Below are 57,671 nucleotides of genomic sequence, written 5' to 3' on the forward strand. Positions count from 1 at the left end.
AACAAAGTGATCAAACTTTGGGTCAAAATTAAGTTGCGATTTGGGTCAATTTTGGGTTGCGAAATACACCGAACGGGGTCGGTCGACTAGAGCTTCTTAATAGATACTTCAATAAACTGGATGCGATCTGTTTCACTTTTTTTTGCTTTTTTTTAGAAGTGTTTATATTATCAAGATCTAGATTAATTAGGGATTTATATAATTCAGGGCTAGATATATGTATTTTTTGTAAAAAAAACTTATCATTTTTACAAAACTTTATTATATCTAGACTACTGTTTAAAAAGTCCGAATCTATAAATTCAAGTGGCTTATCAGGCGCTCTTAATAAGAAGTAATCTTCTGCAGTGTAAATATCTTGAATTATTTCCTCTTTATTCATACACACTCACCTCTAAAATGTTAATAAGTTTATAAAAGAAAGAAGAGGATAAAAATATCCTCCTCTCCCAGTAAATTAGAAGCAACCTCTACACGTTACTCGAGTACAATAACGAATACTCCAAGCGATAGTTTGACCACACGGAACAGTCGTTTGAGGTTGTACGTCATCGACTGGCTCTAAATCTACATTTAAATCTAAATCAAACTGATTATCCCCTTCCATTTTAATACCTCCTTTCCATTTTTTTCAGTACAAACTTATATTACCTTAAAAAAATTTAAAAAACAAGAATTTTCAAAAATATTTAGGCTTTTTTACATTTTTTAAAATTATTAATGCGTCATATTGATTATAAGGGTTAATTGACATAGGCAGTTGATTTTTAAATCCAGATTCCAACAACCACCATCGCTTGTTTAACGAACAATTCGTATTATTTAAGGCCAGAAAAGTATTTCCTCCAATTATATTCTCTACTTGTCTTTCTAAATGTTTCTTATTAGTTGTTTTTATTTCACTATCTTCTCTTAATAAGTTTGAGTAATTTCCATCGATTGAGTAAAACCCTATTGTATAAATATTGTTTTTGAATTTTCCATTTAAATATTGACCTAAGTTTCTTATGTTTAATAATTTAGAACTAGTAGTTTGACTTTTTCTAATATGATAATTATGTGCCCAAATAATTATTTTCTCATCGAGAATAATATTTTCTTTCAACCAACTCACATTATTGAACATTAATTCTCCTCGTTTACTACCACCTTTAATAACACCTAAATTAATCAGTTGCAACCACTCTATTCTATTCTTAAAGCCATTTATTAATATATTTAAATGTAATTGATCTACTGAAAATTCATTACTTTGTAAACGTAATAGATTGATTAATTCTTCATATAAGAGTTCACAATGTTTTTGCTTTTCTTTATCTTCCACTGTTTTTTTTCTTTTACCATCATTTTCAGATTCTAAATTAAAAAACATTTCTTCAGCTTCAATAATTTTTTTTGCAATATTCCGAGGAGCTATAGAAATAATCCAGTTCATAAATTTCTCTGAATATTTAACAGGTTGAGCGTCCATTCCCCAAAACCTCAAATTTTTCACCCAATCTTGCTTGTAAAAATTCAACATCTCTTCGTTGTGGTAAATATCTGACTTAAATTCTTTTATAAGCTTATCAATCTCTTTATCATTAAAAACTTCAGTACCTAAGCTTGACTCTAAAAAACCATTTTCGAATATAACATGACTAAAATTATGTACTTCATGTAAATATTTAATTATATTTATCTTAGTTTGATAATAATCACTTATTCCATGAGAACTTTCACCTAAAACTATTATTTGTTTACCTTTAACATGTTCATCTAAACTAGATAAATCATCAAAACGTATAGCCTCATTACTAATATCCTCTTCTATTTTTTTCTTTTTAAACATTTACTTCAACCTTTCTTAATTTATAAATTTTGCTTGTATGATATCAATATTCTTTATGTGCGTTTTTACTTTAAATTACGTATACTGTTTTAAAATACTCACTCTCACCTATGACTTCCCCAGTTTCAAAATCAACCGCTGTCATTTCACTAATAAATTCATAAGATAACTTCTTCACCAGTAAACTCATAATCTTGTCTTTCTAAATCATCAATGGAGCTTAAATATTCTTGACCTCTCTTCTCTTTAACATATTCCATCACATCATCAGCCGTGTATCCTCATGGATGGACTTGATGACATGTGATCTCTTTAACCATCTCATAACCTCCCTTATGATTTGCAAAGTCACTAAAACCAATTTTATAATTTTCTGTTATTTAAAATTAATAAAAGTATACTCCTGCTGATTACATTAGTCAAATCGTGGTTAACCTTTTAATATAAAACAACCCACAAAATGTTGTTACAACACTTCGTGGGTATTAGGCCTACATTACACAGTATTCACTTTTTAGATTGACTTTTTTGCTTTCGCTCAGCCTCTGCTTTTTTCGATTTTGTATAATGGAGTATATAAAAAGTGCCTATAATCAATACAACAAAAGCGATTAGAAACAATAATTCATCCAAAATGTATAACCTACCTTCCGTCGTGTTAACTCATGTAGTATTAGTATTTGTAGAAAGGTAATGTAAATATCTCGAAAGCGTGGCATTTTTTATATTTTGTTAATTATTTTTCGGTCTTAGAAATATTGAACGGTCAATTACTCCAGATAAGTCTACTTGTGGGAACTCACTTTTTATGAGTTCATACACTTCCTGAACGATTAATTCTAATTCGCTTAAGGCAATCTTTGGAACATCTAGAAAAACTGAATTTAAACGACTTGCTATATTAGTTGGTTTAATTGTCATTGTATTAAGTGAATGTTGCTGCCACTTAAAAGCTGGGTGGTGTACGAATTGACGATTTAAACCATACAACATCCCCATTATTTTTGTTTGGACATCTACTATTACTTTATAAAACATTAACCAATCTTGTCGTTCAAGCAATGCCTCTCGGTTATTCCATTTGTTTCCTAAGTGAAGATTTTCCTTAATCATAGCCTCACTTAATTCATCAGGATATACTTTCACTTTCTCTTTCATATTTTCAATAACTTTATCTCCGCTAAGTGAAACACCTTGATCAACTGTTGCTACAATACATTGCTTATTTAAATCTGTGTCAAACTTGGTTATGACATCTTCTATTACTTTATTAATCGTTTCTGTTAAAAAATTACTGATCTCTAGCTTTATACCTTCTGTTAAATAGGTTTCAGACCATTCCTCATCTTCATAAGGATAAAAGTCAATCATTTCCCCATTTAATTTTCTAATGGGCTCTGTTCGATCATGATCAGTTGGAGCTTCCTTCCAAAAAATAAAAAGTTCAATATCCGAATATTCATCATGCCAATTGCGTGAAACAGACCCGCCTAGTAAAGCAGCTTCAACCTTGGGGTTTAACTTATAAATTTCTGCAATATCCAATGCCAATGCTTTTAAATCCACTCCCCCGCCCCCTTTTAAACTTTTTCAAGCTATAAGACAATCATTATGTTAAACATCTTAGTCCCATTATTATGCAATTGTCCAACTTTATTTCCAAACTTCATCCAATTGGGTTGAATAAAAATCAATAGCTTTTTTGTAACTTAAAATCTCTTGATCGTTTGTTGTGTCGGTTAAACATTTCAACAATAGCTCCATAGCTTTACTATGTTCGTTTAAATTATATAACGTCATAGCATAGAATGTATGAAGCGCTCTACTTTCTGGGAATAAATCCATTCCTTTTTCAAATGTACTTTTTGACTTTTCATAATCTCCTAAAGTTCGATAAGTGCTACCTAACCCTAGTAAAGCTTCTTGTAAATCCTCTGATGGTAAGCCTATTTGAATGGCTTTTTCGTAAAATGGAACAGCTTTCGCTTCTTCTCCTAATATGTCACAACTCCATGCACATTGATAGTTAATCGAAGCATCATTAGGATACTCCTTAACCAATTCCATAAGTAATTCATTAGATTGTTTATAACTTCCATTCTTTCGTAAAGCAATTGCTTGATCTAATTCTTTTACCATTACAATCATCTCCCATAATTTAGTTTCTTGTACTCTCCAAAGTTACTTTCTTCTCTTTTCATGCATATATTTCATCCATTTTTTTAACTTAAAACTACAAATAACATATCCGATACTAGCGACGGCAGAAACTCCAATCGAAAGCTGTAAAATAGTTTGATGGGTTGTATAAATACCTACTCCTATTCCGAATATGCCTAGGAATATTAATTGAAATAAATGTTTTTTGTAATTTTCATATATAGTAAATTGAAAATCCCTTCTCTGTTCTGTTTCTTTTATACCCTCGATTCTTTGAGGTAACTTTAGGAACTCTGTGAAGGATTGAACTGTCTTGAATAAAGGCTGAGACTGCAACCAGAACCATATAAACGACCATTTGTTATTACCATGTTTACTTAACCAATCCATAAAAACCGGCTTTAATACCTTAATCAGTTCATCATCTGTCACTAAGCTTCGGAGTATTCCTTCCATTGTAATGAACGATCGCCCTAAGAAAACAAATCTCGTCGGTACTTGTATTGGAAGGGCTTGAATTATATCATTCATTTCAAATTTAAAAGCGATTAGGTCCATTTCTTTCAATTGTTCAGGTTGATACGACAACAATTCAGCTAACAACTTTTCAATTGTTCTTGGGTCTGCTTCTGGAAGTAAAAAACCTAAATGAGTTAAGGCTTCCACCACTTTAGGGTAATTCTTTGATAGAATTCCCTCTATTAATGCTTGAAAATATGAAGCATCCTTCTTAGAAAGTTCCCCTACCATTCCGAAATCTAGTAATATAATCTGCCCATCTTTTGAAACAAGTATATTTCCTGAATGGGGATCAGCATGAAAAATTCCAGGCTCAAGCCACTGAGGAAGGAAAACTTCAATTAGATTTTCAACTAATTTTCGTTGGTTAATTTCTAATTGACTCATTCCCTCTTCATCTGTCAGCTTTATGCCATCCATCCATTCCATTACTAATACCTTGGATGTACAAAGTTCGGAATACACACCGGGAATTTTTACGCCTTCAACATCCTTAAATCGTTCTTGGAAATAGTGTAGGTTACTCATTTCCTTTAAAAAATCAAGTTCACTTTCAATAACTTCCTTGAGTTCTTTATATAAAACCTTTAAATTTATAAACCCTTTTGGCATAGGAGCAAAATAATGGGCAAACCAAATAATAATACTTAAAGTACGGAAATCAGTTTGTATGATTGATTGAATATTTGAGCGTTGTACTTTAATCGCAACAGGTTTACCATCTTTCAAAACACCTTTATAGACCTCTCCTATAGAAGCAGAGGCTACTGCTTTTTGATCGATGGTATGTAAATATTGCTCCAAAGGGCCTTCCCATTCAGTTTCAAGAATACCCTTAACTTCCCCCCATTCAGAAGAGGGAACTTGATCTGTAAGGTCTTCAATTTGCTTAATAAAACTATTAGGAAATAAATCTGCACGAATGCTTAGTAATTGTCCCATTTTAATCAGTAATCCTTCTAATTCAAATAATGTCTTTCGGAACTTTCCCCCTATTTTTTCCCACAATTTCTCCCAATCGGCTTCAGGCTTTTTTCTAAATTTATACCAATAAATTTGAATGAAGATGACTAATGCCATTGAGAGTACCTTTGACATTCGTTTTAATTTACTCATCGATCCCATAAAATCACTCGTTTCTTTAGCATTATTATGTAAAAAGGCATCATTACTAAATAAGTTCGACAAAAAAAACGTTAACCCTTCTTAGTTAACGCTCCCAGCGAGTTTAATATCGTAGTACTAATCATCTGAAGCAAATTAAATCCCCTCTTGATTCTTCTAGTTAGATGTTGATCTTATAAGTCAAAAAACGCTTTCAATTAATCATGATAAGCCTGAGTCCTCAACATTTTGAGCCTGAAATTGACTAGGTGAGTGCCCAGTACCGCGTTTAAATGCATGATAAAAACTAGATAGACTTTGATAGCCAACTTGAAAACCAATTTCTGTACTATTTAAAGTAGTCGTTAATAGTAGTTCTTTTGCTTTCTTAATCCTCACCTTCTCTAAATACATGCGAGGTGTATTTCCAGTTCTTTTTTTGAATAGTCGGTTTAAATGAAAAGGACTGACACCTACCATAGATGCTAATTCATTCAGTAGCATTTTTTGACCATATTTATTTTCAATGATCTGCATGGTATCTTCTATTACTTTTTCGAATGGGTCATAAGTTATTATTGTTTTCAAATCAGGCCGACACCTCTTACAAGGACGATAGCCCGATTTATAAGCAATAGTGGCATTTGAAAAGAAGGATACATTTTCGCGATTAGGCACCCTAGATTTACAAGAAGGTCGACAAAATATGCCTGTTGTTTTGACTGCATAAAAAAATAATCCATCATATGCAGGATCACATGTAGTTGTTGCTTCCCACATAACATTTTGAGACAAATTCTTTTGGTCCCTCATGGAAGATCAAACCTCCCTTGTAAGAAAAAACTTTTTATCAATAATCATATAAATGACATAAAAGGATGCCACAATCACTGGAACAATAACATATAACTTTAAAAAAGGAAGCACGAGTAAACACAAAACGAAGGACGCAATTGATGCCCACCATGCCATTGTCTTCTTCTTAAACAATTTAATGCCCGCTGCCATTGAAAGAACATAAACTACAATCCCAAGTGAAGTCGGTATAAACAAAATGTCATCGAAGGTCAGTGACAATGCTTTCGTCACTAAAACACCTGCTATCGAAAAACAAATAACAAACAACACCATCAGTCTTGGAATATTAGTTGTTGCATGCAGTCTTGAAAACAATTTCGGAAAAGCACCATCCCTGCTTAATGAATATCCTAATTGTGTTAGACTGGCGAAAAATGCGTTTACTGTTCCTGTACAAATAACTAACGCTAAAACAGCCGTTACGACCTTAGCACCCATGCCTAGTGAATCTCCCATTATAACGCCAATAGGAGATAGGTTGCTTTCTTGACTGCCATAAGTGGCTGTTCCAATAGTAACAAAGCTTAACGCCAAAAATAATAACCCAATAACAACTACACTAACAATCGCACCTTTTATAATATCCTTTTCTGGCCTTTTGAAATGCAAAGCAAGATTACAAATCGCCTCCCAACCGAAAAAAGACCAAAAGATAATCGTTACAGCACTTCCAAGAGAAAACCATCCATTTGGAACAAAAGGTGTGAAATTGTCCCACTGTATTCTTGGAAGAGACACAAATATAGTTACCACTAAAAGAATCAATAACAAGGAGCTTAAAATCAATGCAACTTTACCGCTAACATTAACCCCGAAATAATTGGAAAGACCTGCAACTACCAATATAACGACGGCCATTATTACGGTTTCAAAATGTGAGAATCCAAATGCCTGACTGACGTAAAATGCACCGGTTAAGGATACAATTGTTTGACCGACTGCTGCTGTTACGAAATAAAACCACCCAACGATATTGCCAAGATGATATCCGTAAGAAATTCTTACAAAGGTTGCTGCTCCACCGGCATCAGGATATTCTCTTGCCAAGCTAGCAAAGGAATAAGCAAGTGGAAAACTAATTAAAATAACAATAAGCCAAGATATAATTGATGCAGGTCCTGCGATCGAGGCCGTTGCGCCCGATAAAAAAAGGACACCTGACCCTAGAATAGCTGCAATATATAAAGCAATTCCTTGAAATAATCCAATAGATTTATTGTTCATGCTCTCACCCCTTTTATAGCATTCAGTGTACTAGTAAAAGGGCGAAAAATTCTTCTTGTTTTTTGCGGTTCAATTCATTTAATAGTATCCAAAGCATCATTTTAAATTTCTTATCCATCCTACTTCGTTAACATAATAATAATGTCGATAAAAAACTACCAAAATATGGATATCTCTTTTCAATTTGTTAGGCTCAATTTTACCAAGTAAATTTTTGTACTTAGAAATAGCATCCTCTGAATTTATCTTGCAAGTTAAAACTTCAACAGGGGGAGTTAAATATGAATGCAAAAGTTATCGTGTTAGTTATAGTGTATCAATTACAGACTCCCATGCTCTTGAGGTAGGTTCAATGATTTTAAAATGTTCTGTATCTGGCAGAGTAACTAAGTTCACATGCTTATTTTGTTCTATTACTTTCAAATAGTAATTTTCACTTAATTCAGGAGGTACATGTTTGTCTTCTTCACCATGAACTAATATCTGTTTTACATTTATGGGTAACAATTCAATTGGGGAGGCGATGTTATAACGTTCAGGTACTTCATTTGGTGTGCCACCCATTAATTCAGATACAGGACTCTTTAATCCTTTTGCTTCATGGATTTGCCACATCTTTTTCAAATCAGTTACCCCAGCCAAACTTATGACTTTTTGAATTGGTACTACTAGTTCATTAAACATATAGTCTAAACTTTTATGTACAGTTCTTGCCGCTAACCAAAGAGCTAAGTGACCCCCAGCAGAGTGTCCAATAATAATGACGTTCGATAAATCTAAATGATAAGTTTCTTTTATATTTGTTAGATGATTTATGGCGTTTATGACATCATTGAACGTACCTGTCCAACCTCCTCCTATTTCACCTAACCTACGATACTCAATGTTCCAAGTAGCATAACCCTTTTGAGTTAAATCCTCTGCAATAGGGTTATTTTCTTCTAAATTAAATTTTGCTTGCCAAAAACCTCCATGAATTATAACTATAACTGCTGACGGTTTTTCACTTTCAGGTAACCGTAAAACCCCAAATTGCGATTGATTTTCCCCGTAAAATAACTTGATTGTATTAAACATCATTTCCTCCTTATTAATGAATATAAATATTTGCTTCTACTGACATTATAATCTTCTTTTTCAAATATTCTGCTCACACTAGCTCAAGATTCGATCGCTCATATTAGACATTCACCACCTGATACTTGAAGAATAAGCAATTCATCTATGATACTCAATCAACCAACAATCTTGATATTTTCCTTCGTGCAGTTCACGATTTGGAAGTATTTTCACTTTTTTAAACCCACATTTCTCATAACACTTTACAGCCCTTGTATTTCTTGTTTGTGGGTCCATAACTATTCGATCTACCTTTTTGTGTTGGATTAAAAAATCTATCATAGATGTAACAAGTAATGTTCCAATCCCTTTGTTCCAATACTCAATTTCCCCAATAAATTGGTCTGTTCCATAAACATTTTCGTTTAAATACCCATATTCTTTTTTCGTTTCATCATCTAATTGATAGAATTGGATATACCCAATTTCGTTACCACCATACTCTACAATACATTTAACTTTTTCATCTTCATGAGCATAAAAGACTTCCTTCACTTTGTTTAGATCAAAAGGATTATCCCTACCTTCATAGAACTCAAGAACAGACGGGTCTGATAGCCATTTTGCTAATAGAATATTATCTTGATCTTCTAATTTCCGAACTTTTAAATTCCCATTATGAAACAACATAATAACTTTCCCCACTCTCTGCTTAAACTGATTAAAGAATTCTTTATAAGAAATAAATCCTCCAGTGATTTATTCAACAAACCCAGCTCACGTTAGTTTAAATTCATTTCTCCACAAACACATTATTTCCTCTAATTAAATTTTAACATAAATATCCATTTTTATGATTGAATTTTACAATAAATTCATTAATTAGTTAGAACCATTGAATATTTGTATAACAACAAAAAAACTGTAAACACAATTAAGTGTTTACAGTTCATTATATTCAAGAATAAAATTGCAGAGAGTTTTTTAAAGCATAAGCCTGCAGTTACTGCAAACTTATGCTTTAAGTCACACGAATTATTTAATTAATTCCATATTAATATGGAGATGGCGGGAATCGAACCCGCGTCCAAAGATATCGCCACTCAAGCTTCTACGAGCGTAGTCAGTATATTGTCATTCGCCAATTCTTCAGCCTACTGACAGGCTTCCGAATGGCTAGTCTGGTTAGTCTCCTCTAGAATCCTCAGACGGTGGACCCTAGCGTAGCCCGCTTCATTTGAGACCCTTCAATCTACCACACGGGCGATGGTAGGAAGGATCCTGTAGAACTGCTTACGCAGCTACAGCGAAATCGTTTTGTTTGCCAGTTATATTTAACTGAAATGACGTTTATCGAGGCGTCACCTCGGCTCGCTACTTAAGCTCAACCTATCCCTGTCGAATCCAAAACATCCCCCTAGTAAAAGAATGTTTCTTCACCAAATTCATTTGGTAATACATATTATAACATGGCAATAGCGCTTTGAAAATGTCATTGTTTGGTATTAATAATCTTTTAAAGCGCGTTCAACATCACGTTTCATCGCTTTTTGTTTTAAGTCTTCACGCTTATCATACTTCTTCTTACCACGACCTACACCAATTAATAGCTTAGCCACCCCATTTTTAATATACATTTTTAGTGGCACTAATGAGTAGCCTTTTTGTTGGGTTTGGCCAATTAATTGATTGATCTCTTTACGGTGAAGGAGCAGTTTTCTTGCTCTTGTCGGCTCATGATTAAACTGATTGCCTTGTGTATACTCTGATATGTGCAGGTTATGAACGTAAACTTCACCTTTATGAACTCGTGCAAATGAATCTTTCAAGTTGACACGTCCTGCACGAATGGATTTAATCTCTGTCCCTTTTAATACCATCCCCGCTTCAAACGTTTCTTCTATATGAAAGTCATGTCTTGCTTTACGGTTTGTTGCAATGGCGCCTGGATCTTTTTTTGCCATGGTCTTTCCTCCTCACTGCAAAGGTTATTTTACCAAAAAAGACGGTGCTTTTAAACTGTGATGACTGATTACGACAATATTTCCTCATTAAATTCAAAATTTTAGTACAGGATAATAGACAGTCAAACCTATTTTATGGCATTCTATGTTATTAGGGAAACGAAGTAAAGGGAGGAACTGCTAAGATGATTGATACCATTCAAATTAGACCTTTAAAAATAAACGATGAAGATAAGATCGCCAATATGCAAACTGGTATTGAAGACGATTATGTTGTCCGTATATTCGAACGCTTAGTCACAAGCGATGAGCATGTATTATATGGATTATTTACAGATGACCAACTCGTTTCAGTCGCTGGTTATTCCGTTTTTAAAGGGCAGTACGGAATGCTAGGTCGCCTTAGAAGCGACCAACGATATTTAGGCAATGGGCTTGCAACAATGATTATTGAATATATCATTGAACAATTAAAACAAGACAATCAAATTAAATGGATTGGTGCTAACACGCAACTGCACAATTTCCCAGCTTTACGTGTGTTAGAGAAATTACAACTACCTAGACTTGAGCTACTCCACCCTGCAGTATTAGTCGATCAAAGCAAAATGACAGAAGATACTGGTGAAGTGTGGACGAAGCTTAAGACGCTAAAAGAGAAACGTAAATGGATTGATCCGCTTCAACATGATGATTCAGTCATTTTCCCATTAGAAGCTTACTATCCATTCCCTACTAGTCCTGATCTATTTAAAGATGATGACCTAGAAAAATGGTCGTTCTTCGAAAATGAAGCTCAAGACCGCTTTGCCATAGTAAAGTTTGATCAAAAGCGAGATCAATATGCACATGTCGTGTATTTATGGGATGACTTATTCGAACAACCTGGGTTAATGAAAACATTATATGAAGAGCTTGAAGTATTCAAAAAGCAGTATGGTGAAAAGACGTACATTCGCTTTGACCTTCCAGATGAAACACGTAACAAAATACCAAATGATGATGCGTTTAACTTCCAAGATCCATGGATTTTACACGGACATTGGAAGTAAAATCAAACCCTAAAGGTAATACTTAGACAAAAACAGATCCTCCAATTTACAGGGGTTCTGTTTTTTTCATACCCTAAGCCTTACTAATCAGATTTAAAAGATGGCAATACTACAGGTGAAAACAGGGGGGTTAGTACAATGTTTCACCTTAAATACTACCAATTCTGTTAAACACCTTATCACAAAGTATACATAATGTACGTTTTGTACATAATATGGTATAGTAGGAGGTGAAAGGGAGGAATGAACATGAGTGAGGTTTTAAATGCTACAGATGTACGTAAACACTGGGGACAGTTTAACGATGATGTGGTACGAGAAGGCCCTAAGTTTGTTAAACGCAATAGAGACTATTGGGCAGCATTAAGTACAGAACACCTTAAAATAGCATTTTCTAACTTTACATTTGAAGCTGAGGTCATGCATGAAGATGATAAAACTGTAACAATGTCCCTCAATGGTTTCGATATTGTTGAAAACGGTGACAGTGTAGAAGAAACACTTGATTTGCTTGCAGAAGAATTAATTGACTATTCTAATGAGTATAAAGATGATTTTAATAAGTATTTTAATGCCCCAGATCGACGTGACCAATTCCCCTTTATTATGAACGTCTTAATCCAAGATGGTTCTGAAGGAGTCAAATCGTTAATTCGATGCCTACCTGGAGAGAGATAGACCGTTTTTGCCAGAGAGATGGCTGGGAGCAAATTAAAAGAAAATCCCATCATATATACTATAGAAAACAAAAGTCAGATGGTAACTTTAAAAGGGTTAAAGTATCGAGAGGAACTGGGGAAATAAAAGGTCACTTATGGAAGGAAATACTAAAAAAACAGCTTGAAGTAGATGAAGAATATTTTAATCGCGTGAAGTAAGACGAACCGACTGGTGTTCGAGTTATTACGGTGATTAGGTAATAAAGCGATTTACTAAAATTCTTATTTTAGCTTAACGTATAAAGAGCATTAAAATTGCTTTTGCAATTCAATGCTCTTTTTTATATTAAGTGGCTTATATTTATTAAGCTTTCTTCTTCTTTTTCCGCTCTTTCATACCGACAACTTCAAAATCTACAACACGTTCTTCAATATTAGTACCAATGACACGTACTTTTATTTCATCACCGATTCTAAACATATTTGCTGTTCTTTCACCAATCATGGCTTGATTATTCTCATCATAATGGTAGTAATCATCTGTTAAATAGCTCACATGGACTAAACCTTCAACTGTATTCGGTAATTCAACAAATAATCCAAAGTTCGTAACAGAATTTACAATACCATCATATTCTTCACCGATCTTATCTGACATGAACTCTGCTTTCTTAAGGTCGTCTGTTTCACGTTCAGCATCAACAGATCGGCGTTCCATTTCAGAGGTGTGACGTGCGATATCCGGTAACTTCTCATCCCATTTCTTCGTTGTTTGCGCGCTTAGGTCACCTTCAATTAAATACGTCCGAATCAGACGGTGGACAATTAAGTCAGGATAACGTCTAATTGGTGATGTGAAATGTGTATAAAATTGTGTCGCTAAACCAAAGTGGCCAACACTTTCAGGTGCATACTTGGCTTGTTGCATTGAGCGTAACATTAATTTTGAAACCACTAAGTCTTCTTTGCTACCAGACACTTTATCTAGCACTTTTTGTAATGCTTTCGGGTGAATGTCATCTGCTGTACCTTTAACGGTATAACCTAAATTGGCAACAAACTCAAAGAACTTCTGTAGCTTTCCAGAATCAGGTTCTTCGTGAATACGGTGGATAAACGGTACATCCATCCAATGAAAATGTTCTGCTATAGTCTTATTGGCCATTAACATGAAATCTTCAATAATCCTCTCTGCTTCCCCGCGCTCTCTTAATACAACATCGGTTGGCTGACCCTCTTCGTCTACTTCAATTCCTGCCTCTTTGAAATCAAAGTCAATCGCACCACGGCCCATACGATTATAACGCAATGTATGTGCTAATGTGTTCATGAGCTCAAACATAGGGACAAGTGACTCATAACGTTGGCGTTTCTCTTCATCACCTTCTAAAATTGCATTAACATCCGTATAAGTCATGCGCTCTTCTGTTTTAATGACTGCTGCAAAGATTTCGTGATGAACGACTTTACCTGAACCATCGATCTCCATTTCACACCCTAGTGTTAAACGATCAACTTGTGGATTTAATGAACAAATCCCATTTGATAAACGGTGGGGAATCATTGGGATCACACGGTCAGTTAAATACGTACTTGTACTACGTTCGAAGGCTTCTTTATCAATTGGTGAGCCTTCTTTAACGTAGTTTGTGACATCTGCAATATAAACACCTAATAAGAAATTACCATTATCAAGTTGTTCAACTCGAACCGCATCATCTAAGTCTTTGGCATCTGCCCCGTCAATGGTAACGATTTGCTTATCACGTAAGTCACGTCGACCTTCTAAATCAGCCTCATCAATCGTTTCAGGAATACTGTTCGCATGTTCAATTGTTTGTTGATCGAACTCTGCTTTAATACCGTGTTTATGAATAATCGCTAAAATATCAATACCTGGGTCGTTTTTATGACCGAGAATTTCTGTTACTTGACCTTCAGCACTTTTAACCCCTTTAGGATATTCAATAATTTTAACAATCACTTTATGTCCGTCTACTGCGCCATTTTCATTACCATCTTTAATGAAGATATCGCCTGGAATGCGTTTATCATCTGCCATAACGAACCCAAATTGACCATTATCCTGATATGTTCCAACAATTGGTTTATCACTACGTTTAAGAATTCTTACGACAATCCCCTCAGGACGATTTCCTGCATAGGATTCATTTTCGATTCGAACTAATACTATATCGCCGTTCATTGCTGACATTAGATCTGATTGATGGATATAAATATCCGATTGGTTTTCATCATCAGGAATTAAAAACGCAAACCCTTTAGCATGCATTTGAATTCGCCCGCGGATTAGATTCATCTTTTCAGGTAATCCATATAAGTCTTTACGGTTACGAATTAATGTCCCTTCATCTTCTAAAGCATTTAACGCTTTCATTAAGATGATTAAGTCGTCACTTTCACCAATGTCTAATTCTGATTGAAGCTCTTCAATGCTTAAAGGACGTGTTGCTTCTTCTGTAAAGTATTCCTCGATTCTTTGTTTCATTTGTTCTATGTCCATGTTTTTCACCTCAGTTTTTAACCATTTTACTTAGGACCAGTCCAATAACTCTAAATACTTATGAACATCTTCATGCACTTGATCTTTATAATCACTTAATGTAATGACATGTGGTGCTCCTTCATACCATTTTAAATCTTTATCATCGCATTCGACATTATCATAAATATAATTAGCACTATCTTTATTTATCATTTCATCTTCTTCTGCTTGTAATACGTATGTTGGTGCATAGATCGTATCTAAATCATCACGAACTGACTCAATTAAATTAGCTAAAGAATCAAATGTCTCATCTGAATTTGCCATTAGCTCATCAAGTTCTTGTTCGATTGTTTCTTTATCTTTTTGTTGTAATTGCTTATATTCTTTCGCTTTAAAACGAAAGCCAGCTGATAGTTCTTTTTTATTATCAAAGAAAATCGGTGTACAAATCGGGATTACACCTTTAATTGGTCGATTCATCGCTAATTTAAGTGATAGGACACCGCCTAAGGATAAACCAGCAACAGCAATTTCATCATAACCTAGCTCTTTTAAATGGTCATAAGCTGCTTCAATATCTTCCCACCAATCAGATGCTGTTGTACCAACAAGCTCTTCAGGTGGTTTACCATGACCACGATATATTGGTGCATGAGACGTATACCCTTGCTTTTCTAAGTAACGTCCTAGCATTCGTACGTCAGCTGAATGGCCTGTAAAGCCGTGTAATAATAATACTGCTCGATTACCCGCTTCGAATGTAAATGGTTTTGGTTCTTTTATTTTCATCTCTTTCTTTCTCCCTTTCCCTGTCCAATCTATTCTTTGTTACTTTTCCCCAAATAAAAAAAGTTTAATCATAGTCTGTACACTGACGACTAGATTTTGGTCTAATCATACCACTAATATTTTCCAGCAAAAGTAAACATAAAAGAACAGTAAGCTTTTCACTTACTGTTCTTAAAAAGTTTATAATTACTGAACGAGATAACCTAATATAAATGTTACAACCATGAATGATACACCTAATACAACTGTCACACGGTGTAAAATGCCGTCCATGCCCCGTGCTTTTTGCTTACCGAAGAGATGTTCAGCTCCGCCTGAAATCGCTCCAGATAAACCTGCACTTTTTCCTTGTTGTAGTAATACAACCGTAATTAAGGCAATTGTATTAAGAAATAATATTGTAGCTAGAACTCCATACATAGCTATGACCTCCTAATGCGTACACAAATCCATAACATTAATGTAGCACATTATAGAGAACAATTGCAAGGTTGTTTTTCATGGATTCGTTAAATATTAGCCTTGACTAACAGATGGTCGATCATTTTCTTCAGGTTCTTCTTCTGTTTCATTTACCCATAATGCACAAGCAGCATCTCCTGTTACGTTAACAGCTGTACGTGTCATATCGAGTAGACGGTCTACACCAAGAATAAGACCAATAGCTTCAACTGGTAAACCTACTTGATCTAATACCATGGCTAACATAATCAAACCAACACCAGGTACACCTGCTGTACCAATCGAGGCTAATACAGCAATCAGTACAACTGTGATCATTTCAGTCACTGATAAGCTTTGAGCGTAAACCTGTGCGATAAATACTGTCGCAACACCTTGCATAATTGCAGTACCATCCATATTAATCGTTGCACCGATCGGTTGAACGAAACCACTAACCGATTCACGAACACCTAAACGCTTTTGGGCTGTACTCATTGAAACTGGTAGTGTCGCACCACTACTCGCTGTACCAAAAGCTACACTCATAACAGGCGCAAAGTTTTTGAAAAACCAGATTGGGTTTTTCTTAGCTAAGAACTTAACAACTGAACCATAAGTGATGATCGCATGTAAAATTAATACGAATAAAACAACTAAGAAGTATTGGAACATCGATGCAATAGCATCTAATCCTGCTCCACCTACTGCAGAAGCGATTAAACCAAATGCACCAAATGGCGCTGTATACATAATAATTGTGATTAAGAACATGACGAGTTCAAAAGCTTGATCAAATAGTTTATAAATACGATCTGTTTTCTTACTTAATATCGCTAAACCAAAACCAACGAAGATTGCGAAGAAGATGATTTGTAGCATCTCTCCATTAACCATAGCATCGATTGGGTTTGTTGGAATAATATTAACTAGCGTATCGATAACAGAAGGTGCTTCTTGCGCTTCAAAACCTCCTTCTGCTTCAACTGTTTCTATAATCCCAGGTTCACCTGGCTGTACGATTAAGGCTGCTGACATTGCTAATACGATAGCAATCGAAGTCGAAATTAAGAAGAATCCAATAGTTTTTCCACCAATTCGCCCTAATTTCTTCGGATCTCCTAAGCCTGCTGTACCTAATACAATAGACACAAAAACAATAGGTACAACCATCATTTGAATTAGACGTAAGAAGATGTCTCCTAATGGTGCAAAGAAATACGTGTCTACTGGTTCAAATAAGTTAGGCGTATAAAGATTCATTCCAAGACCTACTAAGAGACCTAAAACTAGTGCGATAATTATTTGTTTGGTTAAGTTACTTTTCATCATGCATTCCCCCCTAAAGTTTAATTAGTTAAACTTATGATATGCAATCGCTTTCTAACAAATTTATTAAAATTAATAGCCACGTTATTGATTATAGTAAAAAATGAACCGTTTGAAAATTATTATTTTGCAAATGGAAAAAATTAATCCCTAGAATTGAACATCCTAAGGATTAAACTCAATTAAAACTTTAATAATAAAAGTTTATTTTAGATTGTAGAAAGCTGTTTGACCTGCATAAAATGCTGTTGTCATTAGATCGTCTTCGATTCTTAGTAGTTGATTGTATTTCGCTACACGATCTGTACGAGATGGAGCACCTGTTTTAATTTGACCCGCATTTGTTGCAACTGCAATGTCTGCAATGGTTGCATCTTCTGTTTCACCAGAACGGTGCGAGATAACCGCTGTATAACCAGCACGTTTCGCCATTTCAATTGCTTCAAATGTCTCGGTTAATGTGCCGATTTGGTTCACTTTAATTAAGATTGAATTTCCGATACCTTTTTGAATACCTTCTTCTAACTTCTTCGTATTCGTAACGAAAAGGTCATCTCCTACTAACTGAACCCGATCGCCGATACGCTCTGTTAATAGTTTGAAACCATCCCAGTCATTCTCATCTAATCCATCTTCAATGCTTACGATTGGGAATTTATTAACTAATTGTTCATACCAGTCAACCATTTCCTCAGATGTACGAGTAACACCTTCACCTTTTAACTCATACTTACCGTCTTTATAAATTTCAGAAGCAGCAACGTCCATTGCTAGCTTAATGTCTTGATCAATTCCATAACCAGCTGCTTCTACCGCTTCAACAATTGTTTCTAATGCTTCTTCATTAGACTTTAAGTTAGGTGCGAATCCGCCTTCATCTCCAACTGCCGTATTATAACCTTTATCTTTTAATACTTTCTTAAGAGCATGGAAAATCTCAGCACCTTGGCGTAGGGCTTCTTTAAACGTCGCAGCTGTTACAGGCATAATCATAAATTCTTGAATATCGACATTGTTATCTGCATGCTCACCACCGTTTAAAATGTTCAACATCGGAGTTGGTAGTGTATGTGCTGAGAATCCACCTAAGTATTTATAAAGCGGGGTCCCTGCGAAGTCTGCTGCTGCATGAGCAACAGCCATTGATACACCTAAAATAGCGTTAGCACCTAAACGCCCTTTGTTCTCTGTACCGTCTAGTTCAATTAATGTTTGATCAATTAAAAGTTGTTCTGTTGCATCGAAGCCTACTAGTTCTGGTGCGATTATTTCATTTACATTTTCAACTGCCGTTTCGACACCTTTACCTAAGTAACGGCCTTTGTCACCATCACGCAGTTCGACTGCTTCGTATTCACCTGTTGAAGCACCACTTGGTACCATTGCTTTACCAAAAGCACCTGATTCTGTTACAACTTCTACTTCTACTGTCGGATTACCTCTTGAGTCTAAAACTTCACGTGCGTATACGTCAATAATGTAAGGCATTGTCGTCACTCCTATATGTTATTGTTTTACTTTATTAATAATCGAAGCTATAAAAACCATTAGCTTGCCTTTAGAACTTAGCAAGCTCAGTTTACTAAGTCTTCTTGTTATCCAACTTAAGGCTTCTTTCTCATTCATCAACTCCACAAAATTACCCGATGTTTGTTGATCACTTAATTAGTGATTGTCCTGTCATGACCTTTGGTTGGTCAAGGTTTAATAGTTGTAATGCAGTTGGGGCGAGATCACCTAATACGCCATCTTCACGCAAAGATAAACCTTCTTTAGTTACAATAACTGGAACAGGATTCACCGTATGGGCTGTCATTGGACTGCCATCTTCATTTAACACTTCATCAGAATTACCATGATCAGCTGTAATGATTGCTGTTCCGCCTAATTCAATAATTTTATCAACAATTTGACCAAGACATTTGTCTACTGCCTCGACCGCTTCAATAGTTGGCTGAAGTTTACCAGAATGGCCAACCATATCAGGGTTAGCAAAATTTAAAATCGTTAAATTAGGTGGATGATGATCTAGTTGTTCTAATAACGCATCAGTTACTTCATAAGCACTCATTTCTGGTTGTAGATCATAAGTCGCTACTTTCGGTGAATCAATTAAAATTCGCTCTTCATCTTTAAATGTTTGTTCTAATCCGCCATTCATAAAGTACGTAACATGTGGGTATTTTTCCGTTTCGGCAATGCGTAATTGCGTTAATCCGTTTTCAGATACAACTTCACCAATAGTATCTTCTGGTGTATTTGGTGAAAACGCAACATCAACTTCGAGTTCCTCACTATATTGTGTCATCGTCACCATATAAATGTTATTAACAGGGTTATAGTTACCTTCAAAGTCTTGTAAACGGTTATTTACAAAGACATCTGTTAATTGTTGAGCACGGTCTGGTCGGAAGTTTGCAAATAAAATAGCATCACCATCGTTAACTTGAGCTAGAGGGTTTTGTCCATCATCACTCAATACAAATGGTTCTACAAACTCATCTACCACATCTTCACTATAAGAAGCTTCAACAGCTTGTACTGCATCTGTTACAACTGGAGCATCCCCTAAACGAATCGCACGAAATGCCTTTTCAACTCTCTCCCAGCGCTTGTCACGGTCCATCGCATAATAACGACCGGATACAGATGCTAACTTTCCAACCCCGATCTCACTCATTTTATCGTTTAATCGGTTTAAGTAGGTGGTTGCTGTCTTCGGCCCGACATCTCGCCCATCTAAAAAGGCATGAACGAACACCTCATTAACACCTTGTTCCTTCGCGGTTTCTAGCATAGCCTGGATATGCTCTTCATGACTATGAACACCACCATCTGATAACAAGCCGAATATGTGCCAAGCGCCACCGGTTTCTTTTACATGGTTAGCAGCGTTTTGAAAGCTGTTATTTTGATGGAATTCGCGGTCTTTAATTGATAAGTTAATGCGAGATAAATTTTGATAAACAATTCGGCCTGCACCAATATTTAAATGACCTACTTCTGAATTACCCATTTGTCCTTCAGGTAACCCGACTGCCCCACCTGAAGCTTTTAATGATGTGTGAGGAAACCTTTGCCAATAACGATCAAAATTAGTTGTATGAGCTTGTTTAATCGCATTCCCAAATGCTTCATCACGAATCGCATAACCGTCTAAGATGATCAAGGCTGTTATAGGTTGATTAGGCATTCGCACCAGCCTCCACTAACTTAAGGAATGAATCTTCCTCTAAGCTTGCACCACCTACTAAAGCACCATCAATATCTGACATGCCTAGTAATTCTTCAATATTCTGAGGCTTAACGCTTCCACCATATTGAATGCGGACAGCTTGTGCCACACCTTTAGAATAAGTATCTTGAAGAACTTGGCGAATATGAGTACAGACATCATTAGCTTCTTCACTAGTCGCTGTTTTACCCGTTCCAATTGCCCAAATCGGCTCATAAGCAATCACAACTTGTTTAAGCTGGTCCTCTGATAAACCTTCTAGCCCATTTTTCACCTGTTGTTCAACAAATGTAAATGTCTCATTATTTTCACGTTGCTCTAAGGATTCACCAACACATACAATTGGCGTTAATTCGTGGTTAAAGGCTGCCTTTACTTTCTGATTAACGGATTCATCAGTTTCGCCAAACAATTCACGACGCTCAGAATGTCCTAAAACAACGTAATCCACTAAAATATCTTTAAGCATTTCTGGGCTTACTTCACCTGTAAAAGCTCCACTGTCTTCAAAGTGCATGTTTTGTGCACCAATTGAAACTGGGAAATCACGTGCTGCTTCTGTCAATAAAGGTAAATGAATAAAAGGTGCACATACCACTGTATCGACTTTGTCTTTTTCGGGTAATTTCTCACGCAAGTCCATTAAAAAACGGGCACCTTCACCAGCCAACTTATTCATTTTCCAGTTACCTGCAATAATCGGTTTACGCATTTACTTCACCTCTTCGTCTAATTCGTTTAACGCTGCAACCCCTGGTAATACTTTACCTTCCATAAATTCTAACGATGCTCCACCACCAGTTGAAATGTGATCCATCTCTTTAGCATAGTTAAATTTCTCAACAGCTGAAGCTGAGTCACCACCACCAATTACTGTGAAGCCCTCTGTTTCAGCCAATGCTTTCGCTACACTTTTCGTTCCATTTTCGAAAATTTCATATTCAAAAACACCCATTGGACCGTTCCAAATAATAAGCTTTGAGTCTTCTATAATTTTACTGAATTTCTCAACCGTTTCAGTACCAATATCTAAACCTTCCCAATCACTCGGAATCTCTTCAATTGGTACGACCTTAGTGTTCGCATCACGAGAAAAATCATCAGCAACTGTAACATCAACCGGTAAATGGATTGATACACCATTTTCTTTCGCTTTATCAATAAAGCCTTTAGCTAAATCGATTTTATCCTCTTCAAGAAGCGATTTTCCAACTTCATGGCCTAGCGCTTTAATAAACGTATAAGATAGTCCACCACCAATTAATAAGTGATCAACACGATCTAATAGGTGGTCGATCACATCGATTTTATCTTTAACTTTGGCACCACCAATAATCGCTGTAAATGGACGATCTGGATTTTCTAAAGCCTTACCTAATACTTCAATTTCTTTCTCTAATAAATAGCCTGATACAGCTGGTAAATGGTGTGCAACCCCTTCAGTTGAAGCGTGGGCACGGTGAGCAGCTCCAAAGGCATCATTGACATATAAATCAGCTAAAGTTGCGAATTGTTTCGCTAATGCTTCATCATTTTTCTTCTCACCAGGATGGAAACGAACGTTTTCTAAAAGGAATACGTCGCCATCTTCAAGTTCGTTAACAGCTTTTTCTACATCTTCACTGTATACATCATCTGTCTTATAAACAGGTTGTTCTAAATAGTTGCTTAAATGTTGTGCAATTGGATCTAAACGTAGTTCATCGACAGGCTTTCCGTCTGGTCTGCCTAGGTGGCTTGCTAAGATCACTTTGGCACCATTTTGGATTAAGTACATAATGGTAGGTAAAGCGGCTTGAATACGCGTATCATCTGAAATTTCACCTTCAGACATCGGAACATTAAAATCCACCCGACAAAATACACGCTTACCTTGTAGTTCAACATCACGTAAATTCATTTTTCGTTTCACTCGTTATACCTCCAACGCTAAATTTAAGGAGGGACATAATCAGTCCCTCCTTCTATTTTAGAACAAGTCCTTCAATAATGAAACTAAAGATTCGACATTAAATCGCAACTTTTATAGGCCTTGCTCTGCCATATATACTGCTAGGTCAACACAACGATTGGAGTAACCAGACTCATTGTCATACCAAGCAACGACTTTAACCATGTTATCTTCCATAACTAATGTTGAGTCACCATCAATCACAGAAGAATGTGGGTCGCCGTTATAATCTGTAGAAACTAACTGTAGGTCGCTGTATCCAAGTACACCTTTTAGTTCATTTTCAGCTGAAGCTCTTAACGCTTCGTTTACTTCTTCAACACTCACATCTTTGTCTAGTTCTGCTGTTAAGTCAACTAATGATACGTTTGGTGTAGGTACACGCATCGCCATACCTGTTAGCTTACCATCAACCTCAGGAAGTACTTTACCCACTACTTCTGCTGCACCTGTAGATGTTGGGATAATGTTTTCACCAGCTGCACGCGCACGACGATAGTCTTTGTGAGGTAAGTCAAGAATTTGTTGGTCGTTTGTGTATGAGTGAACTGTTGTCATAATTCCACGCTTTAATCCGAACTTGTCACTTAGTACTTTAGCAACTGGCGCTAAGCAGTTTGTTGTACAAGAAGCATTTGAAACGACTGTATGCTCGTCTTTGTTATAATCTTCATGGTTTACACCCATTACAACTGTTAAGTCTTCTTGCTTAGCTGGAGCTGAGATGATGACTTTCTTAGCACCTGCATCAATGTGTTTCTTTGCATCTTCACGCTTTGTGAATAAACCTGTTGATTCAATAACGATATCAACACCTAAATCTCCCCAACCTAAATTCGCTGGGTCACGCTCTGACATAACATTAATCTCTTTACCACCAACAACAAGGTTCTCACCCTTCGTCTCTACATCTTCAGGCAGTTGCCCATGAACTGAATCATATTTAAGTAAATGTGCTAGCATGTTTGCATCTGTTAAGTCATTAATAGCTACTACTTCTACATTGTCATTATTTAGCGCAGCGCGGAATACACGTCTACCGATTCTTCCAAATCCGTTAATCCCTAATTTTACTGTCATAAAAAATGCCTCCTATATTAAATCTTAATTTATATATTATTGAAGTAAATGACGAGCAATCGCTTCATCAATCACTAATACATCACTTTCTCCCCATTTCAAATAAGCTGAAATGGCTTCACACTTAGATTTGCCACCTGCGACGGTAATAATATTGCTACGTTCTTTAAGACGATCTAAAGAAAGTCCGATTGAGTTAACTCTGTGTACAGTTTTCCCGTTTTTATCGAAGTAATAACCAAAAGATTCGCCAACAGCCCCATTTTCAGCAATTTTTGCAACTGTACTCTCTGAGGCCTTCCTTCTCTTCGCCATCGTTAAAGCATCACCAATCCCATGAATGACAAAGTCAGCTTGATTCATCTTCTCTAAAACTTCCAGGATCGTCGGCTCTTCTTGCATTTTGGCATGTAGTTCTTCACCGATTGAGTCTGGTACATATAAAAGTCGATATTGCCCATTCGCATGATGAGCCATTTTGACGCAAATCGAATTGGCTTGATACTCATGTAAGTCACCTAAGCCCCCTCTTGCTGGGACAAATAATGGCTTTACACCTTCAACCGGCTGTAAATAATCAGCAACAGCTGCCATCGTCGAACCACCAGTCACTGTCACAACAGGTTCATCAGTAAAGGATTGAACTAATATTGCTGCCGCTTCTTTACCTAATAAATGTTTAACATCTTTAGATTGATCTGCATCACCTGGGACTACTTTAACTTGATTGACTGGCAACCTTTGCATAAGCTGTCGTTCCATAAAGGTTAAATCAGAGCCTTCTTTTAACACTTGATGATAGCTTTCAATCACTTCTTTACCTTCATGTGTGATATACATACCTTTTGACGTCACATCAACTAAGTGCTGTTCATATAAAAACTCGATTTCACTACGCATTTGCCGTTCTGTTTTATCAAGACGTTCAGCTAAAGCACGCCTACCAACCGGTTCAGCTAAATCGATCGCTTTTAAGATGTTGTAGCGGTCATCCATCTTGCTTAATAAATCCGGTATTAGCTTCTGTTGAAATTCAAATATACGATGCAAAAAGACATCACCTTCTTCATGAGCTACTTTGCCTTAAGTCTTATGACAAAGCTTGTTCAATCGAACGACAACTATCCATGGACAATTAATGACCGTTACTTAGTCAAAAAACGTCCCACTAAAGCCAAAAAAATATGATACTTAAAGATTAGCAGAAGCAAGAGCATTTTTCAAACATTATGCTAAATGCTCCTGCAAGAATTGATCTAAAGTTGCAAAGGAGATTTCCTCCGCTGTTAACTCAACATCACCAGCTTTAATAACCGGTATAGTTAAAAAATACTTTTCTAATAGTTCATCGTACTGATAAATATTTTGTTCAATAATCGAAAAATTATAATCCAATTGTAAAATTTGCAGTAATTGCTTTACATCCTCACAAAGCTTACAATTATTTTTCGTATAAAAATAAACAATTGGCTTTTTAGAACTCATCTATCTCTACCCCTTCAAAGTTGTGAGAAGTATACCACTTCCGCAATAATAAATCATTTCCCTCTTTAGAATATACTAATTGATCCATAATTTGTGTCGTTAATTGAATACCCCTTCCTTGTTCTAAATGAACAACTGAGTCACGACAACTTTCATAGCACGTTTTCAAACTATCAGGGACTTGAAATCCCTTTCCTTCATCTTTCACTCGAACAAGCATCGATTCCTTTAAAAACAAAATCTTTATATGAATCTTTTTAGATGGATTCATTTTATTTCCATGCTTCCATGCATTCGTTGTCATTTCAAACAAAGATAAATCAACAAGCATCTGATCACCCGAAAAGCATTCAAATAACTTTTCATGAATCGTCTTTCTAATTGATCTAAACTCTGTTGGTGTATTTATAATAAACGCGTAATCTTCACTCAAGCTCTTCCACTCCATATCCTTTTCTCATCACACTTTATATACCTTACCTCATTTATCTTGATTTGAAACCATTTTCTATATAATTTATCTAAGGTGATTGTTTTCAAAAAAATTTATATCAATAAAATAGCCTAAAAAACTTCATCTCCCCTATACACTTATTATAATAAAAATCGCCAAAACCATTATATAAGAAAGACTTGTTTGATTAAATAGTCTGATATAAGGAGTCCGATAGGTTTGTACAACGTTATTAATGAGGAGAAAAATTTAAAATTAGGTCATACGCTCAAACAAAAAGAACAGTTACCCATACCTTAGTTCTTAGGAGGTGAAGTTCATGAGTGCAGGTTACGGATATGGCACAGGATTTGCCTTAGTTGTTGTGCTGTTTATTTTATTAATTATCGTTGGCGCCTCAGGTATGACTGGTATGGGTGCTGGCGGATTTGGTGGCTTTGGAGGGGGCTATTAAAGTTGAATTTTTTAACCACCTATAGTCCTTCTTCATCATATTTAAGGACGGATTAATGATGATCCGTCCTTAAATTCTTCACTAAAAATAATTTTTTATAACTCAACTCCAATTTTTTATATTTAATTTTAGCAATATTAATTAGTTCCTCTTCTAAGTCCAAGCCCCGTCTTCTAACATTCCCTATTTTTGGTATACTAGACTTAATACTAGTCAAAATCAGAAGGTGAATCTATGTTTAAATTACTAATCATTGAAGATGACGAAACACTTTACCATGAGATACAGGAACGGCTCACAAAGTGGTCTTATGACGTTCATGGAATACAAGATTTCGAGAAAGTGATTGAGGAATTCAGCAAAATGAAGCCCGATTTGGTCATTATCGATATTCAACTACCGAAGTATGATGGATTTCATTGGTGTCGGATCATTCGATCACACTCCAATGTTCCGATTATATTCTTATCATCACGCGACCACCCCACAGACATGGTCATGTCGATGCAGCTTGGGGCAGATGATTACATTCAAAAGCCGTTTCACTTCGATGTACTAATCGCCAAAATCCAAGCCACACTAAGGCGGGTTTATAACTACAATACTGACAATATCCAACTTAAAACTTGGTGCGATGCCACTATTGATTATGAGAAGAATACTGTTACTAATCAATACGGGACTATCGAACTAACTAAGAATGAAACCTATATTTTAAAAGAATTAATCGAACATAAAAATAAAATAGTAACCCGGGAGCAACTCATTCACAGCTTATGGGAAGACGAACGATTTATTAGTGATAATACCTTAACTGTAAACGTCAATCGATTACGAAAAAAGCTTGATGAGATTAGATTGGGACATTACATTGAAACAAAAGTAGGACAAGGCTACATCGCAAAGGAAGTGAAAAGTTCATGATAAGGAATTTTTTATCCGAACGATTGAGTTGGATCTTACTATTCATCTTTTTGCATGCTCTATTTTTGTTTATATCTTATGTTGATTCTCAAATTGCATTTGATTCAATCTTATATTATGCGTTTTTATCAAGCATCATTTTTTTGTTATTTTTAATCATCCGATATAAAAGGGAGACTAACTTTTACAAACAATTAGATGAACGCTTTAATTTCCTTGATGAATCAGTATTACCACAGCCAACAACACCATTTGAACGAATCGTTTCACACAATTTAACGCAACAAACCGAACAATTAAAACAAGTCGAATCTAAAAACCTTACCCACTTAGAAATGGAAAAAGATGAGCTACTATCTTGGATTCATGAAGTTAAATCCCCCTTAACAGCTATGCAGCTCATCATTGACCGAATTGAAGATCAATCGCTAAAAACCGACTTAAATTATGAATGGCTTCGAATTCACTTACTACTCGACCAACAATTACATAAAAAGCGAATGGATGTAATTGAAAATGACCTATATATTGAAAGAACAAAGCTCGAGCCGATCATTTATCAAGAGGTTAAAAATTTAAAATCATGGTGTATTCATAAGGGAATCGGATTTGATATTAATTTAAATAAAAATGAGGTTCTTGCTGATGGAAAGTGGCTTGCTTTTATCATTAGACAGCTATTATCCAATTCAGTAAAATATAGTGAAAACTCGGAGATCAGCTTAAGGAGTTACCAAGAGAACGAGCAAATTATACTCATAGTTCAAGACCATGGTCGTGGCATTGACACTAAAGATTTGCCGCGAATTTTTGAAAAAGGATTTACATCAACTGCCAAACACCAAGACAATTCAGCAACTGGTATGGGATTATACCTAACGCAACAAGTGGCTAATTCATTGAAAATCAAACTAAACGTTGAGTCAGTTCTGGGTGAAGGAACTACATTCACCCTCACCTTCCCTAAGAAAAATGAATTTGTGTATATCATAGAAGACATATAACCCACGTAATCCCCCCGAACTAATACGCATGTGACAAAAATGTCATATGCTTTTTTTAATTGTTAGGTAAAATGAAGGAAAAGAAACTACCTCCCCATATACAATGGGTTTAGATGAACAGAAAGGAGTCTTTTATAATGAGTCTACTTAAAGCTCAAAAAATTCATAAAAGCTATGGTAATAAATTTAATCGACAAGAAGTTCTAAAAGGAATTGACCTGACACTTGAACAAGGTGAATTCGTTAGTATTATGGGGGCATCTGGTTCGGGGAAAACAACACTACTTAATGTACTATCCTCTATCGACCAAGTGAGCCACGGAACAATTGAGGTTGAAGGGAATTTAATTACGAATATGAAATCGAAAAGGTTGGCCGAATTTCGTAAGCAACACCTTGGCTTCATCTTCCAAGAATATAATTTACTTGATACATTAACCGTCAAAGAAAATATCCTATTACCATTATCAATTCAAAATGTCTCGAAAAAAGAAGCAAATGAACGGTTCGAGAGCTTAGCTAAAGAACTTGGAATACATGATGTTCATGACAAATATCCGAATGAAATCTCAGGCGGCCAAAAACAACGTACATCAGCTGCCCGTGCCTTCATTCATGAACCGAGTATTATTTTTGCAGATGAGCCAACTGGGGCGCTTGACTCTAAATCAGCTTCCAACCTTCTAAATAAATTAAGTGAACTAAACAAAAATCGCCACGCCTCAATCATGATGGTGACACATGATCCGGTTGCAGCAAGTTACAGTAAACGCGTTATTTTTATTAAAGATGGGCAAATATACAGTCAACTTAACAAAGGCAATGAAGACAGACAAAGCTTCTTCCAAGACATAATGAAAACACAGGGTGTATTAGGTGGCGTGCAATATGAACATTAACCAACTCATCTTCAGAAATCTCAAGAAAAACTTAAGCAACTATTACCTTTACGTCTTTGCGTTAACATTTAGTGTGACCATTTACTTTGCCTTTGTGACGTTACAATACGACCCATCGATGGACCCAGCTACAGGATCAATTAAAGGGCAAGCTGCAGTTAGAGCTGGATCTATTTTACTGATTGTCATTGTTGGCGTTTTCTTAGTTTATGCCAATAGCTTATTTATTAAGCGACGAAGCAGTGAGATCGGTTTATTCCAATTAATCGGGATGACGAAGGGGCGCATTTTTAGAATATTAAGTGCCGAAAACTTTATATTGTATTTCACCTCTATGATCATTGGAATTGTACTTGGCTTTTCTATTTCAAAACTAATCGTCATGACTGTATTTAAGATCACCGGTGTTGAAGCAATTGCTACGTTAAATTTTTCCAAAGAAGCACTTGTTCAAACATTGCTTGTCTTTATTGGGATCTATTTACTGATCATGGTTATAAACTACTTTTTTATTAAGAAACAGAGCATTCTATCTTTGTTTCAAATTCGTTCATCATCAGAAATAAAAGTAAAACGCATGTCCATCTGGCAAGTGCTTATAGGAATTTTAGGAATTGGATTGATTGGTACAGGTTATTACGTTTCACAACTGTTATTTGGTGGGACTTTTATGTCTATTAATGAGTTATTTATGGCGATGGTATTTATATTAGCGTCTGTGATCATTGGAACGTATTTATTTTATAAAGGATCAGTTACGTTCATTTTCCAACTCATTCGTAAGCAACATAAAGGCTATCTAAACATTAACAAAGTCATGTCGTTATCATCGATTATGTTTAGAATGAAATCAAATGCGTTACTTCTAACAATTATTACAACGATTTCAGCTTTAGCGATTGGATTGTTAAGCTTAAGTTATATTGCTTACTACTCTGCTGAACAAAACGCTGAAGATTTCGTAGTTCATGACTTTTCTTTAGTTAATGAGGAATCTATTAAGGAATTCACTTCACATTTAGAAGAAAACAATATTGGTTACTCAATGAAACAAGTTGAAGTCATTCAATTTGAAACGGATGCATCTGACATACTTGAACTTGACATGGATGAGGATCCCACTATTACGATGGACCCAAGTGAGTTACCATTACCTCTTGTTAGTGATTCAAATTTCGAACATATGGACATTGAAAAAGGCGAAACCATATTAACTGGTTACTCGGATCTTATGATGCGTTTTATGACAATTAAAGATTCTGGAAATGTGATTTTAACTGGACAAAATAGCAAGTATGAATTAAAGCATACAGGTTTAAACGATGACTACCTCGTTTCATCCTACTTCACGAATGGCGGGGGAATGCCTATAGCTGTCGTTAATGACTCAACCTATCAAGAACTTAGAGGTGACCTTGACCCTGATTATCAAAGAGAATCATTAATGTTCACAGGAATTGATGTTAGTGAAGAGGATTTAGAACAAGCCAACGATCTATTTTTGAGTCACAATATAAATGAGTCGCTCGGTAACGATTCACAACTACAATCAAGCCAAAACCAAAAAATGAATATGGGGCTTAACATGTTTATCGTTGCATTCCTAGGACTGACATTCCTTGTTACATCGGGCTGTGTCCTTTATTTCAAGCAAATGGACGAAAGTGAAAGCGAGAGAGCAAGCTACACTACCTTAAGAAAACTAGGCTTCACTCAACTTGATTTATTAAAAGGAATTCAGACCAAACAACTATTTAACTTCGGGATCCCACTTGCGGTTGGCCTACTTCACAGTTACTTTGCTGTACAATCTGGCTGGTTTTTCTTCGGATCTGAAGTGTGGACACCAATGCTCATTGTCATGGGACTTTACACTGTTCTTTACTCGATCTTTGGTATGTTATCTGTCATTTACTACCGGAAAGTGATTAGTGAAGCACTTTAGGATAACTTATAAGAAGATATCTAGCTATACAAACTATGCAGAAAAGAAAAACCAAATTATGGTAATTTAAAAAAGTTTTTACTTTTTTTCGGAGTAGATTTTCTACTCCGATTTTTTATTTTTCCAATATTCTTCAATATCCGTATTCTTTTTCATAGCCTCGTTCATCTCTTGTTTAGCAGATTCTTTATAGATAGATGTCAGCGTAAGTTGTTGATTCCTTGATTAAATCGTCGCAGAAAAACGCTACGTCACTTCCCGCCGCTTAACTCCACAGGGCCGTTCGTTATCAAATCCGAGAAAAGGAATTAACATTAACTTCAATTATTCAAATAGATCATTTGAATAATTATAAGTATTAATTAGATCGCCGCTTACTTTTACTCTTTTATGAGGTTTACTTGGTATATCACAAGTCAGAAGAGTTATTTCATCCTGCCCACGGTCATTGATTAGTTCTGTTTCATTCTCCAGAACAGTTTCAGGGTCGTATAATTCATACTCGTAGACGTTTTCTTTATCTGTTACATAAACAATATCACCCTCTTGTAATCTAGGAACATCATGAAATAACAAGCCCTCTTCTTCCATTCTATGTCCCGCAATTGCATAATTACCTTTGCCCAACTCATCATATTCTCGCATTTCCCCAGCACCATGTAATAGGTTAGTTTCGTTGACACCTCCATAGATTGGTAACTTCAAACCTGTTCTTGGTATATATAAGAAAGCTACAGGGTTTCCTTCAAAGTTCAGGCTTTTTAAGACATCAAGACTGCTAGGCAGTTCATTTACTTCTTCGCTCTGCTCTCTAATGTTACGGTTTTCTTTTAATTCATTACTGTCCAAATTATTTATTTCATTTAGAGAACTGTTTATATTGTGATTTACGATGTAATTTTTCAAGAATGGTGTTGCAATTAATAAACTCCCAGTTAAAACGAGAAGTATAACAATGATGTTTCTCCATTTTTTCATTAACTTCGCTCCTTTTACAAAAGCCTAGCCACTAATGGCTAGGCCTTTGTTATAGGTCATGTATTATTCATTAGACTGTTTTCTTCTATTTGATAGAATCACTATTGTACCTGCTAAGGCAATCAATATAGCTCCTATTGTTATTGGTAGAGTACTAGAGCGATCTCCTGTTCTTGGGAAAATTGATTCGTCACTTTCTGACTCTACTAATTCAGCAATCTTTGTATTAGTAATCTTAAATCCTTTCTCTGTTTCATCAATCGTTACATCGTATCCCTCAACTGCAACCTCTTCGACACTATAGGTATGCTCTTTACCATTTTTATTATATTTTTCTAAATCCATAAAAACGTAGGACCATTGATCATCTGCTGAAACATCCACAGTTTTTATGATTTCCCCATCTCGTAACAAGTTAATGGTAATAAACTCAGGTCTATGTGCAGCTTCATCTTCTTTCCAGACCTTATTTACTTCAATTGACTTTAACCCAGAACGTGTATTTGTAATGTCGTATCCAGTTATTTCTGATACATATCCAGCTACATCTTGTTCTTCAACTGTATATTTATAAGGAAGACCCTCATCATCATATTGATCAAGCTCTGTAAAACTATATGTCCATTGATCATCAGCTGTAACTGTGGCTGTATCGATAACTGTGCCATTTTGTAACAGATCCACTTTAATTGATTTTGGTCTGTCTTCTGAATTGTCATCTTTCCACGTTTTAGTACCTGATACGTCAACTTCTCCAACACGTAGATTAGTAATATCAAAACCTTCTATTGATGTATCATAACCTTCTACTGAATTTTCCTCAACAGTAAATTGATATGCCTTGCCATTCTCATCATAAGCTTCTAAATCCTCAAACGTATATTTCCAATCGTTTGCTGATGTTAAATCTACTGTTTCAAAAAGCTCTCCATTTCTTAATAGTGTTACTGTTATAGAATCTGGTCGACTATCAGATTCACCGTCCAACCAACTTTTAGTCACTTCAATCGATCTTTGTTCCGACCGTGTATTCGTAATGTCAAACCCGTCTACTTCTGACTCATAACCAGGTACGTCTTGTTCGCTTACTGTATATTCGTAAAGAACACCTTCTTCATTATATTTATCAACGTTTGTAAAACTATATTCCCAGTTTTCCTCAGCTGTTACTTTTGCAGTATCTACAACTGTACCATTTTGCGATAAGTTAACTTTAATATACTCTGGTCGATCTTCTGGATTATCATCTTGCCACGTTTTCACTCCAGAAATGTCGGTATAGCCTACACGAACATTTGTAAGATCATGGCCATGTATAGAAGATTCATATCCTTCGATCGGTTCTTCTGAAATTGTATATTCGTATAGTACCCCTCTATCATCGAACTTCTCTAAACCTGCAAACTGATACTCCCAATTACTTTCTTCTGAAACCATTTGAGAATCAATTTCATCGCCGTTTTGTAAAAGATTAACCATTATTGATTCAGGCCTCTCAGAAGAATTGTCATCTTTCCACGTTTTGGTTCCTAAGACATCAGTTGTTCCGACTCGGAGATTTGTAATATTAAAACCATCTATTGTTGTTTCATAACCTTCTACCGGCTCTTCTTGAACAGTGTATTCATAAGCTATACCATTTTCGTCATATTGATCTAATCCTGCAAAACGATAATCCCAATTATCTTCTTCAGAAACCTCCATTGAATTAATGACTTCTCCATTCTGCAATAGGTTGACTGTAATAGATTCTGGACGATCAGGTGAGTTATCATCCAGCCAAACCTTATTTCCTTCAACTGAAGTTGTTCCAACACGTAAGTTAGTTATGTCGTAACCATCTACAATTGATTGATAACCGTCTACTGATTGTTCTTCAACCTGGTAGTCATATTCATTAAGTAAGTCATCAGTTTTTGGTAGATCAGTAAAGCTATACGTCCAATCAGTCTGTTCACTCACTTCAACTGTTTTATAGACATCCCCATCTTGCAAAAGGTCAACCTTAATCATTTCTGGTCGATCTTCAGAATCGCCATCTTTCCATATCTTCTCGCCACTAATTGTTTTAGTTTCAATTGCTGTGTTGTAAGCAGTAACCTCAACTGTTTCGGTTGCCTGTTCTCCAATAGTAAACGAAATAGGTTCTTCATCTAGTAAATACCCATCCGGTGATTCTGTTTCGATAAACTGATAATCACCAGGTTCCAACTGCTCTACGATAATACGTCCGTTTTCATCAGTTGTGTATGTGCCAATAGATGAAGACTCTCCTACTTGATACAACTCAAACACTGCACCTTCTAATGATGCGTTTATCTCTTCATCGATTTTCGTTAATTCAACTTGGTGAATAATTTCTTTATTCGTTACTTCTAATTCCGTTACGTCTTCATCAACAGTTACTGTCTGTTCGTCACTAATTCCAACGACATAACCTTCTGGAGCAGTCGTCTCTTTTAAAATGTAATCATCATATAATAAATTGTTAAAAGTAACGATTCCATCTTCATCTGTTGTTCCAGTACTTAGTAATGTTTGACCTGATGAATCATAAAGTTCAAATACAGCACCTTCCAACGTTTGTGAGCGGTCACCGTAGTCAACTTTTGTAATTTCTAAACTTCCGACTTCACCATCAATGCCGCCACCTATATTAGATAAATCAATCTGACTTGAATAAGAATCATCAGTTTCAACATTCTCTGTTTCGTCAGCTAAAAACTTAGCATCATTGGAGATATTGCCATCATCTTCATACAAGATATATGTGTCGTATTCTAGTACATAAGCACGGTCAATTGTTTCTTCTGTAAAATCGATCGTAAATGTCTGTTGACCATCATCATTCTCAGTAACATTTAAAGTGTAATCTTCACCTTCTTCTAGAAGATCATCAGAATCTTTATTAATACCTGCTTCTGTCACAGTCGTTCCATAAAGGTTAATTGTATCTTCTAACAGCGCTTGATTGATACTTGGTGTATCTTCAATTTGAAGATCTGTTACTGTTGACTGTGTGAAGTTAATATTTACATTCCAATTGACTATTCTTGGGTTCTCATTGTTTTGCGAAGCGTTTTTGTTCGTATACTCCCCACCATGAACTGGCTGTACAGACGCTTCCAATTCGTTTACTACTTCATTGTCATCTAATAAGGTGGCTTTATTATCGTAACTACCTTCTACTAACAAATCATTTAAATCTGTTGTATATTCAATGACATATGGTGAAGTAATATCACCTAATTCCACTCTAAAACCAGGTTCATCATCAGAATTAGTTACTTCAGTTATATTTGCAGTAGTTACTTCATCACCTTTGTCATAACCATTGGCATCACCTGTTAGTTCCATTTCATAAACTTTAACATTCTCAATATCAAAGTTTTGTTTGCCTAAAATGAAGTCTTCAACAATTGCTTCTTCAACAGTCGTTTGATTATAATTAACGCCAATTGTCCATGTGATTTCTTTAGTTACTGGATTATAACTAGCACCTTTAAAGCCATTGTTTTTTGTGTATTGATCTGGATCAAATGTTGCGCTTCCTTCTTTAACGATTACATCTGATCCGTTTTCTGGAATCCACTGAAGTGTAGCCTGATTCGTATATGTCACATCATTTGGGTTGACTTGATCAAAATCAATCTCTGTTGTGTATGTGATCATGACTTCCTTTGTAATGTCTTGGTTAAAATCAATTTCAATCTTTCTTTCATTCTCATTAAAACTATATGTGTAATCATAGATGGTTTCTCCACCATGCGTAACAACAACATCTTTCGGCGTAAATCCTTCAGGTAAAATGTCTGTAAACGTGACATTTTCCATAACGTGTTCATCTCTATTGATTAAAACACGCCAGTCAGTTTCTTTAGCTTTATAATCAGTATTACCTATGTGTGATTTAATCAATATACCTTGTTGAATATCTCTACTGCTTTCATATTCATTTTCAAATTCGTCAGAGATCGTATTTGTAATTGTTTCATTTCCATCAATTCGTTCGATGGCAGTTGTTTCATAAACTATTTTATAGGCTTGGTTAATGCTTTTGTTAAATTGAAAGTCAAAACCACTATCTGTCTCCTCAACCGTATAATCTTCAGAGTTTACATCGTTAGTACCTACCTCTTCCCCTGTATCGGGGTCGATATCCACTTGCAACACAACTAGACTATCATTAACAAATTGCTGGTTTTCACCGAAAACATCTGTTAATTTAGCTTCATCTTCAGCAATATCTTTTTCATCATAGTTATACTTAACTTCCCACTCTATTGTTTGAGTTACATTATCATAATCAGTTGAACTCTTCTCAAGTGGTTGACCACGATTAACGTCAACAGATGATGAAGCACTGACAGAGCCTACATTATCGCCATTTAAAGTTGCCTCATTACTATAAAGATCACCAGTGTTGTCATTGATTTCCGTATCATAAACAATTCTGTAAGCTGAATCGATATCACCGAGATTTAGCGGGAACGATTCACCAAAGTTATGATTTTCTATTAATTCAGTTTTGCTTTCATCAATAGTCCCATCAGCATTCATATATAGCATATAAACATCTAACGTACCATCAACAAAAGAGTGCTCGCCTTCGACAACATCAACAAGTGTCGCATTATTAATTTCTTGTAAATCTTTATTAAAATCAACTGTCCATGTTACAGTTTCTGTATTATAAGATTTATCAGGTACACCTTTCTTATCGATTGATGAACTTGAAGGAATAAACTTAATTGGATAAGTTATGTTACTTTCTCCTTCAATTGGAAAGCTAATCTCTGTCTCTGCTGCTCCCTTATAATGGGCATCAAACTCTGATTCTAAGTTAATATAACCTGATACATTGGAGTTTTCCTCAATCTCATTGTTAAAGGTTATTACAATCTCGTTATTATTTGTTACAACAAAAGACCCGAACTCTTCCCCAGCTTCATTACGTAACGGTGTAGACTCTGGGTTAGCTAGAACATTGAATACTTCTGGGATTTCAATAGTATATGTGGATCCATCTTTATAGTCGTGTCCATCAGGTAAAGCAAAGTTATAATTTAATTCCACTTTAAACTCATCATATGGATTGTCTACAGTTATTTCTTCACCAGGCTCTAATGTAGTAAACTCACCATTTTCATCTAACACAGAAAGTTCTACATCTGTAATAATATTTTCTTCAATAACAGTTCCTTCATTTGAAGAAAACACTTGCTGACTTTCTAAGTATTCTGTGTTATTTTGTTCTTCTGACTCTTTAGCCTCTGAGTCAATTGAGTCCTGCTCTTCCTCTAACGACTCAGTTTGAGAAGTCTCTTTCTCTGCTTCTTCATCTTCTTCGTGTTTTTTATCTTCTTGTTCTTCTAAGGCTTCTTCATCTTCTTCCATTAAATCAACAACAGCTTTAATCGAAAACACACCTTCAGATTCAGGATTGTTTTCAATTTCTTCATTAAAAACAATTTCTACAGTGCCATCTGTTGATGCTGTAAAAGTACCTACTTCATCCTCTTCTGATATAAGCATTCCGCTTTGATCTTCACTAATACTCACATCATCAGGAAGATCAAAGGATTCTGAGTAACCACTAACAGCCTCTAACCCTTTCATAGACCAGCTAATTAAAATATTAGATTGATCAGCCTTTTCTTTATTTTGTTCTATCGTGATATCTGTAACCACACTCCGTTCTGCGCCTTGCGAACGTGTTTCACCATTAATCCCCAATCCAAATGTGAAAGATTGAAAGACTAATAGAAATGTGAAAAATAATCCTAAAGTTCTTTTCATTTTGTACTCCCCTCTTTCTTCCAGTTTTATCTACAAGCATTGCAGATCTAAAACGCAAATAAGGATAGATTTACCAAAATAAAGTTACTATGTATTCATGTACAAAAACTGTACATAAGATTTCAAAAAAAAAAGAGCGCTCAACTCGAGTGCTCTAGAACTTTTAGGATTATTTAATTTTTCAACCAATTCTTATACCAACTCTTAATCTTATCACTAGGCTCAACACCTAATTCTTGTTCAGACATATACTCAAGTTGCTCATAATATTTCATAACCGAGGCACTATTACCTGTTGTTGCACATGTTTTCATCAATTCGAAATACCCTTCTTCTTCTAAAGGGAATCGTTGATAAATATCTAAAGCATGTTCCATTGCTTTATCAAAAATGCCATTTTCTCTATACCAATTTATCACCTTAATCTTGACAGTGATCCATAAAAACCTAAGCCGCAATTGCTCGTAATGAACCCAAGTATAATCAAAGCCTTGCAAATAATCGCCTTTAAATAATTTAACGACCCTCTCATAATGGTCAATTGTTTGCTCATCTATTGAATAGTTCTTCTCAATAAAATGATCAAAGACATCGGCATCCATTTGAACATCATGCAATTTAACACTATAACCATCACCTAAGTTTAATACTTTAATGTAATCATTTAAACTTTTAAAAGTTTTTCTAACTTGATAAATCGTTGTGTATAATTGTGTTGTTGCTTTACCCATTTCGAAATCTGGCCATAAAATCTCAATTAACTCTGCTTTACCCACCGTTCTATTTCGACAATGAATTAAATAATAAAAGAGTTGTTGAGCTTTAGTTGTTCTCCATTTTAAAGGGATCACCGTATCACCTTTATAGACTTTAGGCTCATAAAATAAATTAATGCTAATTTGTTCATTTATTTGTTCCTTACTTTCAATAAGTTGGTTCTTTATTCGATTTGTAGTTTTAGCTAGTCGTTCTAGTTTAACGGGTTTCAATAAGTAGTCTACTGCGTTTAATTCAAAAGCTTTCACAGCATATTCATTATAAGCAGAAACAAATACAATTTGTAAATGAGGGCTATGCTCTAACAATCTCTCGGCAAGTTCTATTCCATTTAAGCCTCGCATTTCAATATCAAGAAATAATACATCTATATCACTTCCTATTATTGCATCTTGGGCTTGATACGGGTCAGAAAACTTACCTAACACTTCATATTCTTTCGTTTGCAATAATTGATGTTCTAGATAATCTAATGCTAATGGTTCATCATCAATAAGTATAGATTTCACCTAACTCCCCCCTTATCGTTTTCTGAATCTAACTTATAACATAGAACATTGAAACCTTTTTTATATTAAAGAAGGTTGTCCCCACCACTCTTAACAATAACCTTTAATCTAGGCTGCTTTTATTATAAATATTAAAAGCGACTATTGTACCTACACCGACTATGCTTTTAACTTCTAACTCTGTTTTGTAATGCATTTTTAACCTTTTGTTCGTATTAACTAATCCTACACCTTTAATATCATCAGAATTATAGATAGTCTGAATAGTTTCTTGATCCATTCCCATCCCATTGTCTTTAACTACAATTCTTAAATAATCTTTTCGTTTAAACGCTTTTATCTCGATCTTCCCGATATCAACCTGCATCATAACACCATGCTTAACTGCATTTTCAACAATAGTCTGTACCGTAAGTAATGGGATACTAAACTCTTTAACATTATCGATATTCCAACTGACTTTTATTTTTTCACCAAATCTTACTTGTTCAATGTATACATAGGAACGAACAATTGAGAGTTCTTCTTCGACCGAGACTAATTCATTATAAGCAGAGAAGTTAAATTTAACTCTAAGAAGTTCACCAAATTCCTCAATTAAAGTTTTCATCTTTTCTATGTCCATATTACTTAATGCGCTTATTGTATTCAATGTATTAAAGATGAAATGAGGTTGAATTTGAGCTTGCAGCCATTTTGATTCTAATTTCAACTGTTTTTCTGTGGATTTTTTTATGTTAACTAAACTGCGAACTCTAGCCCTTAATTCCTTTGCATTAACAGGTTTGGATATATAATCATTTGCTCCAACATTAAAACCCGTTACAACGTCTTTTGGATTGCTTCTTGCAGTTAGTAATAGAATTGGTAATTCTGCTTTGTTAAATTGTTCCCGAACTTTAGTTGTTAAGTCATAACCTGATAGGTCTGGCATCATGACATCCAAAATTAGAAGATCCCATTCTTTCATGTTCAATTCACTTAGTAATTCACGACTATGTTGAACACTAGTAAGTTCATAGTTTTCTTCTGAAAGCACTGATTCTATAACGTTTATATTAATTAAGTCATCATCTATAATTAAAATATTTGCATCTTTATAAGAAGATTGATCATTTTGTTTTAATTGTTCAGAGTTCGTGTTAAGTGGGTTTGAATTTAACGTTAAAGTTGGTTCTCTACTGAGTTCATATGGTTTTTCATGACTAACACTTAAAGTAAAAGATATCTCAGTCCCAACACCAGGTCTAGAACAACCATAAATGTGCCCACCATGTAACTCTACCAATTCCTTACTAACACTCAACCCAAGTCCAACACCACCTTCTGAGTTGTTAATATTGTTCTCCCCTTGCATGTATGGTTGAAACATTTCATCAAAGGCTTCTGCGTTCATTCCATCCCCAGTATCTTTGACAGTAACAATTATTTTTTGCTGATCTTCACTAGCACTGAGTGAAATTTCACCTTCTTTTGTAAATTTAACTGCATTATGAATTAAATTATAAAGAATTTGTAAAACTCTATTTTCATCTGCATTTACTGGAGGTAAGTCGCTTTGAATTTCATTTTTTAAGGTGACTTTGTTTTCATGCGTCATATAATAGAACATATCTAATACACCAGTAGCAATGGACTGGAGATAAAATGACTTTTGACGTATAGTGGGTTTCGTTATTTTCAGATTTGCCATTTCAAATAAATCATCTAACAGGAAAGATAATCTATTCCCGACCATTATTACTGTTTCTAATTCTTTTTGACTTTTTTTGATCAAAGACACCTTTATTTCTATCTAGAGTGGTCTGTGTTAAATTCAATATACCATGAAGAGGATTTCGTAATTCATGTGAAGTCCTAGCTAGAAACTCATCTTTTTCTTCGCTAACATTCTTTAACCTAGAAGCTTGTTCTTTTGACTTGTTATACATATTGAAATACCTAATAAACCACATAATTGTGAAACACCCAATCATTATAATTAAGTCGATTGGATAAAAGAACACATTAACTCCAAGACTATTCCAAACTCCCCACCAAATATAACTGTTTAGTAAAGCCAACAATGCATACACAATCCATACTGTGTCTTCTCTTTGCAAACTCTGAACTTTGAACATACTGATTATTACTAAAACGAGTGTCACTATGAGTAATGCATTAAAAACATCCTGAATTTGAAATAAATCGATTAATGGAAGAGTTAAGATAGCAATTAGTGAAACTACACAAATAGTAAGAACTACTGTATGTATTATTTTCTGAGACTTGCCGAATGACCCTTTCACAATCATCCACAGTGAGAAGATCATACCAGTGGATGCTAAGTTAGCAACTCTTATATTCCATGCATAATCAAGTTGGAACCAATATGTTATTAGCTTTTCATCACTTCCAAGAGAATGAGTCACAATCGCACAAAGAAGCAAAAATGAAGCATTAATATAAGTTCCGTTCCGTTCATTAACAAAAAATAGACCAATCGCAAAGGTAGTATATATGAGAAAAGCGACCATAACAATTAATTGCATTGAATATGATATAAGGTTTTCTGACCTAACTTGAGAACTTTCCCCAAATTTAATGGAACGAGCAATTGCTCCTTCACTCGAGTCAAGGTAATTAGTCGCTTGTAACATTATTTCAATTACACCATCGTCATCTGCTGTGAAAGAAGCTGTATATGGTATGTTTTTTGCAAGATATTGACTCTCGCTTTCAGATACTTGTCCAGATTGATCTATCAACCTACCATTAACATATAACTCTGAAGCATTCCTGACACTAGGAACTACAAGACTAAATACATCGTCATCGTTTTCTTCAACAATAATTCTCAATTTATATGTACCATAGTAATCAAGCGAACCATTTGACTTACGATCATTCCAATCACCAGGAACATCAACTAAGTTGAAATCACCCCATGTTTCTGTTTGACCACTGGTAGCTAACTTACCGGGGAAAAACCTCCATTCACCATCAAGGGCAATTGTTTCACTTGATAAACCCTCCCAACCTCTTAAATCTAACTCTCCTTCGCTAATTAATGGTTGACCATCAACATCATTATGAAATACTGCTAGCCAACCAAGCCTTAAAGCAGACAATAAAATTATAAATAACACCACTAATAGTATTAGTTTTTTTCTATTAATATATTGATGAGGCATTTGGCAAATACTCCTTATATCTTGTGTAGTAAATTAAGTTGTTACAACCAAAAACTACGTAAATTAACACGTTAAATTTCAAGTTCATTATAACTAATGATAGATTATAAATAACCTTTTTCAACCATATACTTCAAGAAATGTACAATATTTTAATTAACCCATCAGATAAAGTATTGATTAATGCCGCGAAGACATATAGGTCGCTAGGACAAACCAATAAAAATTAAAAAATCGTGGAGTCACCATTATATTGAATGGTGACTCCACGATTAATCTACGAAAATTTTATATGCTTATAACCACAGTTTATGCTTCGAAAATTGCGGTGTTTAATGAAACTAATATTGTAGCAACTATGATGTTGGTCAAGCCTTCTTCGTTAGAAATCGTCACTCTTTTTTTAAATAATGGTTCTTTCTAAGAGAAGCCTTTATATTTCCTATATTATTTTTATGATCATCAAGTAATGTCGCTTTTTCAATATGACATTGGCTAGTTATAATAGACAAGGGGGGGCGATAGTGGAGGGACTGTATTTAATTCCACAACTAACTCATTAATGGGTCTACATTCTGGTGGTAATACCGTTGATAGTGTAAATTATGGCAGGTATTCTACCCTGATCATTCTTTCCTCATTTTTTTCTTTGCGATCCCATTCATTTTTTTTCATCTGCTTCTTTACATCTGCTCCACCAAAGTCATTTACATTCCATGAAAGTATTTTAAGATTGTTAATGTTAGAAACCTCCCTCTATAAATCTACTTTTATATGTAGACATCACTTATTTTCACTGACTTATTTGACTTAAATTAGCTTCAACCCTTGCGTAATGTTTATGGTCTCTAAGTCATTTAGTAACTTATCAAAGATTATAAGTTTGTCTTTCAAACTATTACATACTTAGAGCCTCATATTTTTCTTATAATCATTCAGAAAATCCAATTATTAAACAGGCTTACTAATGAAGAAAAATGGATATATCGAGTGCGGAAAGAGAAAGTAGAATGCAAATTCAAAAGAATTGCATGGGCTGAGTTATTGTCGTTTGTGAGGGAAGGAAAATGTTCTAGAGCAAGCGCTTATGACAGCTGCTTGTGGGAACATGAAGAAGATTGCCCTCCACCTAGACCGTGTGGTCTAGGTGGAGGAGAGTCTTTTCATCTTAATTTATCATTTACTTAGTACCTTATTAAAAAATCACTCAACTACAATTGAAAAAGCTTGTAGAAAAACATGGAGGTTTCCCTATAAGCTGAAAAGCGCGACTTGAAGTCGCGCTTTTCTTACTCTTTGTGATTTCCTTTTTGAACTTTAGAGCTCAATACAAAATATGAAAAAATCACAATAGCAAATAAAATCATACCAACATTATAAGGAATTAAATCAAACAACGATACTATAAAAAAGCATAAAGCAAGAACCGTTATAATAATTCTTAGTTTCAAAAGAGACATTTTCAACACCCATTCTATTGAAATCCTGCAGCTCTAATTGAAAAGGGCGGCGCTAAATTCAAATACGAAGCTTCAAACCAAATACCACCTGGCACTTGAGTCCCTATAACTCCAAGAGTAGCTAAAACTTTCGATACAAGTGGTTCAGGAATCCAAATTCCACCAATCGCTAAACCACCGGCCAGGGTATTAACTGTTGATTTTGATAAGTAAACTCTAACGCCCCACCAATAAATCTCAATGTCATTTACGCCTTCCGTATAAAAAAGACCAACTTCAGATTCTTCTACTTGTTCTCCTGGAGCAAAAACATTCTCCTGGGATGCTTCTGAACTATTTTTAATAACCTTGTTAGCTTCATTAACTGCGGCTTTTAATAGTCCATATTCTTTACCATGAAGCTCATCTTTAGCCTCATCTTTTACTTCATACACTAAACTTTCTTCATCAAGTGTAACATACTGATCAAGCATTCTTCCGTATAAGAAATTATTTGTTGCGCAGTATTTAGTCTACCGCACATTGTTATAATAGAAATTTCCATATTTTTAATTACTATTTCGTTACCCAAATAGTCTTTCTTAACTTATTTTAGCATTAAAGCATTATTTACCTTCAAAACAGTGCACAAAAAATGTTTAAAATTCAACATACAATAAATTCAGGGTAAAAAAAGTGTAAAATAAAATAAAAAGCAACCATTTTGAACATTTTTCTCCAACATAAATAAAAATGACTGAACCCACTCACACCAATGTCTAAGTAGGTTTCAGTCATGTTCAGTCTTATACAATATAATACTCAAAACGCCCTCGAAGGGAATCGAACCCCTATCGCAAGAACCGGAATCTTGTGTGTTATCCGTTACACCACGAGGGCAAATGCATTCATAATGCATTAGTTATTATACTTCCTCACCGTTAAAATTTCAAGATAACATCAATTATAGTAAGATGATCAGATATGTTTAAATTATATTTTCAATGGGAAGATTGAAAATGGTAAAAGGTTCATGTTTTTTGTTTGACCTTCCTTGACCAAACAGGTATGATAAAACTATGAAAATAATAAAATTCGTAATAAGGAGTGACGTGAAATGAATTTAATTCCTACAGTCATTGAACAAACTAATCGCGGTGAACGTGCTTATGATATCTACTCTCGTCTGTTAAAAGACCGTATTATCATGCTAGGTGGTCCAGTTGATGATAACATTGCGAACTCAGTGGTGGCACAAATGTTATTCTTAGCTGCTGAAGACCCAGATAAAGATATCTCATTATACATCAACTCTCCAGGTGGTTCAATTACAGCTGGTATGGCCATTTACGATACGATGCAATTCATTAAGCCAAACGTTTCAACTATTTGTGTTGGTATGGCTGCTTCAATGGGTGCATTCTTACTAGCAGCTGGTGAGCCTGGTAAACGTTATGGACTTCCTAATAGTGAAGTGATGATTCACCAGCCATTAGGTGGTACTCAAGGTCAGGCATCTGACATTCAAATTCATGCTAAGCGTATTGTTGAAATGCGTGAGAAGCTAAACCATATTCTTTCAGAGCGTACTGGTCAGCCATATGAAATCGTTGAACGCGACACAGATCGTGACAACTTCATGTCTGCTGAAGAAGCTAAAAAGTATGGCTTAATTGACGACGTTATGCAGAAGTAATTCCAATCATTTAACTACACTCCCTTATGTTTTACACATGAGGGAGTTTTTTGTGTTAGTTTATTCTTAGTAAATGACATGATACTATGGTTAGATGATATGAAGGAGTGAGACAACAATGAACTTAGAGACTCAACTGCCCAATCAAATTCAACAAATGATTGATGAACATAAAAATAAAAACGAAACAGCTTTCGACCATTTAATCACAGAAGGTGGCTATATTCCTTATGACTTTGATCTATTAACAGATGCTGTCGTTGCTTTATCACAGGGTAAAAATATTTTACTAAAAGGCCCCACTGGTTCGGGTAAGACTAAACTAGCTGAAACGTTATCCAATCTTTTTAACCAGCCGATGTTCAGTGTGAACTGTTCTGTTGATTTAGATGCGGAAAGTTTTTTAGGTTTTAAAACAATTAATTATGATCAGGAAGGGCAACAACAAATTGATTTCATTCCAGGTCCGCTCGTCCAATCCATGGAGAATGGGCATTTCTTATACATTGATGAGGTCAATATGGCAAAGCCTGAAACGCTTCCTTTAATTAATGGTGCGCTTGATTATCGTAGAACGCTCACTAACCCATTAACTAATGAACTAATTCAGGCAAAAGAAGGGTTTACAGTAATCGCGGCGATTAATGAAGGGTATATTGGTACGACTCGTTTAAACGAAGCGCTTAAAAACCGCTTCATCGTTTTCGATGTTTCTTATATTGAAGGAGAGCAACTAAAACAATTAATCGAAAACAACACGAATTTAAATGACGAGCAGTTAACGGCTCAGTTCATACAATTATCGACTGATTTAATTGAAGCGGCTGAACAAGGTAAGATTTCTGAAGATGGGGCAAGTATTCGAGCTTTACTTGATGCTTGTGATTTGACTTCTTTCATTCCACCGAAAAGGGCAATCACACGAGCTATTACAGATAAACTAGAAGATGACCGGGAAAAAGAAGTTGTTAAAAATCTTGCCGATACACTGTTTGAATGAGGTGTTTTAAGTGAAGTTTAATGACAAAGTGATCGACACACGTCTCTTAGCTGAGTTGAAGGATCTCGTTAATATTCTTTCAAAACAACCTAATTTGGAGTTTGATTATCATTTTGGTGCCACTATTCATATAGATAAACGCCAAATTACAGCAAGTCATTTTTGGGACCATCGAAATGAAGAGACTCGAGTGCTTGGATATAAGACTGATATTTTATTACGCGTTTTAGGCACACTTCACCATACCTCTATTGCAGAATGGATGAAACTAAAAGAAGCAGTAGATCAAAGTTCGCTTTCTTATTTTTGTGAGCAACTATTTACTGTGTTAGAAGATATTAGGCTTGAGGAATCGATTCGAAAAAAACGCCGTGGTACGATTAATTGGTTTCACCACAGGTTAAAGGCATATCGCCACTATTTTAAAACCCAGCTTAATGCAAATATTACGCGAAGTTACGCAACTGACGAACTATTTTGCATGATTTATTTAACTGTTACATCTAATTCACCATTTCATTCATTTGAATTTGCGAGTGAAAAGCAAATCAACACTTTAGAACGATTAAGACCCTTACTAGAACAAGTTTATGAAGCCAAATCAACAAAAGACATCGCAAACTTAACGCTCACTATCAAAGAAGTTTTAGAAGAAGATTATGATGATATGATTAATCGGTATTTCGTCTATCCTATTCAACATCAATCTGTCCTTAACGAAGACAAGGTGATTGATGAATTAAAGCGAGTTGACCCTTTAAATAATGATGATCAAGAAGACCTTCATGATGAAGATGAAGCGATTAATGAAACCTTCTCAACGTGGCATCGTGAAAATGAGAATAACGACCGAAACCAAAGCTTTATGCAATTTGAGCTCGAACAAGGAACAAAAACGAGTTTAATCGGTGATGGTGCTCGCCAGACTGAAGAGGGCGACCAAGCAATGGCAAGTGTTCAAGGCATGTCAGCACAAACAGACCAAAGTGAATATGAGCATTTAGAAAGCTTAGGCGAACAAGAAAATAATCATGCAAATGAAAGTCAGCAATATGGCAAAGAAAATCTGAATACAACCAAGCTCGACCGTTACCCAACCAAACCAACCTTAGATGATGAAACAGCTTATAAAGACTTGACTCAATTAATCGATCCAATTAAAAGAAGACTTTCACAAACAATTGATAAAGCACTTGAACATAAAGAAAACCGGGCGAGACAAAACCTATTAACTGGTCGTTTATCAAAAAAACAATTACTCCCTTTAGCGATTGAAGATGAACCGCGCATCTTTTATAAAAACGATTTAGAAAGTCATGAATTTGATGCCGTATTTACTTTACTAATCGATTGCTCAGCTTCTATGTTTAATAAAATGGACGAAACAAAGAAAGCAGCTATTTTATTTCATGAAGTACTTAAAGAGTTAAAGATTAAACATGGTATTACCGGGTTTTGGGAAGATGGCTTTGAGGCAGAAGTGAATGAACAACCAAATTACTTTCATCGCGTCATTTCATATGAGCAATCTTTAAAGTATCAAACCGGACCGGAAATCTTACAATTAGAGCCTGAGGAAGACAATCGTGATGGCTATACGATTCGTGTTGCTACTGATGAATTGTTAGAAAGAAGAGAAAAAGACCGATTTTTACTCGTATTTTCTGATGGTGAACCTAGTGCATTTAATTACAGTGAAAATGGAATTATTGATACACATGAGGCTGTCATTGAAGCCCGCAAGCAAGGGATTGAAGTGATTGGTGTCTTTCTAGGCGATGGTGAAATTAAGGAGCATGAGGCAATGTTAATGCGAAATATTTATGGACGTGAGCATATGCTAATACCGGATTTAACAGAGCTGCCCGATTCATTTTCTTATATTTTAAAACGATTGTTACTAAATACAATTTAATAGATACATTTAGGGGATCTTTTTATCGGCTTTTATGATTTTATCAGCGTTCACTTATGTTTATCAGCGCTCGTGACTCTTTTATCAGCGCTCGCTCATGTTTATCAGCGCTCAGGCTTTTTTATCAGCGCTCCCCCCTCTTTATAATAAGAATAAAAACGAGCGTTCATTGCACTTCTCTATTGAAGTGTCAACTGACGCTCGTTTTTTAGCTTACTCAACTGATTCCATCATACTGACTAGTGTATCTACAGCTTGCTCTTCATCTGCACCTTCTGCTTGTAAAGTCACTTCTTCATTGGTACCGATCGCAAGGCTCATCACACCCATAATGCTTTTGGCATTTACACGTTTGTTACCTTTTTCTAAATGTACTTCAGATGAAAAACGATTCGCTTCTTGGACAAACTTAGCAGCAGGTCTTGCTTGTAGGCCTGTTTCTAATTTGACGATAACTTTTTTCTCAACCACACTAACTCTCCTCTCTATACTTGTTCTTAATTCAATAAATATAATAATTATAATGGCAAATGATTAAAGTTCATTATAGCACAAATGCAAAATTTGGAACAATCAAGATTATTTTTCAAGAAGCTCGCCTTTTCTTAATTTCTCCGCATACTCATCAATTTTTCGAAAACGGTGATTTAAACCTGATTTACTAATCGAAGCAGTCTCGGCTAGTTCAACTAATTCCTTTAAAGACACTTCTTGATGTTTCATACGAAGCTCAGCCGCTTCACGAAGCTTCTCAGATAATGACTCGATTCCAACAACTGCGTCTATATACCTAATATTCTCAACTTGTCTAAAGGCGGCTCCAATCGTTTTATTTAAATTGGCCGTTTCACAATTCACTAATCGATTTACAGAATTACGCATGTCACGCATGATTCTTACGTCTTCAAACTTTAATAACGCTTGGTGTGCTCCAATTAAAATGAGAAGCTCTGTTATTTTTTCAGCTTCTTTTAAATAAGTAATAAATCCTTTTTTGCGCTCATGTGTTTTAGCATGTAGGTTAAAATCGTTCATTAAATTGACTAAAGCTTCATTATGCTCTTCATATAACGTAAAAATCTCTAAATGATAGGATGATGTCTCTGGGTTGTTTACTGAACCACCAGCTAAAAACGCACCTCTTAAATAAGCCTTTTTACAGCATTCTTGCTTTAGGTATTGATCAGAGATTTGACGATTAAAAGTTAGAGGTTCTTCTAAAATACCCAGTTCTGTCAATACATGCTTAACCCCTTTAGCCATTCGAACGATGTATATATTATTCTTTTTCAGGCGCATTTTTTTACGAACGAGCAACTCAACAGGAGTATTGTATAAGTTTTTCAGTAATGTATAGATCCGTCTAGCGATGGCAGCATTTTCGGTTTGGACGTCTAATAAATATTGACGATTTGAAAATGATAATGAGCCATTCATCCGGATCAATGCTGATAATTCCGCTTGTTTACAGCAATCATCAGACTGTATACCTGTTAATTCTTTTTTAGTTTCTGATGCAAATGACATAGTTATTCCCCTTCAATTTAGTCAATACGTTATATTTTTTAAGAGAAAGTCGGTTTACGTTTAAAGTCACAATGTTAGACTTCTTTACTAACTAATTATAACAAGTTATATAGTAATTTAGCGATTTTATGCTCATGGTGTTTTAATGTACCATCAGAATGTAAATCAGCTATATCACCTTCTATAACCTCTACATTTAAATCGTTAAGCCTTTCATAGTCACAAATTACCGGTTCAGCTCTTTCCTTTTCATACTCCTGTTTGATCGTGTGCTCAATTTGTTGACCATGAACAATAATTCCATCAACGAACGGATCACTAACATGACGATGCAATGCTTCTACGTGTTCGGATGCTTTGTATCCTTTAGTTTCCCCGTACTGAGTCATCACATTACATACATAGACTGATTTCGCGTTTGTTTGACGTAATGCGTCTTTTATTTCCTCGGAAATTAAATTCGGTACAATACTGGTATACAAACTTCCCGGTGCTATGACAATAAGTTCTGCCTGTTTAATTGCTTTAACCGCTTCTGGTAATGGCTCTACTTTCGGCGGATCATAAAACACGCGATTTATTCTCTTATTCACTTTCGGGATATTAGATTCCCCGCGAACCACCGTTCCATCTTCAAATTCAGCCTTTAAATACATATTTTGATTAGCGATTGGATAAATGCGCCCCTTCACGTTAAAAACACGTGAAATTTCTTTAATTCCTTTATAAAAGTCACCTGTAATAGAAGTCATACCTGCTAAAATTAAGTTACCCAAAGCATGACCTGATAAACCATCGCCATCTTCAAACCTGTGTTGAAACAACTTCAACAATGTAGGTTCAACATCAGACATCGAAGCAATGACTTTTCGTATGTCTCCAGGTGCGGGAATATCTAAATCCTCTCTCAAACGACCTGAACTGCCACCATCATCTGATACAGTCACAATGGCTGATAAGTTAATAGGAAATTTCCTTAAACCACGTAATAAGACAGGAAGGCCTGTTCCTCCACCAATTACAACTACTTTTGGGCCGTTAACATCTGTCATGATTGCTTTACCTTCCCTTTTCCGATATCACGATGATAAACATGTGCTGTATAGTCTTTTTGTATGATCTCTGATATTTTTTGTGCTAGAGCGACTGAACGGTGCTGCCCACCCGTACACCCGATTCCGATCACAAGCTGGCTCTTACCTTCACGCTGATATTGCGGCAACATAAAATCAAGTAAATCAGTTAATTTACGTAAGAAGTTTCTTGTTTCCTTCCATTTCATCACATATGAAGAAACTTCTTGGTTTAACCCTGTTAAATCACGCATTGATTCGACATAATGCGGGTTTGGTAAGAAACGCACATCAAATACTAAGTCAGCATCAATTGGGATCCCGTGCTTGTAACCAAATGATACTAATTGTACTGAGAATACGTTCTGTTTTTGCTCTTTATATTTGCTAATGATTTTCTCGCGTAATTGGCGAGCAGATAATTCTGATGTATCAATTATATTTTGAGCTCTACCTTTTAATTCATCTAAAATCTCACGCTCTTGATTAATCCCGTCTAAAGGCAATCCATTAGGTGCTAAAGGGTGAGAGCGTCTTGATTCTTTGTAACGTTTAACTAGTGTTTCTTTATTGGCATCTAAGAATAAAATTTGTTCAGCAATCTCTTCATCAGCGATAAATTGATTTAATGTATCGTATAACGAATCAAAAAATTCTCTTCCTCTTAAGTCCATCACGACGGCGAGTTTTTTATTATCTTTATTTTCTTTCATTAATTCAAGAAATTTAGGTAGTAAAGTGGGTGGTAAATTATCTACGCAAAAGTAGCCCAAGTCTTCTAAACTTTGGACTGCTACAGTTTTACCAGCACCTGACATTCCAGTAATAATGACTAATTCGACTTTTGAATGATTATTCCCCATAACGATCATCCTCACTAATGTCTAATAACATTCTTTATCTCATTATACATGGAAAACATTAACCTGACTATGAATGGATATTGAACGATTTTGTAGGAATTTATCTTTCCTTAGTTTTACGTATTTTTTGCTTAGCGGTACAATTATAGGTTTATTGTCTTTGATCAAGGGCACTCACCCTATTCGACAACGTAAAATGGTGCCGCTCCCCCAACTATGTTTAACCAAAAAAAACACAGGTAGAAGATCTTCTACCTGTGTCCACAGAAACTCTATATAGAATAAAGGGGGTCAATTATTTAAACCCATTATAACGTACTAATGTTTCACCCGTGTTACAGCGCTATTAAGATGGAATTACGTTTACTATTGCTTGACCTCAAGTTCTTCTAAAAGGTCTTCAATATAGTGTTGTGCTGATTGTGCAGCAATACTTCCATCACCTGTAGCAGTCACAATTTGACGTAACTCTTTGTCACGAATGTCACCAGCTGCGAAGATTCCAGGAATTGATGATCGCATTTCTTCATCTGTTTTAACCCAACCTTCTTCGTTCGTAATCCCAAGTTCAGTAAACGCATCATTTAAAGGTAACATCCCGATATAAATAAACACACCCTCAATTTCTTCTTCACGCTCTTCACCAGTTTCATTATTGTAAAGAATGGCACTACCTACTTTGCCGTCTTTCTCTTTAACTTCTTTCATTTCTGTATTCCAATAAAAATCAATCTTGTCATTGTCAAATGCGCGGTCTTGTAATATCTTCTGCGCGCGCAGTTCATCACGACGGTGAACGATCGTGACTTTCTTAGCAAAGCGCGTTAAATAAATACCTTCTTCAACTGCGGAGTCACCACCACCGACAACGAACAATTCTTTATCTTTGAAGAAAGCACCGTCACATACAGCGCAATATGATACGCCACGGCCACCATATTCTACTTCACCAGGAATACCTAACTTCTTGTACTGAGCACCTGTTGTAAGAATAATAGCACGGGCTTTATATTCTTTTTTACCAGCAATGACTGTCTTATATTCTTTGCCGTCAATAATCTGTTTAATATCACCATAAGCATATTCTGCACCGAACTTTTGTGAGTGTTGGAACATCTTATTAGACAAGTCAGGGCCTAGAATATGATCAAATCCAGGGAAGTTCTCAACATCTTCTGTATTAGCCATTTGACCACCTGGCATACCACGTTCTAACATTAAAGTATCTAAATTTGCACGAGATGTATAAACAGCTGCTGTCATACCTGCTGGGCCTGCACCTGCAATAATCACATCATAAATTCTCTCTTCAGTCATCTTCCTCAACTCCTTAACTCTCTATCTCTTCGTAATCCCTTATATATCATATTAAATTCAAGTTAAAACGACAACTCATTTGCTTATTTGATATTATCCGCTGATCTTTTTAGCTTATACCCAGCCGTGATTTTGTAATAAACCATTAAATGAAGGGTGGTATTCATTCGCTTCATTCCAAATTTGAGATGACTTTTGATTAGCGCCCTTCTCTTTTAACGCATAACCATACCACAAATAAAAGCTTACATAGTTGATCATTTGTTCTTTGTTTAATTTACAGAAACGTTCGATCGCATCATCATAAGCATCTACTTGCGCCATTGTTACTGCTAATTTTAATTTCTTTTCATTATAAGTTGGATAGATATTTTTTAATTGGTTATATAATAGTTGAAATTGATCATTTTGGCCTACATGATAATAAAAGTATGTTAAGTTCATTCGACTATTTAAAGAAAGCTCATCTTGCTTGAGCCATGCTTCTTCTAGAGCAATAGCTTCCTCAGCATGACCTAACTGGAATAACGCATAGGCGTACTCATGCTTAGCTGGTAAATACTCAGGGAAATACGTCATAATCTCTTCTAAAACTTGCAAAGCTTCTTCCCATTCCTCATGCTCTAAATGATAAAAGGCTGTCTCTTGATAAAGCATAAACTCATCTTCTTCATCAAATTCCATGTCATCCTCTTCATCATCAATCATGACTTGCTCGAGTAACTTTATAAGCTCTTCTGTTTCTACTGCAAAATCACCATCAGGGTCTTCTTCTAAATATTTCCCGGCATATTTCTTCGCTTCATAAAATAAGCCTAAATGAGCAAAGTTATTAGCTAAAAAGTAATAACAATCCACATAAGACTCCTCACTTTTAAGCACTTGTTGAAGCAAATCATTAGAACGATGATACTGATGTAACTCTGTGTAAAGGACAGATTGCTGACAAAGGTATAAAGGGTTGTTAGGGGCAATTTCTAAAGCTTTGTTAAACCATTTTTCTGCTTTAACAAAATCTTTACGCTTAAAAGCCTTTACACCATATGTAAAGTAAAAATCACCGTCATGACGAAAAGTAGCTATATTATTTTGCATATCTTTAGATTGATGATATGACGTTTGCATAAAGGCCTCCTAGTGAACTTATGACATTAAGTATAACACATTATATGACGACAAATCGAATCTCTTTTTGACATAATTTTGGTATTTTCCATTTGATTTGACAAAAAATTGAGAGTCACTAATGAAAAACGTCCAGTTCCGGAATAACTCCGAAACTGAACGCATTTATAACTGCCCTAATCGAGCTTCTTCAATGGTTTGGTTTAATTCCGCTTCATATTGTTTGAACTGATCATCTGTCCAGTCAAAATAGTTCTTCATTTCTTGCATGACATTTTCTTTATGCTTTTCAACCCAGTCTATATCAAAGAATAAACTACTTGTCCTGCGAATTAAGAAGTCAGTTGGTTTATAAACCATCTCATCATTTAAGCAATAATTCAACTCAGCTAGAACGTCCTTAGGTAATTCGTGTTGGCCATCAAGCTCATAGTAATACTCAAGCACTTTTTTAGTGTTGGCACCATAACGGTTAACCCAGGTAAGCACCATCTTCTTATCTAGTTCGTTTTGTTCTGCTTCTTGAACCATAGATTGAATAAACTTAGAGAAGCCTTTAGAGCCACCAACTTCCCCACCTGCTAATGGTAAATCTTTCGTTTGTGACTTTTCAAAGGCATGTCCATGCTCAGAATTTAACTTTTTACCGACTAAGTCGATGACATGTTCACCCATTTTACGGTAGCCAGTTAACTTACCACCAGCGATGGATAATAACCCTGAGTCTGATTCTAATATTTCATCTTTACGAGAGATCTCTGAAGGGTCTTTACCTTCTTCATGAATCAGTGGGCGAATGCCAGCCCAAGTGGATTCAATGTCATCATATGATAGTTCAATATCAGGGAACATAAACTCAATAGCGTCCATAATATAGTCGCGATCTTCATTAGTCGCCTTAGGATTAGTTAAGTCTTCTTCATAATGTGTGTCTGTTGTTCCTACGTATGTCTTACCATCACGAGGAATCGCAAACAGCATTCTGCCATCTGGTGTATCGAAATAAATAGCTTGGCTTAATGGGAACTTTTCTTTGTCAAAGACTAGATGAACACCCTTTGTATGGAACAAGTGCTTCCCTTTTTTCGATTGATCCATTGTTCTAATATCATCAACCCATGGGCCTGCTGCATTGACAACATAATGACTATGAATTTCATGCTCTTGGTTATCGGTTAAGTCTTTTACTTTGACACCGGTTACTTGACCATCGTTATATAATAATTGTTCGACTTTCATATAGTTAAATGCATAAGCGCCTTTTTCTACAGCCTTCTTCATGACTTCAATCGTTAAACGAGCATCGTCAGTCTTATATTCAACGTAATAACCACTACCTTTTAAGTCAGTTTGCTTTAGAAGCGGTTCACGTTTCATCGTTTCTTCTTTTGATAACATTTTACGACGCTCACCCTTTTTAACGCCGGCTAGAAAGTCATAAACCCGTAACCCAATACTAGTTGAAAAAGGACCAAAAGTACCATCCTTATAAAACGGAAGCATCATCCACTCTGGTGTTGTGATGTGTGGTCCATTTTCATAAACAATCTCGCGTTCTTTACCGACTTCAGCAACAAGTTTAATCTCAAAGTTCTTCAAATAACGTAAACCGCCGTGTACAAGCTTCGTTGAACGACTAGATGTACCAGCTGCGAAGTCTTGCATTTCAAGAACAGCTACTTTATAACCCCTTGTAGCTGCATCAAGTGCAATACCTGCACCTGTAATTCCTCCACCAATCACAAGCACATCAATTTGATCATTCAATACTTGTTTATCTTCTTGACGTTTTTTATTCGTAAATGTGCTCATATTAAACATCCTTTCTATTTACCTACGATGTAAATGCTTGTGTTGCTTTTACAGCACGTTTCCATCCATCATATTTTTCATCGCGTTCTTCTTCTTTCATTTCTGGTTTAAATGTTTCATCAACATTCCATTGATTCGCAATCTCATCTTTACTATCCCAAAATCCTACAGCTAAGCCTGCTAAATAAGCAGCACCTAATGCAGTCGTTTCATTAACAACTGAGCGCTCTACTTCTACATTTAACATGTCACTTTGAAACTGCATTAAGAAATTGTTTCTAACAGCGCCGCCATCAACACGTAGTCTCTTCAACTGTAATCCTGCATCTTCAACCATAGCACGTACGACATCTTTCGTTTGATAAGCTAACGACTCTAAAGTTGCACGCACGAGATGTTCTTTTTCTGAACCACGTGTTAATCCGAATACAGCTCCTCTAGCTTGACTATCCCAATAAGGTGTACCTAATCCAACAAAGGCAGGCACAACATAAACGCCATCTGTTGATCCAACTTTAATGGCAAAGTCTTCACTTTCTTTAGCTGTCTCAATTAATCTTAATCCATCACGTAACCACTGAATAGCAGAGCCCGCAACGAAAATACTTCCTTCTAATGCATAATGAACCTTGCCATCAACACCCCAAGCGAGTGTAGTTAATAAACCATGCTCAGATGAAACAGCCTCATCACCTGTATTCATTAACATAAAGCACCCTGTGCCATATGTATTTTTCGCCATACCTTTCTCAAAACAAGCCTGACCGAATAACGCAGCTTGTTGGTCACCACAGGCCCCAGCAATCGGGACATTTTCACCTTGGAAGTGATAATCAACTGTATGACCATAGATTTCTGAGGAATTCGTCACTTCCGGTAGCATGCTTTTCGGAACGGTTAAATAGTCTAATAACTCATCGTCCCACTTTAGTTCATGAATATTATACATAAGTGTCCTAGAAGCATTTGAATAATCTGTTACATGGACAGCTCCGCCAGTTAATTTATAGATCAACCATGTATCAATTGTGCCAAACATAAGCTCTCCATTTTCTGCTCGCTTGCGAACACCATCAACATGGTCTAAAATCCACTTCACCTTAGTACCTGAAAAATATGGATCTAACAGTAATCCTGTTTTGTCGCGGAACTTTTCTTCAAGACCTCTTTCTCTTAATTCATGACAAATGTCTTCTGTTTGACGCGATTGCCAAACGATAGCCTTATGAACCGGTTTTCCAGTATCTCGATCCCACACGACCGTTGTCTCACGTTGGTTTGTAATACCAATACTAACAATTTCCGATGCTTCAACGTCGGCCTTACGTAACACCTCTGTCATGCAATGTTGTACTGAGGTCCAGATCTCATTCGCATCATGCTCAACCCAACCTGGTTCAGGAAAGTATTGCTTGAACTCTTGTTGTGAAGCTTCAACAATCTCTCCACTATGATTGAATAAAATCGCCCTCGAACTTGTTGTACCTTGATCTAGAGATAAAACGTATTTTCCCATTTCCAGTTCCCCCTAAGTAAAGACTTGTTAATTAATATTCTAACTGAGCTTTTCTATTCTCAATTTTAGCTGCTGTATAAAAGATTGTCATAATTAAAAGTGATAATAACCAAAATGTAAGTGAAAATTGTTCTTTAAAGATCGCCATATAAAACGCACCACCATAGGCACCACCAATCATTGGCCCTAATGCAGGCACCCAAGCATATCCCCAATCTGATGA

Annotated in this window: 47 protein-coding genes, 1 tRNA gene, 1 other RNA gene and 2 pseudogenes (1 of these 51 running past the window's edge); 11 read left to right on the forward strand and 40 right to left on the reverse strand. The window is 35.6% G+C overall.

The window, feature by feature from the left end:
- Positions 1-28 precede the first annotated feature (28 nt).
- The 12 genes and pseudogenes from ABDZ63_RS08965 to smpB all read right to left on the reverse strand — a co-directional run bounded on the left by ABDZ63_RS08965 (position 29) and on the right by smpB (position 10,719).
- Positions 29-382, reverse strand: a complete 354-nt coding sequence (locus ABDZ63_RS08965; RefSeq protein WP_343783226.1) for a lantibiotic dehydratase — start codon at positions 380-382, stop codon at positions 29-31.
- A 75-nt stretch (positions 383-457) separates the two neighbouring features.
- Positions 458-607, reverse strand: a complete 150-nt coding sequence (locus ABDZ63_RS08970; RefSeq protein ID WP_343783227.1) for a hypothetical protein — start codon at positions 605-607, stop codon at positions 458-460.
- Positions 608-679: 72 nt separating this feature from the next.
- A complete protein-coding gene (locus tag ABDZ63_RS08975; protein WP_343783228.1) occupies positions 680-1,831 on the reverse strand; it encodes an erythromycin esterase family protein in 1,152 nt (383 codons plus the stop codon).
- A 732-nt stretch (positions 1,832-2,563) separates the two neighbouring features.
- Entirely contained in the window at positions 2,564-3,397 is an 834-nt protein-coding gene (locus ABDZ63_RS08980) for a DUF4037 domain-containing protein (protein ID WP_343783229.1), read from the reverse strand.
- An 87-nt stretch (positions 3,398-3,484) separates the two neighbouring features.
- Entirely contained in the window at positions 3,485-3,970 is a 486-nt protein-coding gene (locus ABDZ63_RS08985) for a tetratricopeptide repeat protein (RefSeq protein ID WP_343783230.1), read from the reverse strand.
- A gap of 42 nt (positions 3,971-4,012) precedes the next feature.
- Complete coding sequence (locus ABDZ63_RS08990) at positions 4,013-5,698, reverse strand: ABC1 kinase family protein (RefSeq protein WP_343783231.1); 1,686 nt, start codon at positions 5,696-5,698, stop codon at positions 4,013-4,015.
- A 138-nt stretch (positions 5,699-5,836) separates the two neighbouring features.
- Entirely contained in the window at positions 5,837-6,427 is a 591-nt protein-coding gene (locus ABDZ63_RS08995) for a bifunctional transcriptional activator/DNA repair enzyme AdaA (protein WP_343783232.1), read from the reverse strand.
- Positions 6,369-7,696 (reverse strand): annotated as a pseudogene (locus tag ABDZ63_RS09000) (APC family permease). Before ABDZ63_RS09000 ends, ABDZ63_RS08995 begins: the two are co-directional and overlap by 59 nt.
- Positions 7,697-8,002: 306 nt before the next feature.
- Positions 8,003-8,773: an alpha/beta hydrolase family protein gene (locus ABDZ63_RS09005; protein WP_343783233.1), complete on the reverse strand. Its 771-nt coding sequence runs from the start codon at positions 8,771-8,773 to the stop codon at positions 8,003-8,005.
- Between the two features lie 141 nt (positions 8,774-8,914).
- The gene (locus ABDZ63_RS09010; RefSeq protein ID WP_343783234.1) at positions 8,915-9,445 is read right to left on the reverse strand and encodes a GNAT family N-acetyltransferase; all 531 of its coding nucleotides are present in this window, start codon (positions 9,443-9,445) and stop codon (positions 8,915-8,917) included.
- Positions 9,446-9,812: 367 nt separating this feature from the next.
- Positions 9,813-10,172: a transfer-messenger RNA gene (gene ssrA, locus ABDZ63_RS09015) on the reverse strand.
- Positions 10,173-10,260: 88 nt separating this feature from the next.
- Entirely contained in the window at positions 10,261-10,719 is a 459-nt protein-coding gene (gene smpB / locus ABDZ63_RS09020) for an SsrA-binding protein SmpB (protein ID WP_343783235.1), read from the reverse strand.
- 185 nt (positions 10,720-10,904) lie between these two features.
- On the opposite strand from smpB, the gene ABDZ63_RS09025 reads away from it, so the two are divergent.
- Entirely contained in the window at positions 10,905-11,771 is an 867-nt protein-coding gene (locus tag ABDZ63_RS09025; protein ID WP_343783236.1) for a GNAT family N-acetyltransferase, read from the forward strand.
- A 249-nt stretch (positions 11,772-12,020) separates the two neighbouring features.
- Positions 12,021-12,449, forward strand: coding sequence for a hypothetical protein (locus ABDZ63_RS09030; protein WP_343783237.1), 429 nt, complete (start codon positions 12,021-12,023; stop codon positions 12,447-12,449).
- A gap of 345 nt (positions 12,450-12,794) precedes the next feature.
- Here ABDZ63_RS09030 and rnr read toward each other — a convergent pair whose 3' ends face one another.
- The 12 genes from rnr to ABDZ63_RS09090 form a co-directional block, all read right to left on the reverse strand.
- Complete coding sequence (gene rnr, locus ABDZ63_RS09035) at positions 12,795-14,954, reverse strand: ribonuclease R (RefSeq protein WP_343783238.1); 2,160 nt, start codon at positions 14,952-14,954, stop codon at positions 12,795-12,797.
- A gap of 30 nt (positions 14,955-14,984) precedes the next feature.
- Positions 14,985-15,728 carry an alpha/beta hydrolase gene (locus tag ABDZ63_RS09040; protein ID WP_343783239.1) on the reverse strand — a complete coding sequence of 248 codons (744 nt, stop codon included), beginning with the start codon at positions 15,726-15,728 and terminating at the stop codon, positions 14,985-14,987.
- Positions 15,729-15,914: 186 nt separating this feature from the next.
- On the reverse strand, positions 15,915-16,148 hold the full coding sequence (gene secG, locus ABDZ63_RS09045) for a preprotein translocase subunit SecG (RefSeq protein ID WP_343783240.1): 234 nt from the start codon (positions 16,146-16,148) through the stop codon (positions 15,915-15,917).
- A gap of 96 nt (positions 16,149-16,244) precedes the next feature.
- A complete protein-coding gene (locus ABDZ63_RS09050; RefSeq protein WP_343783271.1) occupies positions 16,245-17,498 on the reverse strand; it encodes a dicarboxylate/amino acid:cation symporter in 1,254 nt (417 codons plus the stop codon).
- Positions 17,499-17,702: 204 nt separating this feature from the next.
- Entirely contained in the window at positions 17,703-18,986 is a 1,284-nt protein-coding gene (gene eno / locus ABDZ63_RS09055; protein ID WP_343783241.1) for a phosphopyruvate hydratase, read from the reverse strand.
- Between the two features lie 169 nt (positions 18,987-19,155).
- Positions 19,156-20,691, reverse strand: a complete 1,536-nt coding sequence (gene gpmI / locus ABDZ63_RS09060; protein WP_343783242.1) for a 2,3-bisphosphoglycerate-independent phosphoglycerate mutase — start codon at positions 20,689-20,691, stop codon at positions 19,156-19,158.
- The gene (gene tpiA, locus ABDZ63_RS09065; RefSeq protein ID WP_343783243.1) at positions 20,684-21,445 is read right to left on the reverse strand and encodes a triose-phosphate isomerase; all 762 of its coding nucleotides are present in this window, start codon (positions 21,443-21,445) and stop codon (positions 20,684-20,686) included. The genes gpmI and tpiA overlap by 8 nt, the downstream gene beginning before the upstream one ends.
- Positions 21,446-22,633, reverse strand: a complete 1,188-nt coding sequence (locus tag ABDZ63_RS09070) for a phosphoglycerate kinase (protein ID WP_343783272.1) — start codon at positions 22,631-22,633, stop codon at positions 21,446-21,448.
- Between the two features lie 123 nt (positions 22,634-22,756).
- The gene (gap, locus tag ABDZ63_RS09075; protein WP_343783244.1) at positions 22,757-23,764 is read right to left on the reverse strand and encodes a type I glyceraldehyde-3-phosphate dehydrogenase; all 1,008 of its coding nucleotides are present in this window, start codon (positions 23,762-23,764) and stop codon (positions 22,757-22,759) included.
- 36 nt (positions 23,765-23,800) lie between these two features.
- Positions 23,801-24,814, reverse strand: coding sequence for a sugar-binding transcriptional regulator (locus ABDZ63_RS09080; protein ID WP_343783245.1), 1,014 nt, complete (start codon positions 24,812-24,814; stop codon positions 23,801-23,803).
- 177 nt (positions 24,815-24,991) lie between these two features.
- Complete coding sequence (locus ABDZ63_RS09085; RefSeq protein ID WP_343783246.1) at positions 24,992-25,249, reverse strand: glutaredoxin family protein; 258 nt, start codon at positions 25,247-25,249, stop codon at positions 24,992-24,994.
- On the reverse strand, positions 25,239-25,682 hold the full coding sequence (locus tag ABDZ63_RS09090) for an ATP-binding protein (protein WP_343783247.1): 444 nt from the start codon (positions 25,680-25,682) through the stop codon (positions 25,239-25,241). The genes ABDZ63_RS09085 and ABDZ63_RS09090 overlap by 11 nt, the downstream gene beginning before the upstream one ends.
- 340 nt (positions 25,683-26,022) lie before the next feature.
- On the opposite strand from ABDZ63_RS09090, the gene ABDZ63_RS09095 reads away from it, so the two are divergent.
- From ABDZ63_RS09095 to ABDZ63_RS09115, 5 genes are all read left to right on the forward strand, one after another.
- Positions 26,023-26,157 (forward strand): YjcZ family sporulation protein, encoded by a 135-nt coding sequence (locus tag ABDZ63_RS09095; RefSeq protein WP_343783248.1) that lies wholly within the window; start codon positions 26,023-26,025, stop codon positions 26,155-26,157.
- Between the two features lie 234 nt (positions 26,158-26,391).
- On the forward strand, positions 26,392-27,081 hold the full coding sequence (locus ABDZ63_RS09100; RefSeq protein WP_343783249.1) for a response regulator transcription factor: 690 nt from the start codon (positions 26,392-26,394) through the stop codon (positions 27,079-27,081).
- Positions 27,078-28,085: a sensor histidine kinase gene (locus tag ABDZ63_RS09105; protein WP_343783250.1), complete on the forward strand. Its 1,008-nt coding sequence runs from the start codon at positions 27,078-27,080 to the stop codon at positions 28,083-28,085. The genes ABDZ63_RS09100 and ABDZ63_RS09105 overlap by 4 nt, the downstream gene beginning before the upstream one ends.
- A gap of 137 nt (positions 28,086-28,222) precedes the next feature.
- Complete coding sequence (locus ABDZ63_RS09110) at positions 28,223-28,984, forward strand: ABC transporter ATP-binding protein (RefSeq protein ID WP_343783251.1); 762 nt, start codon at positions 28,223-28,225, stop codon at positions 28,982-28,984.
- A complete protein-coding gene (locus tag ABDZ63_RS09115; protein WP_343783252.1) occupies positions 28,974-30,929 on the forward strand; it encodes an ABC transporter permease in 1,956 nt (651 codons plus the stop codon). The genes ABDZ63_RS09110 and ABDZ63_RS09115 overlap by 11 nt, the downstream gene beginning before the upstream one ends.
- A gap of 324 nt (positions 30,930-31,253) precedes the next feature.
- Here the strand turns inward: ABDZ63_RS09115 and ABDZ63_RS09120 are convergent, their stop codons facing one another.
- The 5 genes from ABDZ63_RS09120 to ABDZ63_RS09140 form a co-directional block, all read right to left on the reverse strand.
- Positions 31,254-31,907 carry a class A sortase gene (locus tag ABDZ63_RS09120; protein WP_343783253.1) on the reverse strand — a complete coding sequence of 218 codons (654 nt, stop codon included), beginning with the start codon at positions 31,905-31,907 and terminating at the stop codon, positions 31,254-31,256.
- 63 nt (positions 31,908-31,970) lie between these two features.
- On the reverse strand, positions 31,971-37,706 hold the full coding sequence (locus ABDZ63_RS09125) for a Cna B-type domain-containing protein (protein ID WP_343783254.1): 5,736 nt from the start codon (positions 37,704-37,706) through the stop codon (positions 31,971-31,973).
- Positions 37,707-37,879: 173 nt separating this feature from the next.
- Positions 37,880-38,992: a response regulator gene (locus tag ABDZ63_RS09130; RefSeq protein WP_343783255.1), complete on the reverse strand. Its 1,113-nt coding sequence runs from the start codon at positions 38,990-38,992 to the stop codon at positions 37,880-37,882.
- 103 nt (positions 38,993-39,095) lie between these two features.
- The gene (locus ABDZ63_RS09135) at positions 39,096-40,769 is read right to left on the reverse strand and encodes an ATP-binding protein (protein ID WP_343783256.1); all 1,674 of its coding nucleotides are present in this window, start codon (positions 40,767-40,769) and stop codon (positions 39,096-39,098) included.
- The gene (locus ABDZ63_RS09140; protein WP_343783257.1) at positions 40,717-42,165 is read right to left on the reverse strand and encodes a histidine kinase dimerization/phospho-acceptor domain-containing protein; all 1,449 of its coding nucleotides are present in this window, start codon (positions 42,163-42,165) and stop codon (positions 40,717-40,719) included. The genes ABDZ63_RS09135 and ABDZ63_RS09140 overlap by 53 nt, the downstream gene beginning before the upstream one ends.
- 951 nt (positions 42,166-43,116) lie before the next feature.
- On the opposite strand from ABDZ63_RS09140, the pseudogene ABDZ63_RS15840 reads away from it, so the two are divergent.
- Positions 43,117-43,312: pseudogene (locus ABDZ63_RS15840) on the forward strand (transposase); the annotation flags it as partial.
- A gap of 327 nt (positions 43,313-43,639) precedes the next feature.
- Here the strand turns inward: ABDZ63_RS15840 and ABDZ63_RS09145 are convergent.
- On the reverse strand, positions 43,640-44,098 hold the full coding sequence (locus ABDZ63_RS09145; RefSeq protein WP_343783258.1) for a hypothetical protein: 459 nt from the start codon (positions 44,096-44,098) through the stop codon (positions 43,640-43,642).
- Positions 44,099-44,432: 334 nt separating this feature from the next.
- Positions 44,433-44,504, reverse strand: a tRNA-Arg gene (locus tag ABDZ63_RS09150).
- 217 nt (positions 44,505-44,721) lie between these two features.
- Here ABDZ63_RS09150 and clpP point away from each other — a divergent pair.
- The 3 genes from clpP (at position 44,722) to ABDZ63_RS09165 (ending at position 48,215) form a co-directional block, all read left to right on the forward strand.
- Positions 44,722-45,300, forward strand: a complete 579-nt coding sequence (clpP, locus tag ABDZ63_RS09155) for an ATP-dependent Clp endopeptidase proteolytic subunit ClpP (protein ID WP_343783259.1) — start codon at positions 44,722-44,724, stop codon at positions 45,298-45,300.
- 118 nt (positions 45,301-45,418) lie between these two features.
- Complete coding sequence (locus ABDZ63_RS09160; protein WP_343783260.1) at positions 45,419-46,300, forward strand: ATP-binding protein; 882 nt, start codon at positions 45,419-45,421, stop codon at positions 46,298-46,300.
- 10 nt (positions 46,301-46,310) lie between these two features.
- Positions 46,311-48,215 (forward strand): vWA domain-containing protein, encoded by a 1,905-nt coding sequence (locus ABDZ63_RS09165; protein ID WP_343783261.1) that lies wholly within the window; start codon positions 46,311-46,313, stop codon positions 48,213-48,215.
- Positions 48,216-48,428: 213 nt separating this feature from the next.
- Here the strand turns inward: ABDZ63_RS09165 and ABDZ63_RS09170 are convergent, their stop codons facing one another.
- The 9 genes from ABDZ63_RS09170 to ABDZ63_RS09210 form a co-directional block, all read right to left on the reverse strand.
- Complete coding sequence (locus ABDZ63_RS09170; RefSeq protein WP_343783262.1) at positions 48,429-48,686, reverse strand: HPr family phosphocarrier protein; 258 nt, start codon at positions 48,684-48,686, stop codon at positions 48,429-48,431.
- 108 nt (positions 48,687-48,794) lie between these two features.
- Complete coding sequence (gene whiA, locus ABDZ63_RS09175; protein ID WP_343783263.1) at positions 48,795-49,742, reverse strand: DNA-binding protein WhiA; 948 nt, start codon at positions 49,740-49,742, stop codon at positions 48,795-48,797.
- A gap of 95 nt (positions 49,743-49,837) precedes the next feature.
- Entirely contained in the window at positions 49,838-50,794 is a 957-nt protein-coding gene (locus tag ABDZ63_RS09180) for a gluconeogenesis factor YvcK family protein (RefSeq protein ID WP_343783264.1), read from the reverse strand.
- Positions 50,791-51,678, reverse strand: a complete 888-nt coding sequence (rapZ, locus tag ABDZ63_RS09185; protein WP_343783265.1) for an RNase adapter RapZ — start codon at positions 51,676-51,678, stop codon at positions 50,791-50,793. Before rapZ ends, ABDZ63_RS09180 begins: the two co-directional genes overlap by 4 nt.
- A 366-nt stretch (positions 51,679-52,044) precedes the next feature.
- On the reverse strand, positions 52,045-52,995 hold the full coding sequence (gene trxB / locus ABDZ63_RS09190) for a thioredoxin-disulfide reductase (protein WP_343783266.1): 951 nt from the start codon (positions 52,993-52,995) through the stop codon (positions 52,045-52,047).
- A gap of 114 nt (positions 52,996-53,109) precedes the next feature.
- Entirely contained in the window at positions 53,110-54,120 is a 1,011-nt protein-coding gene (locus ABDZ63_RS09195) for a tetratricopeptide repeat protein (protein ID WP_343783267.1), read from the reverse strand.
- Between the two features lie 165 nt (positions 54,121-54,285).
- Complete coding sequence (locus tag ABDZ63_RS09200) at positions 54,286-55,932, reverse strand: glycerol-3-phosphate dehydrogenase/oxidase (RefSeq protein ID WP_343783268.1); 1,647 nt, start codon at positions 55,930-55,932, stop codon at positions 54,286-54,288.
- A gap of 22 nt (positions 55,933-55,954) precedes the next feature.
- Positions 55,955-57,448, reverse strand: a complete 1,494-nt coding sequence (gene glpK / locus ABDZ63_RS09205; RefSeq protein WP_343783269.1) for a glycerol kinase GlpK — start codon at positions 57,446-57,448, stop codon at positions 55,955-55,957.
- Positions 57,449-57,479: 31 nt separating this feature from the next.
- Positions 57,480-57,671 carry the end of an MIP/aquaporin family protein gene (locus tag ABDZ63_RS09210; protein WP_343783270.1) on the reverse strand. The gene runs 615 nt beyond the window's last position, so the window shows 192 of its 807 coding nt (coding positions 616-807); its start codon lies off the right edge, out of view — the gene reads right to left on this strand; its stop codon occupies positions 57,480-57,482.

This window comes from Alkalibacillus silvisoli (genome assembly GCF_039521975.1).
Classification (GTDB): domain Bacteria; phylum Bacillota; class Bacilli; order Bacillales; family Alkalibacillaceae; genus Alkalibacillus; species Alkalibacillus silvisoli.

What these genes read in the sequence shown, in the direction of transcription:
- ABDZ63_RS08965 (WP_343783226.1), bottom strand. Translation starts at nt 382, where the DNA reads ATGAATAAAGAGGAAATAATTCAAGATATTTACACTGCAGAAGATTAC.
- ABDZ63_RS08970 (WP_343783227.1), bottom strand. Translation starts at nt 607, where the DNA reads ATGGAAGGGGATAATCAGTTTGATTTAGATTTAAATGTAGATTTAGAG.
- ABDZ63_RS08975 (WP_343783228.1), bottom strand. Translation starts at nt 1,831, where the DNA reads ATGTTTAAAAAGAAAAAAATAGAAGAGGATATTAGTAATGAGGCTATA.
- ABDZ63_RS08985 (WP_343783230.1), bottom strand. Translation starts at nt 3,970, where the DNA reads ATGGTAAAAGAATTAGATCAAGCAATTGCTTTACGAAAGAATGGAAGT.
- ABDZ63_RS08995 (WP_343783232.1), bottom strand. Translation starts at nt 6,427, where the DNA reads ATGAGGGACCAAAAGAATTTGTCTCAAAATGTTATGTGGGAAGCAACA.
- ABDZ63_RS09005 (WP_343783233.1), bottom strand. Translation starts at nt 8,773, where the DNA reads ATGTTTAATACAATCAAGTTATTTTACGGGGAAAATCAATCGCAATTT.
- ABDZ63_RS09010 (WP_343783234.1), bottom strand. Translation starts at nt 9,445, where the DNA reads ATGTTGTTTCATAATGGGAATTTAAAAGTTCGGAAATTAGAAGATCAA.
- smpB (WP_343783235.1), bottom strand. Translation starts at nt 10,719, where the DNA reads ATGGCAAAAAAAGATCCAGGCGCCATTGCAACAAACCGTAAAGCAAGA.
- ABDZ63_RS09025 (WP_343783236.1), top strand. Translation starts at nt 10,905, where the DNA reads ATGATTGATACCATTCAAATTAGACCTTTAAAAATAAACGATGAAGAT.
- ABDZ63_RS09030 (WP_343783237.1), top strand. Translation starts at nt 12,021, where the DNA reads ATGAGTGAGGTTTTAAATGCTACAGATGTACGTAAACACTGGGGACAG.
- rnr (WP_343783238.1), bottom strand. Translation starts at nt 14,954, where the DNA reads ATGGACATAGAACAAATGAAACAAAGAATCGAGGAATACTTTACAGAA.
- ABDZ63_RS09040 (WP_343783239.1), bottom strand. Translation starts at nt 15,728, where the DNA reads ATGAAAATAAAAGAACCAAAACCATTTACATTCGAAGCGGGTAATCGA.
- secG (WP_343783240.1), bottom strand. Translation starts at nt 16,148, where the DNA reads ATGTATGGAGTTCTAGCTACAATATTATTTCTTAATACAATTGCCTTA.
- ABDZ63_RS09050 (WP_343783271.1), bottom strand. Translation starts at nt 17,498, where the DNA reads ATGAAAAGTAACTTAACCAAACAAATAATTATCGCACTAGTTTTAGGT.
- eno (WP_343783241.1), bottom strand. Translation starts at nt 18,986, where the DNA reads ATGCCTTACATTATTGACGTATACGCACGTGAAGTTTTAGACTCAAGA.
- gpmI (WP_343783242.1), bottom strand. Translation starts at nt 20,691, where the DNA reads ATGCCTAATCAACCTATAACAGCCTTGATCATCTTAGACGGTTATGCG.
- tpiA (WP_343783243.1), bottom strand. Translation starts at nt 21,445, where the DNA reads ATGCGTAAACCGATTATTGCAGGTAACTGGAAAATGAATAAGTTGGCT.
- ABDZ63_RS09070 (WP_343783272.1), bottom strand. Translation starts at nt 22,633, where the DNA reads ATGAATTTACGTGATGTTGAACTACAAGGTAAGCGTGTATTTTGTCGG.
- gap (WP_343783244.1), bottom strand. Translation starts at nt 23,764, where the DNA reads ATGACAGTAAAATTAGGGATTAACGGATTTGGAAGAATCGGTAGACGT.
- ABDZ63_RS09085 (WP_343783246.1), bottom strand. Translation starts at nt 25,249, where the DNA reads ATGAGTTCTAAAAAGCCAATTGTTTATTTTTATACGAAAAATAATTGT.
- ABDZ63_RS09095 (WP_343783248.1), top strand. Translation starts at nt 26,023, where the DNA reads ATGAGTGCAGGTTACGGATATGGCACAGGATTTGCCTTAGTTGTTGTG.
- ABDZ63_RS09100 (WP_343783249.1), top strand. Translation starts at nt 26,392, where the DNA reads ATGTTTAAATTACTAATCATTGAAGATGACGAAACACTTTACCATGAG.
- ABDZ63_RS09105 (WP_343783250.1), top strand. Translation starts at nt 27,078, where the DNA reads ATGATAAGGAATTTTTTATCCGAACGATTGAGTTGGATCTTACTATTC.
- ABDZ63_RS09110 (WP_343783251.1), top strand. Translation starts at nt 28,223, where the DNA reads ATGAGTCTACTTAAAGCTCAAAAAATTCATAAAAGCTATGGTAATAAA.
- ABDZ63_RS09115 (WP_343783252.1), top strand. Translation starts at nt 28,974, where the DNA reads ATGAACATTAACCAACTCATCTTCAGAAATCTCAAGAAAAACTTAAGC.
- ABDZ63_RS09120 (WP_343783253.1), bottom strand. Translation starts at nt 31,907, where the DNA reads ATGAAAAAATGGAGAAACATCATTGTTATACTTCTCGTTTTAACTGGG.
- ABDZ63_RS09125 (WP_343783254.1), bottom strand. Translation starts at nt 37,706, where the DNA reads ATGAAAAGAACTTTAGGATTATTTTTCACATTTCTATTAGTCTTTCAA.
- ABDZ63_RS09140 (WP_343783257.1), bottom strand. Translation starts at nt 42,165, where the DNA reads ATGCCTCATCAATATATTAATAGAAAAAAACTAATACTATTAGTGGTG.
- ABDZ63_RS09145 (WP_343783258.1), bottom strand. Translation starts at nt 44,098, where the DNA reads ATGCTTGATCAGTATGTTACACTTGATGAAGAAAGTTTAGTGTATGAA.
- clpP (WP_343783259.1), top strand. Translation starts at nt 44,722, where the DNA reads ATGAATTTAATTCCTACAGTCATTGAACAAACTAATCGCGGTGAACGT.
- ABDZ63_RS09160 (WP_343783260.1), top strand. Translation starts at nt 45,419, where the DNA reads ATGAACTTAGAGACTCAACTGCCCAATCAAATTCAACAAATGATTGAT.
- whiA (WP_343783263.1), bottom strand. Translation starts at nt 49,742, where the DNA reads ATGTCATTTGCATCAGAAACTAAAAAAGAATTAACAGGTATACAGTCT.
- ABDZ63_RS09180 (WP_343783264.1), bottom strand. Translation starts at nt 50,794, where the DNA reads ATGACAGATGTTAACGGCCCAAAAGTAGTTGTAATTGGTGGAGGAACA.
- rapZ (WP_343783265.1), bottom strand. Translation starts at nt 51,678, where the DNA reads ATGGGGAATAATCATTCAAAAGTCGAATTAGTCATTATTACTGGAATG.
- trxB (WP_343783266.1), bottom strand. Translation starts at nt 52,995, where the DNA reads ATGACTGAAGAGAGAATTTATGATGTGATTATTGCAGGTGCAGGCCCA.
- ABDZ63_RS09195 (WP_343783267.1), bottom strand. Translation starts at nt 54,120, where the DNA reads ATGCAAACGTCATATCATCAATCTAAAGATATGCAAAATAATATAGCT.
- ABDZ63_RS09200 (WP_343783268.1), bottom strand. Translation starts at nt 55,932, where the DNA reads ATGAGCACATTTACGAATAAAAAACGTCAAGAAGATAAACAAGTATTG.
- glpK (WP_343783269.1), bottom strand. Translation starts at nt 57,448, where the DNA reads ATGGGAAAATACGTTTTATCTCTAGATCAAGGTACAACAAGTTCGAGG.